Source organism: Herbaspirillum sp. SJZ107 (assembly GCF_006715485.1).
GTDB lineage: Bacteria > Pseudomonadota > Gammaproteobacteria > Burkholderiales > Burkholderiaceae_D > Telluria.
Genome location: NZ_VFNH01000002.1, coordinates 1,482,911 through 1,536,543, shown reverse-complemented (window position 1 = coordinate 1,536,543; position 53,633 = coordinate 1,482,911). Strand labels below are relative to the sequence as shown.

63 protein-coding genes and 1 tRNA gene (1 of these 64 cut by a window edge) are annotated in these 53,633 nt (G+C 65.4%); 16 read left to right on the top strand and 48 right to left on the bottom strand.

What is annotated here, in order from left to right:
• The 9 genes from nuoE to FBX97_RS16625 all read right to left on the bottom strand — a co-directional run.
• A protein-coding gene (gene nuoE, locus FBX97_RS16665; protein WP_141833477.1) for an NADH-quinone oxidoreductase subunit NuoE crosses the window boundary here: on the bottom strand, positions 1-325 show its 5' portion. The gene continues 152 nt to the left of window position 1, outside the view; 325 of the gene's 477 nt are visible here — the first part of the coding sequence; its start codon is at positions 323-325; its stop codon lies beyond the left edge, outside the window.
• A gap of 38 nt (positions 326-363) precedes the next feature.
• Complete coding sequence (locus FBX97_RS16660; RefSeq protein WP_141833476.1) at positions 364-1,617, bottom strand: NADH-quinone oxidoreductase subunit D; 1,254 nt, start codon at positions 1,615-1,617, stop codon at positions 364-366.
• A complete protein-coding gene (locus FBX97_RS16655) occupies positions 1,617-2,210 on the bottom strand; it encodes an NADH-quinone oxidoreductase subunit C (RefSeq protein WP_141833474.1) in 594 nt (197 codons plus the stop codon). Before FBX97_RS16655 ends, FBX97_RS16660 begins: the two co-directional genes overlap by 1 nt.
• 21 nt (positions 2,211-2,231) lie before the next feature.
• Positions 2,232-2,708, bottom strand: a complete 477-nt coding sequence (locus FBX97_RS16650) for an NADH-quinone oxidoreductase subunit B family protein (protein WP_141833472.1) — start codon at positions 2,706-2,708, stop codon at positions 2,232-2,234.
• A 3-nt stretch (positions 2,709-2,711) separates the two neighbouring features.
• On the bottom strand, positions 2,712-3,071 hold the full coding sequence (locus tag FBX97_RS16645) for an NADH-quinone oxidoreductase subunit A (RefSeq protein ID WP_141833470.1): 360 nt from the start codon (positions 3,069-3,071) through the stop codon (positions 2,712-2,714).
• Between the two features lie 315 nt (positions 3,072-3,386).
• Positions 3,387-3,471 (bottom strand) — tRNA-Leu (locus FBX97_RS16640).
• 439 nt (positions 3,472-3,910) lie between these two features.
• Complete coding sequence (secG, locus tag FBX97_RS16635) at positions 3,911-4,342, bottom strand: preprotein translocase subunit SecG (RefSeq protein WP_141833468.1); 432 nt, start codon at positions 4,340-4,342, stop codon at positions 3,911-3,913.
• A gap of 76 nt (positions 4,343-4,418) precedes the next feature.
• Positions 4,419-5,168 carry a triose-phosphate isomerase gene (tpiA, locus tag FBX97_RS16630; RefSeq protein ID WP_141833466.1) on the bottom strand — a complete coding sequence of 250 codons (750 nt, stop codon included), beginning with the start codon at positions 5,166-5,168 and terminating at the stop codon, positions 4,419-4,421.
• A gap of 96 nt (positions 5,169-5,264) precedes the next feature.
• Positions 5,265-6,251 carry an NAD(P)H-quinone oxidoreductase gene (locus FBX97_RS16625; RefSeq protein ID WP_141833464.1) on the bottom strand — a complete coding sequence of 329 codons (987 nt, stop codon included), beginning with the start codon at positions 6,249-6,251 and terminating at the stop codon, positions 5,265-5,267.
• Positions 6,252-6,512: 261 nt separating this feature from the next.
• On the opposite strand from FBX97_RS16625, the gene FBX97_RS16620 reads away from it, so the two are divergent.
• Positions 6,513-7,892 carry an SGNH/GDSL hydrolase family protein gene (locus tag FBX97_RS16620; RefSeq protein ID WP_141833462.1) on the top strand — a complete coding sequence of 460 codons (1,380 nt, stop codon included), beginning with the start codon at positions 6,513-6,515 and terminating at the stop codon, positions 7,890-7,892.
• Positions 7,893-8,005: 113 nt separating this feature from the next.
• On the opposite strand, the gene FBX97_RS16615 is transcribed toward FBX97_RS16620, so the two are convergent.
• The 10 genes from FBX97_RS16615 to FBX97_RS16570 form a co-directional block, all read right to left on the bottom strand.
• A complete protein-coding gene (locus FBX97_RS16615) occupies positions 8,006-8,338 on the bottom strand; it encodes a KGG domain-containing protein (RefSeq protein ID WP_141833460.1) in 333 nt (110 codons plus the stop codon).
• A gap of 144 nt (positions 8,339-8,482) precedes the next feature.
• Complete coding sequence (locus tag FBX97_RS16610; RefSeq protein WP_141833458.1) at positions 8,483-9,097, bottom strand: tetratricopeptide repeat protein; 615 nt, start codon at positions 9,095-9,097, stop codon at positions 8,483-8,485.
• A complete protein-coding gene (locus tag FBX97_RS16605) occupies positions 9,094-9,879 on the bottom strand; it encodes a GIN domain-containing protein (protein WP_141833456.1) in 786 nt (261 codons plus the stop codon). The genes FBX97_RS16610 and FBX97_RS16605 overlap by 4 nt, the downstream gene beginning before the upstream one ends.
• Before the next feature lie 239 nt (positions 9,880-10,118).
• The gene (locus FBX97_RS16600; protein WP_141833454.1) at positions 10,119-10,307 is read right to left on the bottom strand and encodes a hypothetical protein; all 189 of its coding nucleotides are present in this window, start codon (positions 10,305-10,307) and stop codon (positions 10,119-10,121) included.
• Between the two features lie 104 nt (positions 10,308-10,411).
• Positions 10,412-12,301 carry a response regulator gene (locus FBX97_RS16595; protein WP_141833452.1) on the bottom strand — a complete coding sequence of 630 codons (1,890 nt, stop codon included), beginning with the start codon at positions 12,299-12,301 and terminating at the stop codon, positions 10,412-10,414.
• Positions 12,302-12,314: 13 nt separating this feature from the next.
• On the bottom strand, positions 12,315-13,634 hold the full coding sequence (locus tag FBX97_RS16590) for a sensor histidine kinase (RefSeq protein ID WP_141833449.1): 1,320 nt from the start codon (positions 13,632-13,634) through the stop codon (positions 12,315-12,317).
• Entirely contained in the window at positions 13,631-14,665 is a 1,035-nt protein-coding gene (locus FBX97_RS16585; protein WP_141833447.1) for an ATP-binding protein, read from the bottom strand. The genes FBX97_RS16590 and FBX97_RS16585 overlap by 4 nt, the downstream gene beginning before the upstream one ends.
• Positions 14,653-15,120, bottom strand: coding sequence for an anti-sigma regulatory factor (locus FBX97_RS16580; RefSeq protein ID WP_141833445.1), 468 nt, complete (start codon positions 15,118-15,120; stop codon positions 14,653-14,655). Before FBX97_RS16580 ends, FBX97_RS16585 begins: the two co-directional genes overlap by 13 nt.
• Complete coding sequence (locus FBX97_RS16575; RefSeq protein ID WP_141833443.1) at positions 15,120-15,476, bottom strand: STAS domain-containing protein; 357 nt, start codon at positions 15,474-15,476, stop codon at positions 15,120-15,122. The genes FBX97_RS16580 and FBX97_RS16575 overlap by 1 nt, the downstream gene beginning before the upstream one ends.
• A 6-nt stretch (positions 15,477-15,482) precedes the next feature.
• Positions 15,483-16,352, bottom strand: coding sequence for an STAS domain-containing protein (locus FBX97_RS16570; protein WP_141833441.1), 870 nt, complete (start codon positions 16,350-16,352; stop codon positions 15,483-15,485).
• A 347-nt stretch (positions 16,353-16,699) separates the two neighbouring features.
• On the opposite strand from FBX97_RS16570, the gene FBX97_RS16565 reads away from it, so the two are divergent.
• From FBX97_RS16565 to FBX97_RS16550, 4 genes are all read left to right on the top strand, one after another.
• Entirely contained in the window at positions 16,700-17,221 is a 522-nt protein-coding gene (locus FBX97_RS16565; RefSeq protein WP_255517492.1) for a glycoside hydrolase family 104 protein, read from the top strand.
• 85 nt (positions 17,222-17,306) lie between these two features.
• Positions 17,307-18,497: a HAMP domain-containing sensor histidine kinase gene (locus tag FBX97_RS16560; protein WP_141833439.1), complete on the top strand. Its 1,191-nt coding sequence runs from the start codon at positions 17,307-17,309 to the stop codon at positions 18,495-18,497.
• 258 nt (positions 18,498-18,755) lie between these two features.
• On the top strand, positions 18,756-19,052 hold the full coding sequence (locus FBX97_RS16555) for a PadR family transcriptional regulator (RefSeq protein ID WP_185748613.1): 297 nt from the start codon (positions 18,756-18,758) through the stop codon (positions 19,050-19,052).
• Entirely contained in the window at positions 19,045-19,563 is a 519-nt protein-coding gene (locus FBX97_RS16550; protein ID WP_141833435.1) for a hypothetical protein, read from the top strand. Before FBX97_RS16555 ends, FBX97_RS16550 begins: the two co-directional genes overlap by 8 nt.
• A 66-nt stretch (positions 19,564-19,629) precedes the next feature.
• Here the strand turns inward: FBX97_RS16550 and FBX97_RS16545 are convergent, their stop codons facing one another.
• From FBX97_RS16545 to rpsO, 6 genes are all read right to left on the bottom strand, one after another.
• Positions 19,630-20,277 carry a hypothetical protein gene (locus FBX97_RS16545; RefSeq protein ID WP_370457276.1) on the bottom strand — a complete coding sequence of 216 codons (648 nt, stop codon included), beginning with the start codon at positions 20,275-20,277 and terminating at the stop codon, positions 19,630-19,632.
• Between the two features lie 11 nt (positions 20,278-20,288).
• Positions 20,289-21,695, bottom strand: a complete 1,407-nt coding sequence (locus tag FBX97_RS16540) for a selenium-binding protein SBP56-related protein (RefSeq protein WP_141833431.1) — start codon at positions 21,693-21,695, stop codon at positions 20,289-20,291.
• Between the two features lie 92 nt (positions 21,696-21,787).
• Entirely contained in the window at positions 21,788-22,186 is a 399-nt protein-coding gene (locus FBX97_RS16535; RefSeq protein WP_141833429.1) for a lysozyme inhibitor LprI family protein, read from the bottom strand.
• An 8-nt stretch (positions 22,187-22,194) separates the two neighbouring features.
• Entirely contained in the window at positions 22,195-22,461 is a 267-nt protein-coding gene (locus FBX97_RS16530; RefSeq protein WP_141833427.1) for a UBP-type zinc finger domain-containing protein, read from the bottom strand.
• A 149-nt stretch (positions 22,462-22,610) separates the two neighbouring features.
• On the bottom strand, positions 22,611-24,719 hold the full coding sequence (pnp, locus tag FBX97_RS16525; protein ID WP_141833425.1) for a polyribonucleotide nucleotidyltransferase: 2,109 nt from the start codon (positions 24,717-24,719) through the stop codon (positions 22,611-22,613).
• Positions 24,720-24,926: 207 nt separating this feature from the next.
• Positions 24,927-25,196, bottom strand: coding sequence for a 30S ribosomal protein S15 (gene rpsO, locus FBX97_RS16520; protein ID WP_047826294.1), 270 nt, complete (start codon positions 25,194-25,196; stop codon positions 24,927-24,929).
• Positions 25,197-25,395: 199 nt separating this feature from the next.
• Here rpsO and FBX97_RS16515 point away from each other — a divergent pair, with 199 nt between their 5' ends.
• A complete protein-coding gene (locus tag FBX97_RS16515; protein WP_141833423.1) occupies positions 25,396-25,893 on the top strand; it encodes a hypothetical protein in 498 nt (165 codons plus the stop codon).
• A gap of 37 nt (positions 25,894-25,930) precedes the next feature.
• Positions 25,931-26,449, top strand: a complete 519-nt coding sequence (locus tag FBX97_RS16510) for a hypothetical protein (protein WP_141833421.1) — start codon at positions 25,931-25,933, stop codon at positions 26,447-26,449.
• On the opposite strand, the gene FBX97_RS16505 is transcribed toward FBX97_RS16510, so the two are convergent.
• A complete protein-coding gene (locus FBX97_RS16505) occupies positions 26,403-27,332 on the bottom strand; it encodes an alpha/beta hydrolase (RefSeq protein WP_141833420.1) in 930 nt (309 codons plus the stop codon). The genes FBX97_RS16510 and FBX97_RS16505 overlap by 47 nt on opposite strands.
• Positions 27,333-27,478: 146 nt before the next feature.
• Between FBX97_RS16505 and FBX97_RS29615 the strand changes: the two genes are divergently transcribed.
• Complete coding sequence (locus FBX97_RS29615) at positions 27,479-28,264, top strand: hypothetical protein (protein ID WP_185748612.1); 786 nt, start codon at positions 27,479-27,481, stop codon at positions 28,262-28,264.
• A gap of 24 nt (positions 28,265-28,288) precedes the next feature.
• On the opposite strand, the gene pssA is transcribed toward FBX97_RS29615, so the two are convergent.
• From pssA to FBX97_RS16470, 6 genes are all read right to left on the bottom strand, one after another.
• A complete protein-coding gene (gene pssA / locus FBX97_RS16495) occupies positions 28,289-29,155 on the bottom strand; it encodes a CDP-diacylglycerol--serine O-phosphatidyltransferase (RefSeq protein WP_141833418.1) in 867 nt (288 codons plus the stop codon).
• Between the two features lie 80 nt (positions 29,156-29,235).
• Positions 29,236-30,018, bottom strand: coding sequence for an SIMPL domain-containing protein (locus FBX97_RS16490; RefSeq protein ID WP_141833416.1), 783 nt, complete (start codon positions 30,016-30,018; stop codon positions 29,236-29,238).
• A 167-nt stretch (positions 30,019-30,185) separates the two neighbouring features.
• The gene (gene ilvC, locus FBX97_RS16485) at positions 30,186-31,202 is read right to left on the bottom strand and encodes a ketol-acid reductoisomerase (protein WP_141833414.1); all 1,017 of its coding nucleotides are present in this window, start codon (positions 31,200-31,202) and stop codon (positions 30,186-30,188) included.
• 109 nt (positions 31,203-31,311) lie between these two features.
• Entirely contained in the window at positions 31,312-31,803 is a 492-nt protein-coding gene (gene ilvN, locus FBX97_RS16480; protein ID WP_028104341.1) for an acetolactate synthase small subunit, read from the bottom strand.
• Positions 31,803-33,545 carry an acetolactate synthase 3 catalytic subunit gene (locus tag FBX97_RS16475; RefSeq protein WP_141833412.1) on the bottom strand — a complete coding sequence of 581 codons (1,743 nt, stop codon included), beginning with the start codon at positions 33,543-33,545 and terminating at the stop codon, positions 31,803-31,805. Before FBX97_RS16475 ends, ilvN begins: the two co-directional genes overlap by 1 nt.
• 396 nt (positions 33,546-33,941) lie before the next feature.
• Positions 33,942-34,568 carry a glutathione S-transferase family protein gene (locus tag FBX97_RS16470; protein WP_141833410.1) on the bottom strand — a complete coding sequence of 209 codons (627 nt, stop codon included), beginning with the start codon at positions 34,566-34,568 and terminating at the stop codon, positions 33,942-33,944.
• A gap of 193 nt (positions 34,569-34,761) precedes the next feature.
• Here FBX97_RS16470 and FBX97_RS16465 point away from each other — a divergent pair, with 193 nt between their 5' ends.
• The 4 genes from FBX97_RS16465 to FBX97_RS16450 are packed head-to-tail and all read left to right on the top strand — an operon-like array spanning position 34,762 to position 37,090.
• Positions 34,762-35,331 carry an RNA polymerase sigma factor gene (locus FBX97_RS16465; RefSeq protein WP_141833408.1) on the top strand — a complete coding sequence of 190 codons (570 nt, stop codon included), beginning with the start codon at positions 34,762-34,764 and terminating at the stop codon, positions 35,329-35,331.
• Positions 35,328-35,765, top strand: coding sequence for a DUF3619 family protein (locus FBX97_RS16460; RefSeq protein WP_141833406.1), 438 nt, complete (start codon positions 35,328-35,330; stop codon positions 35,763-35,765). Before FBX97_RS16465 ends, FBX97_RS16460 begins: the two co-directional genes overlap by 4 nt.
• A 57-nt stretch (positions 35,766-35,822) precedes the next feature.
• The gene (locus tag FBX97_RS16455) at positions 35,823-36,548 is read left to right on the top strand and encodes a DUF3106 domain-containing protein (RefSeq protein WP_255517491.1); all 726 of its coding nucleotides are present in this window, start codon (positions 35,823-35,825) and stop codon (positions 36,546-36,548) included.
• An 8-nt stretch (positions 36,549-36,556) separates the two neighbouring features.
• Positions 36,557-37,090: an RDD family protein gene (locus tag FBX97_RS16450; protein ID WP_141833404.1), complete on the top strand. Its 534-nt coding sequence runs from the start codon at positions 36,557-36,559 to the stop codon at positions 37,088-37,090.
• Here FBX97_RS16450 and FBX97_RS16445 read toward each other — a convergent pair.
• The 12 genes from FBX97_RS16445 to FBX97_RS16390 form a co-directional block, all read right to left on the bottom strand.
• Positions 37,087-37,800 carry an RNA pseudouridine synthase gene (locus tag FBX97_RS16445; protein WP_141833401.1) on the bottom strand — a complete coding sequence of 238 codons (714 nt, stop codon included), beginning with the start codon at positions 37,798-37,800 and terminating at the stop codon, positions 37,087-37,089. The genes FBX97_RS16450 and FBX97_RS16445 overlap by 4 nt on opposite strands.
• Positions 37,800-38,828, bottom strand: a complete 1,029-nt coding sequence (ltaE, locus tag FBX97_RS16440; protein ID WP_141833399.1) for a low-specificity L-threonine aldolase — start codon at positions 38,826-38,828, stop codon at positions 37,800-37,802. The genes FBX97_RS16445 and ltaE overlap by 1 nt, the downstream gene beginning before the upstream one ends.
• An 8-nt stretch (positions 38,829-38,836) precedes the next feature.
• Positions 38,837-39,718, bottom strand: coding sequence for an SAM-dependent methyltransferase (locus tag FBX97_RS16435; protein WP_141833397.1), 882 nt, complete (start codon positions 39,716-39,718; stop codon positions 38,837-38,839).
• A gap of 11 nt (positions 39,719-39,729) precedes the next feature.
• Complete coding sequence (gene fdx / locus FBX97_RS16430; protein WP_141833396.1) at positions 39,730-40,071, bottom strand: ISC system 2Fe-2S type ferredoxin; 342 nt, start codon at positions 40,069-40,071, stop codon at positions 39,730-39,732.
• Positions 40,072-40,093: 22 nt separating this feature from the next.
• On the bottom strand, positions 40,094-41,983 hold the full coding sequence (gene hscA / locus FBX97_RS16425) for a Fe-S protein assembly chaperone HscA (RefSeq protein ID WP_141833395.1): 1,890 nt from the start codon (positions 41,981-41,983) through the stop codon (positions 40,094-40,096).
• Positions 41,984-42,055: 72 nt separating this feature from the next.
• Positions 42,056-42,571, bottom strand: a complete 516-nt coding sequence (gene hscB, locus FBX97_RS16420) for a Fe-S protein assembly co-chaperone HscB (RefSeq protein WP_141833393.1) — start codon at positions 42,569-42,571, stop codon at positions 42,056-42,058.
• 20 nt (positions 42,572-42,591) lie between these two features.
• On the bottom strand, positions 42,592-42,915 hold the full coding sequence (gene iscA / locus FBX97_RS16415; RefSeq protein ID WP_141833391.1) for an iron-sulfur cluster assembly protein IscA: 324 nt from the start codon (positions 42,913-42,915) through the stop codon (positions 42,592-42,594).
• An 80-nt stretch (positions 42,916-42,995) separates the two neighbouring features.
• Entirely contained in the window at positions 42,996-43,394 is a 399-nt protein-coding gene (iscU, locus tag FBX97_RS16410) for a Fe-S cluster assembly scaffold IscU (protein ID WP_141833389.1), read from the bottom strand.
• A gap of 30 nt (positions 43,395-43,424) precedes the next feature.
• Positions 43,425-44,681, bottom strand: a complete 1,257-nt coding sequence (locus tag FBX97_RS16405; protein WP_141833387.1) for an IscS subfamily cysteine desulfurase — start codon at positions 44,679-44,681, stop codon at positions 43,425-43,427.
• Between the two features lie 21 nt (positions 44,682-44,702).
• The gene (gene iscR / locus FBX97_RS16400; RefSeq protein ID WP_141833385.1) at positions 44,703-45,185 is read right to left on the bottom strand and encodes a Fe-S cluster assembly transcriptional regulator IscR; all 483 of its coding nucleotides are present in this window, start codon (positions 45,183-45,185) and stop codon (positions 44,703-44,705) included.
• A gap of 245 nt (positions 45,186-45,430) precedes the next feature.
• Positions 45,431-46,204: a PEP-CTERM sorting domain-containing protein gene (locus FBX97_RS16395; protein ID WP_141833383.1), complete on the bottom strand. Its 774-nt coding sequence runs from the start codon at positions 46,202-46,204 to the stop codon at positions 45,431-45,433.
• A 218-nt stretch (positions 46,205-46,422) separates the two neighbouring features.
• The gene (locus FBX97_RS16390; protein ID WP_141833381.1) at positions 46,423-47,205 is read right to left on the bottom strand and encodes a uracil-DNA glycosylase; all 783 of its coding nucleotides are present in this window, start codon (positions 47,203-47,205) and stop codon (positions 46,423-46,425) included.
• Between the two features lie 166 nt (positions 47,206-47,371).
• On the opposite strand from FBX97_RS16390, the gene FBX97_RS16385 reads away from it, so the two are divergent.
• Positions 47,372-47,830 (top strand): CBS domain-containing protein, encoded by a 459-nt coding sequence (locus tag FBX97_RS16385; protein WP_185748610.1) that lies wholly within the window; start codon positions 47,372-47,374, stop codon positions 47,828-47,830.
• 89 nt (positions 47,831-47,919) lie between these two features.
• Here the strand turns inward: FBX97_RS16385 and maiA are convergent, their stop codons facing one another.
• Positions 47,920-48,564, bottom strand: a complete 645-nt coding sequence (gene maiA, locus FBX97_RS16380; protein WP_141833379.1) for a maleylacetoacetate isomerase — start codon at positions 48,562-48,564, stop codon at positions 47,920-47,922.
• On the bottom strand, positions 48,561-49,586 hold the full coding sequence (locus FBX97_RS16375; RefSeq protein WP_141833377.1) for a fumarylacetoacetate hydrolase family protein: 1,026 nt from the start codon (positions 49,584-49,586) through the stop codon (positions 48,561-48,563). The genes maiA and FBX97_RS16375 overlap by 4 nt, the downstream gene beginning before the upstream one ends.
• A gap of 276 nt (positions 49,587-49,862) precedes the next feature.
• Here FBX97_RS16375 and FBX97_RS16370 point away from each other — a divergent pair, with 276 nt between their 5' ends.
• Together FBX97_RS16370 and FBX97_RS16365 are read left to right on the top strand one after the other, a co-directional pair.
• The gene (locus FBX97_RS16370) at positions 49,863-50,429 is read left to right on the top strand and encodes a gamma-glutamylcyclotransferase (protein WP_141833375.1); all 567 of its coding nucleotides are present in this window, start codon (positions 49,863-49,865) and stop codon (positions 50,427-50,429) included.
• A gap of 119 nt (positions 50,430-50,548) precedes the next feature.
• Positions 50,549-51,118, top strand: a complete 570-nt coding sequence (locus FBX97_RS16365) for an ankyrin repeat domain-containing protein (protein ID WP_141833373.1) — start codon at positions 50,549-50,551, stop codon at positions 51,116-51,118.
• A 26-nt stretch (positions 51,119-51,144) separates the two neighbouring features.
• Here FBX97_RS16365 and FBX97_RS16360 read toward each other — a convergent pair whose 3' ends face one another.
• Positions 51,145-51,699, bottom strand: a complete 555-nt coding sequence (locus tag FBX97_RS16360) for an RNA 2'-phosphotransferase (protein ID WP_141833371.1) — start codon at positions 51,697-51,699, stop codon at positions 51,145-51,147.
• A gap of 104 nt (positions 51,700-51,803) precedes the next feature.
• Here FBX97_RS16360 and FBX97_RS16355 point away from each other — a divergent pair, with 104 nt between their 5' ends.
• Positions 51,804-52,973: an acyltransferase gene (locus tag FBX97_RS16355; protein WP_141833370.1), complete on the top strand. Its 1,170-nt coding sequence runs from the start codon at positions 51,804-51,806 to the stop codon at positions 52,971-52,973.
• Here FBX97_RS16355 and FBX97_RS16350 read toward each other — a convergent pair.
• Complete coding sequence (locus tag FBX97_RS16350; protein ID WP_141833368.1) at positions 52,930-53,622, bottom strand: PadR family transcriptional regulator; 693 nt, start codon at positions 53,620-53,622, stop codon at positions 52,930-52,932. The genes FBX97_RS16355 and FBX97_RS16350 overlap by 44 nt on opposite strands.
• Positions 53,623-53,633 lie beyond the last annotated feature (11 nt).

The following is a 53,633-nucleotide window of genomic DNA, read 5'->3' as shown; positions in this document are numbered from 1 at the left end:
CGCGGTAATCGATGCCGAGCGCATCTTTCAGCCGCTGCCCTGCCCGCTCGCCGCCCGACAGGGCGCACGGCAGGTTGGTGCAGACGGTGATCTTGTTCTTGCCAACCGGTTTCAGGTTGTACATGTTGTAGAAGGTGGCGACTTCCTGCACGGCGATCGCAGGCATGCCGATGTAGTCGGCGACTTCCTGCATCGTCTCGGGCGACAGCCATCCCTTTTCGACCTGCGCATGGGCCAGCGCGGCCATCACGGCCGATTGACGCTGGTCGGCCGGGTACTTGGCCAGCTCGCGGTCGATTTTTTGTAAGCACTGCTCAGATAACATAATCTCTTCTGCCTCTTGAATGTCGGCGGTCGTTCGTCTTAGCGGTCGATCGAGCCGAACACGATGTCCTGGGTGCCGATGATGGTCACGGCGTCGGCGATCATGTGGCCGCGCGCCATTTCATCCAGGCTTTGCAGGTGGACATAGTCCGGGGTGCGCAGCTTCAGGCGGTACGGCTTGTTGGCGCCGTCCGACACGATGTACACGCCGAACTCGCCCTTCGGATGTTCGATCGCGGCATACGCCTCGCCCGGCGGCACGTGGAAGCCTTCGGTGAACAGCTTGAAGTGGTGGATCAGCGATTCCATGTTGGTCTTCATGTCCACGCGCGACGGCGGCGCAATCTTGTGATTGCTGGTCATGACCGGACCCGGGTTGGCCTTCAGCCAGGCGACGCACTGCTTGATGATGCGGTTGGCCTGGCGCAGTTCTTCCACGCGCACCAGGTAGCGGTCGTAGGAGTCGCCGTTGGTGCCGACCGGGATGTCGAATTCGACCTTGTCGTAGGCGGCGTACGGCTGCACCTTGCGCAGGTCCCAGGCGATGCCCGAACCGCGCAGCATGGCGCCGGTGAAGCCCATTGCCTTGGCGTCTTCCGGCGACACCACGCCGATGCCGACGGTACGCTGCTTCCAGATGCGGTTGTCGGTCAGCAGGGTCTCGTATTCGTCGACGTAGCCGTCGAAACGCTTGGTGAAGCCGTCGATGAAGTCGAGCACCGAACCCTGGCGGATTTCGTTCAGCTCGTCGACGGCCTTCTGGCTGCGCACCAGCGACGGCTTGTGCTGCGGCATCTGGTCCGGCAGGTCGCGGTACACGCCGCCCGGGCGGTAGTAGGCCGCGTGCATGCGCGCGCCCGACACCGCTTCATACACGTCGAACAGGTCTTCGCGGTCGCGGAAGGCGTACAGGAACGGGCCCATGGCGCCGATGTCCAGCGCGTGCGCGCCCAGCCACATCAGGTGGTTCAGGATGCGCGTGATCTCGTCGAACATCGTGCGGATGTACTTGGCGCGGATCGGCACCTCGAGGCCTAGCAGCTTCTCGATCGCCAGCACGTAGCCGTGCTCGTTGCACATCATCGAGACGTAGTCCAGGCGGTCCATGTAAGGCACGGACTGCAGGTAGGTGCGGGTCTCGGCCAGCTTTTCGGTGCCGCGGTGCAGCAGTCCGATGTGCGGGTCGGCACGCTGGATCACTTCGCCGTCCAGCTCGAGCACGAGGCGCAGCACGCCGTGCGCTGCCGGGTGCTGCGGACCAAAGTTCAGGGTGTAGTTCTTAAGCTCAGCCATTATTTCATCCCGTAGGTTTCTTCGCGGATCACGCGCGGAATGTTTTCGCGCGGTTCGATCGTCACCGGTTGGTAGATCACGCGCTTCTGTTCGGGGTCGTAGCGCATCTCGACATAGCCCGAGATCGGGAAGTCCTTGCGGAACGGATGGCCGATGAAGCCATAGTCGGTCAGGATGCGGCGCAGGTCGCCGTGGCCTTCGAACAGGATGCCGAACAGGTCGAACGCTTCGCGCTCGAACCAGTTGGCGGAGCGCCAGATGCCGGTGATCGACGGGACCAGCGGCATGTCGTCGTCCGGGCAGAACACGCGTACGCGTACGCGCCAGTTGTGCTCGATCGACAGCAGGTGCACGACCACCGCGAAGCGCAGGCCGTCCCAGGTGCCTTCGCCGTACGAGGAATAGTCGACGCCGCACAGGTCGATCATCTCTTCGAAACGCAGAGCCGGATCGTCGCGCAGTTTCTGCATGGAGGCCAGGTACTCGGAGGCCTTCACAACTACCGTTACTTCGCCCAGCGCCACGGTAATGGCAGCGCCCTCGCCCAGAGCATTCTTCAGGGCGAGTTCGAGGGCTTCGATTTTTGTCGTCATGGTGTTTGGGACCGGCTTGTATTAACGCGCGATGGTGTTGGTGCGCTTGATCTTGTTCTGCAGCTGGATGATGCCGTACAGCAGCGCTTCCGCGGTCGGCGGGCAGCCGGGAACGTACACGTCGACCGGCACGATGCGGTCGCAGCCGCGCACGACGGAGTAGGAGTAGTGGTAGTAACCGCCGCCGTTGGCGCAGGTGCCCATCGAGATGACCCAGCGCGGTTCGGCCATCTGGTCGTAGACCTTGCGCAGTGCCGGTGCCATCTTGTTGCACAGGGTGCCGGCCACGATCATCACGTCGGACTGGCGCGGCGACGGACGGAACACGACGCCGAAGCGGTCGAGGTCATAACGGGCTGCGCCCGCATGCATCATCTCGACCGCGCAGCAGGCCAGGCCGAACGTCATCGGCCACATGGAGCCGGTGCGTGCCCAGTTGATCAGCTTGTCGGCTGTGGTGGTAACAAAACCTTCGTTTAAAACGCCTTCAATAGCCATGGCTTATTCCCAATCAAGGGCACCTTTCTTCCAGATGTACCAGAAACCGACGACGAACTCGGCGATGAAGACCATCATCGTCAAGAACGCCTGCCAGCCCAGTTCGCGCATCGAGACGCCCCAGGGGAAGAAGAATGCCGTTTCCAGATCAAACAAAATAAACAGGATCGCGACCAGGTAGTACCGGACGTCGAATTTCATGCGCGCATCTTCGAAGGCTTCGAAGCCGCATTCATACGGTGACAGTTTGGCTGCGTCGGGACGGTGGGGACCCACCACGCGGCCGAGGAACTGCGATGCGAGACCGACGACGGTGCCGATCAGCAGGAAGAGTAGGACGGGGAAATAGTTCTCGAGGTTCACAGTGAAGCCTTGGCTGAACGATCGTTGATAAACACTGCAGATACTGCAGTACCACAATCGCTCGATCCTGGCTTCGATACCATCCACCAGGAACAAGCGACTGGAGACTGTGAATCACCTGCTACGCGTTGCAATCCTGACCTTCGAGGCTCGCCGCGCCGTGGAAGCAAACGCTTCCCCGGTACGGACTGGGCTTCTCGGGCCTGAATCACCACCGCTTCGCGACGGTTCTTCAAAGCCTCCGACAAATCCTCGTAAAAAAGCCAGTTAAGGCAAAGAGCGTAGCTCATGCGCCCTAACTGGCTTTCTGTATTCTGGTGCCGACGGCGAGACTCGAACTCGCACAGCTTGCGCCACTACCCCCTCAAGATAGCGTGTCTACCAATTTCACCACGTCGGCTGGAGACCAGTATTCTACATTGTCTTACTAGGTTTTATCAATGATCAAATTGACCTAGTACAAGCAGAAATACTATTTTTCTCGACTTTTTGAATACCGGATTCGCACTTCACCCCTTCTGCGAAGTGCCGATGCTGCCGCCGCCCTGCTTTGGAGCAATTAGCCCCACTGCAAACCGGTGCGCGCGGCGGTCGGAACGCCGTGCTTCGCATCGTTGTAGATCAATACTTCTATCTACTGTCTTATATAAGACATCTTATACGGAAGAGGCGTCGTCGGCAAGGTCGGCGGCAGGTTTGGGGGCCGTAAATTCGCTCTTTCACAAGGGCGTGCGCCCAATGAAAAAGGCCGACAGCAGGGAACCGTCGTGGACGGTCTGCTGTCGGCCTCTGGCCTGCCCGGCAATGCGCGCGCCGGGCGCGGCGCGATCGATGGGGAATTACTTGGCCGGTGCTGCCGGTGCTGCCGGTGCCGGCGTGGCCGGTGCTGCGGCAGCCGGTGCGGCGTCGGCCGGGTTGGCCGGCGCCACTGCGCCCGGGACGGCGTCCGCCGGGTTGGCCGGCAGTGCCGGCGCCTTCTGGGCCGGAATCGTGACGTTCTCCATCACGCCGCCGCGGACGCTGGCATGCGGACGGCTGCTGCCGAAGTAGGCCAGGGCCAGCGTCGATGCAAAGAACACGGCGGCGGCGACCGCGGTCGACTTCGACAGGAAGTTCGACGAGCCGCTGGCGCCGAACAGGCTGCCGGAGGCGCCGGAACCGAAGGCGGCACCCATGTCGGCACCCTTGCCATGCTGGACCAGCACCAGGCCGATGATGGCCAGCGCCGACACGACTTGCACCACGACGATCAGATTGAACAACACGTTCATTATTTATTCCATTCCAAGGTTTAACTACAAACCCGGGCCTGAGCCCGGGCGACAACATCAATCACTCAGTACTGAATTACTTTGCAGCATGAATAATGCCCAGAAAATCCTGGGCTTTCAATGCTGCCCCACCGATCAGCCCGCCGTCGATGTCCGGCTGCGCCAGCAATGCCGCCGCATTGTCCGGCTTCATGCTGCCGCCGTACAGGATGGCGATACGCTGCGCCGCCGCGCCGTTGCGTGCCGCGATGCGGCTGCGCAGGTGGGCATGCACCGCCTGCGCCATCTCCGGCGTCGCATTCCTGCCGGTGCCGATGGCCCATACGGGCTCGTAGGCGACCACGATCTTCGCCACCGCATCCGCGTCCAGCTGTTCCAGCACCGCATCGAGCTGGGCGCCGACCACCGCTTCGGTCTGGCCCGCCTCGCGCTCCTCCAGGGTTTCGCCGACGCACACGATCGGCGTCATGCCTTCCTGCAGCACCGCGAGTGCCTTGCTGGCCACCATCGCGCTGCTTTCCATATGGTAGGCACGGCGCTCGGAGTGGCCGACGATCACGTAGCGGCAGTCGAACTCGGACAGCATTCTGGCGCAGACTTCGCCCGTGAAGGCGCCGAAGCCATGCACCGATACATCTTGCGCACCCCAGGCGATCGGGGTGCCCGACAGCACTTCCTCGCATTGCTGCAGGTAAGGCGACGGCACGCACACCGCGCAAGCGGCGGGCGCATCGGTCAACCCCGCGGCGATGTCCGCCAGCAGCGTTGCGTTGCCCGCGCGGCTGCCATTCATCTTCCAATTGCCTACGATGAGTTTGGCACGCATCAAAACCCCACGGTCAAATAACCCGCTATTTTAGCGGTCGTTGAAAAGTCGGTCAAACGCTGGTTGACCTTGCATGTTGCTTGCATCTCAATTTCCTTACGCAATTTCCAAATCCAGCATGATCTTCCCGACGTGGGTGCTGCTCTCCATCAGCGCATGCGCCTCGGCAGCCGCGCTCAAGGGGAAGGTTTTGTAGATCACGGGCCTGATCGTACCGGCGGCCAGCAGCGGCCACACGCGTTCGCGCAATTCGCGCGCAATCTGCGCCTTGAACGCGATCGGACGCGGGCGCAGCGTCGAACCGGTGATCGTCAGGCGCCGGCGCAGCACCTGGCCGAGGTCGACGTTGGCCTTGGCCCCGCCCAGCAGCGCGATGATCACGATGCGGCCGTCGTCGGCCAGGCAGGACACTTCGCGCGCGACATAGTCGCCGCCGACCATGTCGAGCACCACGTCGACGCCCTTGCCCCCGGTCAGCTCCTTGACCACGGCCACGAAGTCTTCTTCCTTGTAGTTGATGGCGCGCTCGGCCCCGAGTTCCTCGCAGGCGCGGCATTTCTCAAGCGTGCCGGCGGTGGCGAACACGCGGTGACCCAGCGCCTTCGCGACCTGGATCGCGGTGACGCCGATGCCCGAGCTGCCGCCCTGCACCAGCAGGGTCTCGCCTTCCTTCAGGCCGGCGCGCTGGAACACATTGCTCCACACGGTGAAGAAGGTCTCGGGCAGCGAGGCCGCTTCCAGCAGGCTCAGGCCCTGCGGCACCGGCAGGCATTGCGCCAGCGGTGCGGCGCAGTATTCGGCATAGCCGCCTCCCTGCACCAGCGCGCACACCAGGTCGCCTTTCTCGAAGCCGCTGTCGCCGAGGTCGCCGTCGACGATCTCGCCGGCCACTTCCAGGCCCGGCAGGTCGGAAGCGCCGGGCGGCACCGGATACTGGCCGAGACGCTGGAACACGTCGGGGCGGTTGACGCCGGCGGCGCGCACCTTGATCAGGATCTCGCCCGGCTTGAGTTCAGGGAGGGGACGTTCGCACGGCTGCAGGACTTCCGGGCCGCCGGGCTGGGTTATTTCGATCGCTTGCATATCGCACCTTAGTTAAATAAAGAGCAATTGTACGCCAGCGCCCGGGTGCGTCCAAGCGAGCACATCCGTGCAAGCCTTTGATAACGCTAACAAATTCTTGTTTACACGGCTATGCGCCCTGGGTTCGCGCCAGATCAAGGATTGCCGCCGCCCTGCCCTTGCTGTTATGCCCGAGCCCGCTTAGATTGGCTTGGCGAGCCCATGCATAGCGCATCGCGCTTTCCGCGCGGCGCCATGGACGCATCACAAAAGGAGCGAAAAATGAAGCTCAGTTTGCCTGCCCTGCTGGACGCCGGGCGCAGAACCTTCGCGGCATGGCTGCCGCGTCCTTCCACCCCCCAGGCCGCACGGCGCGGCTTCCTGCTGGCCGGTATCGGCCTGGCCGCGGTACTGTCCTGGCAGCCGCCGCCGGTCTATGCCCAGGGCTGGAATGCCGACCGCTGGGTCGGCACCTGGGGTGCCGGTCCGGGCGGGCCGCCGCTGCCGGCCAATACCCAGACCTTCACCGACCAGACCGTGCGCCTGATCGTCCATACCAGCATCGGCGGCACGCGGGTGCGGATCCGCCTGTCGAATGAAATGGGGTCGACGCCGCTGCGCATCGGCGGCGCCCACATCGCGCTGCGTGCCGGCGGCGCCGACATCCAGCCCGGCAGCGACCGTCCGCTGACCTTCAGCGGCTTCCCCGGCATCACGATCCCGCCCGGCGCGCCGGTACTGTCCGACCCGGTCGACCTGAACGTGCCGGCGCTGTCCGATCTCGCCATCAGCCTGTACCTGCCGGGCACCCAGGGCGCCACCACCATCCACGGCACCGCCAGCCAGACCAACTACGTGTCGCTGCCGGGCGGCGATTTCACCGGCGCCGCCACCTTCCCGACCCAGCGCACGATCCTGTCCTGGCCCTTCCTGACGGAAGTCGACGTGACGGGCAATGGCGCCGCCATCGTGACGCTGGGCGACTCGATCACCGACGGCACCCGCAGCACGCCCGACACCAACAACCGCTGGCCCGACTGGCTGGCACGGCGCCTGCAGATCGTGCGCGACCCGGTTGCCGGCGTCAATGCCGCCCTCGGCGTGGTCAACCGCGGCATCAGCGGCAACCGCCTGCTGTCGAATCCGCCGGAAGGCTCGCTGGCCGGACGCAGCATCCAGGAGCGTTTCGACCGCGACGTACTGGCCACCGCCGGCGTGCGCTACATGACGCTGATGATCGGGATTAACGACATCGGCAACAGCTCGGCCACCAATCCGGTGACGGCCAACGACCTGATCGCCGGCTACCGCCAGGTGATCGCGCGCGCCCATGCCAAAGGGATCGCCGTGTTCGGGGCCACGCTGACCCCGTTCGAGGGCGCCGGCTATTACTCGCCCGAGAAGGAAGTGGTGCGCCAGGCCGTCAACAACTGGATCCGCTCCAGCGACGAGTTCGACGGCGTGATCGATTTCGACCGCGTCACGCGCGATCCGAGCCACCCGGCGCGCTTCCTGCCGGCCTACGACAGCGGCGATCACCTGCACCCGAACGACCTCGGCTACCAGGCGATGGGCACGGCGGTGCCGCTGGAATTGTTCCGTTCGCTGGGTGGCGGCTACCTGCAGGCCGGTTCGCTGCAGTCGGGTTCGTCTTACAGGTAAGTTTCGAGTAAAGCCGGCATGCTGGCGGCATGTCGGTGAAAACTGGCAGGATACCGGGTCGTGATCACCGCCAGCCGAGGCTGGCGGTGGCCACGGCCCGACTTAGCTACTGATTACTTCTTGTCGTTCTTGTGGCTCTGCGAACCGGCCCTGGCGTGCTGTTCCGGCGAGCCGCCGCGGATGCCGCCGCCGCCCTCGTTGCCGTCCTGCCGGCTGCTGCCGCCCTGGCTCTGGCGGTTGCCGTCGTTCTTGTGGCTCATCGAGCCGGCCCGGCGCGCCTCTTCCGAGGTGAACTCGTGGGCGTTGCCCGATGCGTGTGCCGCCTTGCCGCCTTCTGAGGCGATTTCGCGCTGCTTCTGCGGGTCCATCGATGCGAAACCGCGGTTGCTGGTGTCGCCGCTTTGCTTGTTACCCTTGCTACCCTTGCCGCCTTGATTCGATGCCATGACGATGCCCTCCATTGGTTGAGCCGTGGAACAGCTGGGTGAAGATAAACTCATCTTAGGCGTCCACGGATGCGTTCGCCATCATCGGCATGTAGGACTGCACCGCAAGGATATGTCGTCCGCCACTTGCCATCAGATCGATAGTCAGCCGGCGCCGGCGCCCGTGCGCGACTGCGCCGGCAGCGGCGTGCCCGGCTTCCAGCTGCGCGACAGCGCCTGCGCTTCCTCGATCTGCTCCTGGCTCATCTGGCGCGCGATCCCCGCACGCTGTTCGACGGCGTTGCGGTGGCCGCTGGCGGCGGCCAGGTTCATCAGCATGTAGGCCAGCACCACGTCCTGCGGCATGCCGGCCACGTGGTAGCGGTACATCAGGCCAAGCGCGTGCTGGGCATCCGGGTGGCCCTGCTCGGCCGCCTTGCGGAACCATTGCACGGCCAGCGCGTGATCCTGGGGCACCGCGTTGCCGGTGTAGTACATGGCGCCGATCACGTACTGGGCGTCGGCCTTGCCCTGCAGCGCGGCCTTGTAATGCCACGAAAAGGCTTGCTTGTAGTCGCGCGGCACGCCGCGGCCCATGTAGTACATCAGCCCGAGCAGGTGCTGGGCGTCGGCATTGCCGGCCCTGGCGAGCGGCGTGACTTCCCTGAGGGCGAGCGCGTAGTTGCGCGCGTTGTAGGCGCTGGCCCCCTCGAGGAAGCCGGCCATGGCACTGCAGTGCAGGCCCAGAACGAACAGGATGGCGAGCGCGAGTTTTTTCACTTCCAACTCACCTTGCCCAGGCCGTCGACCGCGACCTTGCGGTTGAGCGGCTTGCCGTACACGGTCACCGAACCGAGCCCGGACAGGTTGAGGCTGGCATTCTGGCGCGCCGTGACCCGGGCATTGCCCAGGCCGGACAGGTCGATGTCGACGTTGTCGGCGTTGAACTGCTGGGCGTCCAGGCTGCCCAGTCCGCCGAGGTCGGCCTTCAGCCAGCGCGCGCGGCCGTTCAGGGTCACGACGCCGGCGCCCTGCAGGTTCAGCTCGACGCCGTCGCCGTCCAGGCCGTCCAGGCGCATGCTGCCGATGCCGCCCAGGTTGACGCGCACCAGCCGGTAATGGCCGGCCACCCGCATCGAACCGGCGCCGTCCAGCCTCAAGGTCAGTTCCTCGCCCGAGAAGCCGCTGATGTCGGTCGAGCCGAGGCTCTCGGAGCTCACCTCGCGCAGCGCCGGCAGGGTCAGCTCGGCCTGCAGGCCGCCCATGCGCATGCGGCCATGCACCTCGCTGCCGATGTTCAGGGTGTCACCGTTCTGGGCGGTGACGGCCTTGGCCAGCCAGCGCCGCTCGCCGCTCAGCGTGAGTGCCGGCGCCGCGCCCTGGCGGATCTGCAGCCCGATCACGCCCTCCAGGCGCACGCGCACCACGCGGGCATCGATCTGGCGGGTTTCCCGCGCAAACTCGGCCGGGTCGTCGGCATAGCCGCCAGGGGCCGCCTGCGCCATCCCGACCGCGGCCCAGAAGCCCGCCTGCGCCAGTCCCAGCGCCGTTCTCATCGTCATCTGCATGTCCGCATCCTGTTCTTGTTGTACTGAAAACACTACCAGCAAGCCGGCCGATGTTCCAGACCATCGTGCGAAAAAGGATAGCCTTTCTGGCATCGGGCAAGCCAGCGGCATGCGACGAACTGCAGAATCCGGGGCCTGGCCCGCATGCCCTGCCGGCGCCGGCCTGGCCACGGGGATAAAAAAAGCCTCCCGGGCTGAACCCGGGAGGCTTTTTGATGAGACCGGCCGACTGCTTACTTCTTCGCCGACTGCTTGGAGCCGCCATGCGACGACTGCTTGGTCTCGCCGTGCTCGGCACGCTGCTTGTTGACGATGCGGGAAGCGACTTCTTCCTCGCGGCCAGGGTAGCGGTGCTCCTTCTTGAACTCGGTTTCGAGCTTCTTGAACTCTTTTTCGCGTTTGGGGCTGGCGCCACGGGGCATGATGACCTCCAATCGTTGATGTCGATGGAGGCAGGTTAGCCCCGTGCCGGCCGCGTTACGGTGCGTTGACGCACCTTATGGCTGAACGCGTGGACGCCAAACGATCAGCCTTGCAGCGCTTTTTCCAGGTCGTCAAGCTCGGCCGGCTTGACCAGGTGCGCATCGAAGCCCGCCGCCTGCGCCTTGCGCCGGTCTTCCGGCGAACCGTAGCCGGTATGCGCCACCAGGCGGATCGATTTCAGCACCGGATGCGCCTTCAGCATGCGCGCCAGCTCGTAGCCGTCGACACCCGGCAGGCCGATGTCGAGCACGATCACGTCGGGCTGCTTTTCCAGCGCCAGCGCCTCCAGGTGGCTCGCATCGGCCGTGGTATAGGCATCGTAGCCCATCTCGGCCAGCAGGAAGGCCATCATCTCCATCGCGTCGACGTTGTCGTCCACCAGCAGCACGCGGCGTCCGCCACTGGCAGAAGAGGATGCCTCCTCTGCAACCGGCGCCGCCTGTTGTGTGGACGTGGTGCGCAGCACCGGCAGCTCCATCGTGAAGGTGCTGCCCAGGCCGATGCCCGGACTGGTGGCAGACAGGCGCCCGCCATGCATCTCGAGCAGGCGCGAGACCAGCGACAGGCCGATCCCGAGGCCTTCCGGCGCGCGGTCCGGCGGCACCGCGGCCTGTGCAAACATGCCGAAGATGCGCGACAGGTTGTCCTCGGCGATGCCGATGCCGTTGTCCTGCACCGCAATGCGGACCACGTCCCCGTCCAGCGTCACCTCGACCCGGATGTGGCCGCCCTTGGGCGTGAACTTGGCGGCGTTGTGCAGCAGGTTGCCCATCGACTGGGCCAGGCGCACCGGGTCGCCCGCGACCCACACCTGCTGCGGCGGCGTGGCCACGTCCAGCGTGTGCTCGCGCGCCTGGATCAGCGGGCCGGCGGTCTCGATCGCCTGGGCGATCACGCTGCCCAGTTCCACCTCTTCCTTGCGCAGTGCGATCTTGCCCTCCGAGATGCGCGCCACGTCGAGCAGGTCGTCGACCAGGTGCGCCAGGTGGTCGACCTGGCGCGCGATGACTTCGCGCGCGCGCGCCTGGCGCTCTTCCGCGCCCGGTCCGGCGGCGCCCAGCAGCGCCGCCGCATTGCGGATCGGCGACAGCGGGTTGCGCAGTTCGTGCGCCAGCGTCGCCAGGAATTCGTTCTTGTTGGCGTCGGCCGCGCGCAGCAGGCTTTCCATCTCGCGGCGCCGGGTGATGTCGCTGGTGACGCGCGCCACCCGGTACACCTCGCCGCGGCGGTCGCGCACCGCGAACAGGCGGTCGCGTACCCAGCGCACGCCACCGTCTTCCATCACGACCCGGAACTCGGCTTCGTAATGCGGTTCGGCCGGGAGCGCGTTCCACAGCGCGTTCACGTGGCCGCGATCGTCGACGTGCACGGCCTCGAGCCAGCTGTTCGGCTGCTGCTGCAGCGCCTCGACGCTGCGGCCCCAGATCGCAGCATAGGCCGGACTGACGTATTCGAGCGTGCGCGCGGGCAGCGAAAACATCCAGAACACATCTTCGACGTTGTCGGTCAGCTGGCGAAACCGCTCCTCGCTCTCGCGCAGCGCGGTCTGGGTCTGGCGCATGCGCAGCAGCGCGTTGACGTTGGCGATCAGTTCGTCGGCCTCGATCGGCGCGGCCAGGTAGTTGTCGGCGCCGCCTTCGAGGCCGCGGATCTTGTCGGCGCGGCCGGTCAGCGCGGCCGAGGTCTGCAGCACCAGCACGGCTGCGCTGTCGGGGTCGGCCTTGATGCGGCGGCAGACTTCAAGTCCGTTGATGTCGGGGAGCTTGACGTCGAGCAGCACCAGGGCCACTTCGCCGCGGCGCACGATCGCCAGCGCGTCGGTGCCGTTGGTGGCTTCGATCACGCCGAAGCCGGCGCTCTGCAGGATCCGGGTCTTGGCGTAGCGGGCGCCGTCGTTGTCATCGACATTCAGGATCATGGTGGTGGCATTCATCGTCGTGTGTCCGTCAATTGCTTGGCTCGGCCGGCGGCGTGAAGCGGCGCGGCAGGATCAGGCTGAAGGTCGAGCCCTGCCCGACCCGGCTTTCCACTTCCACGCGGCCGCCGAGCAGGTCCGCCAGCTTGCGGCACAGCGGCAGGCCGAGGCCGGTACCCTTGCTGCGCCGCTGCAGCGGGTGTTCGATCTGGCTGAACTCCTCGAAGATCAGCTGCAGGTTGTCCGGGCTGATGCCGATCCCGGTATCGACCACCTGGAAGCGGATCTCGCCGCCGGCGGCATCCTCGGAGGCCAGCACGCGCACCGTGCCCTGCTCGGTGAACTTCAGGGCATTCGAAATGAAATTGCGCAGGATCTGGGCGATCTTGCCCTCGTCCGAATCGAAGGGGGCGACGTCGTCGACCGACTCGAACACCAGCTCCACGCGGTCGTCGTCGACCAGCGGCCGCAGCATGCCCTTGAGGGCGCGGAACAGGTTCTCGACCACCACCGGCGCCGGAAACACCTCGACCTTGCCGGCCTCGATCTTGGCCAGGTCGAGCAGGTCGTTGACCAGCTCCGACAGGTCGTTGGCGGCCGTTTCGATGTACTTGACCTGGCGTTCCTGCTCGAGCGTGAGGTCGCCGTCCATGCGCCCCAGCAGCAGCTGGGCCAGCGCGCGGATCGACGACAGCGGCGTGCGCAGCTCGTGGCTGGTGTTGGACAGGAAGCGCGACTTCATCTCGTCGGCCTTGCGCAGGCGCTCGGCCTTGTCCTCGATCTCGGCGTACAGCGCCACGATGCCGCGGTTGGTGTCTTCCAGCTCGCGCGTCAGCGACAGCAGGTCTTCCTGGCGCTCGCGCAGCTCGGCCAGCGTCGCCGCCAGCTCGCGGTTCTGCAGATGCACCTCGAGGTAGGTATTCGCCACCGGGCTGTCCTTGGCCAGCTGGTTGCCGATTTCCAGCAGGCGCGCGCCGTCGATGTAGTCCTGCGGCGGCACCGCCTTGCACATCGTGATCGACGGTGCGCCGGCCGCGGCCTCGCACTGGTCCATCAGGCGGTGTGCCGTGACCACGGCGTCATGCTGCAGCTCGCCGCCGGCACCGGGGCCGGCGCCCACCGTCACTTCCAGCTGTTGCCCGCGGCCGCCATCGCGCAACTGGAACACGGCGCGCCCGCCGAAGCGCAGCTGGCAGGCGGCACGCGCCGCTTCCGAGACGGCGGTGGCGATGCGCACCTGGTCCTGCTGCGAAAAGCCGAGCAGCTGCGACACCTGGCGCGCGCGCTGGCGCACCAGCACCACGTCCTGGTCGTTGTCGAGCGCGAGATTCAGCACGCGCTGGGTTTTCATGCGTGTCCTCCACGGCGGCGGCCCACCAGCACCATCGCGTCGTCGCGGCGGCGGATGAAGTCGCGCATCAGGATACCGGCCACGATTGCCGGCGTGCGGGCGAGCAGGCCGGGATAGGCTTTCAGGTCCCACTGGGTCTGGATGCCGTCCGAATGCAGGATCACCAGCGCGCCCGGCGGACAGTCGACGGCAAACTCCTGCACCTTGCGCATGTTGTTGCCGACGATGCCGTTGTGCGACACCATGGCGCGCCGGCCTTCGCCGTCGTAGACCACGCCGGCCACGTTGCCGATGCCGGCAAAGCGCAGTGCGTTCGCCGCATAATCGATGCGCGCCACCGACAGCGCCGCGCCGCGCGTGGTGCGCAGCGCCTCGTGCGCCCCCTGCAGCGTCTCGGCCGGCGCGGCGCCCGGGCGCCGTTCGAGCGCGCCGATGGCGCCGGCGGCAGCCTTGTGCGCTTCCGGCCCGTGGCCGAGGCCGTCCACGCCGAGCATGCTGGCGCCGTCGCGGTTGCAGGACACCGCCCAGCCATCGCCGCTTTCGTCTTCGCCGGCCAGCGGCACGCACAGCGCACCGACTTCGATGCCGCAGGGTTCAGGCGGCGCCGGCGTGCTCCAGAGGCGCATGAAGAAAGCGGCGCCCCGGTCGCGCGCGGTCCAGACGTCGAACTCGTCGGCCTGGCGGTGCAGCGCACCGAGGCCGGTACCGGCGGTGCCGGCGGTGGAAACGCCGTCGCGCAGGCTGGTCTGGAGGTCGCGGATGCCGGGCCCGCTGTCGACCGCGAGCACGTCGATGCCGGGCGTGTCCACGCCGGACTGCGCGCGCATGATGTACAGCGTGCCCTCGCCCGCGTGCTTGAGGATGTTGGTGCCGGCTTCCGTGATCACGATCGCCAGCCGGCCGGCCTGCACTTCCGCGAAGCCGAGCGCATCCGCCAGCTTCTGGCCGGCGCGGCGCGCCGCGGCGACGTCGCTGGCATGGAGGATCGGGAAGACGATCTGCGGCTGCAGGGAACTGATCAGCGTTTCCATTTGACGATGGACACTGCCGTGCCCTCTCCCGGACGGGTGTCGATCTCGAATTCGTCGCACAAGCGCTTGGAGCCGCTCAGGCCCAGGCCCAGGCCGCCGCCGGTGGTATAGCCGTCGCGCAGGGCCAGGTCGAGGTCGGGGATGCCGGGACCGTTGTCGACGAAGTGCAGGCCGACACCCTTCTTGAATCCATCCAGCAGATCGTCGAGGTGGACTTCGCCGCCGCCGCCGTACTTGATGGTGTTGCGCGCCAGTTCGCTGGCGGCGGTGACCAGCTTGGTCTGGTCGACCAGCGACAGCCCGATCGCAACCGCGTGCTCGCGCACATGCTTGCGCAGGTAGACGACGTCCTCGTCGGTCCGCAGCGGCAGGCTGAGGCGCGCAGTGCGCCACGCCCGGTGCTTGTCGAGCAGACCGGTCTCGAACGAGACTGCGGTGTTATGAGCTGCGCTCATCAGAAGTGATTCTTTCCTAACAGAGCCATGCCTTTCTCGACGTTCAGCGCGGTCTTCACGCCGTGCAGGGTCAGCCCCAGTTCGACCAGCGTGATCGCGACCGCCGGCTGCATGCCGACCACCACGGTCTGGGCATCGAGCACGCGCGCCATGGCAGCGGTGTTGCTGATCATGCGGCCGATGAAGGAGTCGACCAGGTCCAGCGCCGAGATATCGATCAGCACGCCCTTGGCGCCATCGCTGACGATACGCTCGGTCAGGTCGTCCTGCAGGGTCATCGCCAGGCGGTCATGCATGTCGACCTGGATCGTCACCAGCAGCAGGTCGCCCATGCGCAGAATAGGGATGCGTTCCATATGCCGTTATGCCTTCCCGCCTTGCTTGATGATCGCCGTACCGGTGCGCTCCAGCGCCACCACGAAGGCGTCGGCCAGGCTGGCCTTGGTCGTCACGTCTTCCAGGTTCACGCCGAGGTGGACGATGGTCTGGGCGATCTGCGGGCGGATGCCGCTGATGATGCAGTCGGCGCCCATCAGGCGGGCGGCGGCGATGGTCTTCATCAGGTGCTGCGCCACCAGGGTGTCGACGGTCGGCACGCCGGTGATGTCGATGATGGCGATGGCGGCGCCGGTGTCGACGATCTTCTGCAGGATGTTTTCCATGACGACCTGGGTACGCGCCGAATCCAGGGTGCCGATCAGGGGCAGCGCCAGGATGCCGTTCCACAGCTTGACCACCGGGGTCGAGAGTTCGAGCAGTTCCTGCTGCTGGCGCACGATGATCTGGTCGCGCGTGCGCTGGAAGCTTTCGATGGTGAACAGGCCCAGCTTGTCGAGCAGGGTGGTGACGGTCCAGGAGGCATTGGCCAGGCCTTCGGCATCGCCGGCGAAGCCGTTGCTCAGGTGCGCGAACAGCGGCTGCTTCAGAGAAAACACGAAGGTCGCGGTCTCGCTCGGCGTCGAACCGCCGCGCGCGCGCGTCGAGGAAATATCGGCCAGCAGGTCGCGCGCTTCGTCCCACGAACGGTGGTCGATGTTCTGCAGTTCGCCGGCGCGGGCAGCATTCGCAAAGGCTGCCAGGAATTGCTGGCAATGGTTGCGCAGTTGCTCTTTGGAGACAACGTTCGAGCGCACCGTCAAAGCTTCGAGCTGCGCCACCCATTCCGCGCCGATCTCGGACTGGTGGTCCTGGATGATCTGGCTGATACGGGCCGCGTAGTCCTGAGTGCTCATCTGTCGTTCCTTGTCTTGGTAATAAGTGGAGCCCCTTGCGGCGCGCGGGTGCACGCGGGGGCATTCTGTCAAACAACCAACTATACCATTCCTTGCCTTGGTGCTACGGCACGATTAGCTGGAAACTCCCTACCCATCCAAATATCTGCCGGAACTGTTTCATGAACGCTACCGAATAATCAAAATTATCACGAAATTGCCGATTTATCGAAAGACGGCCACGCCGTTAAAGCAAGCTCGGCTGGGTGACAGCGCTTGTGGCGGAACAAGCATACCGATTATGCCAGGTGAATAATCTGCATGAGGCTGCCGGGTTTGTCCCGGCGCCGGCCCGACGGGAGCATGCCATGACCACCAGCACATCGTCGTCCACGCCCGAGGCGCGCAGGCTGCTCGAGAACCGCGCCCTGCTGCGCCATCCGAACATGCAGGCCTTCCTCAAGGCGATTGCCCTGGCCGAAGGCGGCGGCTACGACTTCCGCTACGGCGCCGTGCACGGCCGCCGCAACGACCCGTGGCGCTTCAGCGATTATTCCACCCATCCGGGCCCCGGACGCGGCGGCAAGGTGACGGCCGCCGGCATGTACCAGATCACCCGGCCGACCTGGCGCGAGATGGGCGCCAAAATGGGCTTGCGCGATTTTTCGCCCGCCACCCAGGACCTGGCCGCGGTCGAGATCCTGCGCACCATCGGTGCCGACGCCGACATCCTGCGCGGCGACCTCGAGGCTGCCCTCGACAAGGCCTCGCGCCGCTGGGCCGCCCTGCCACGCGGCAAAGGACGCACGGGGCGCTATCCGCCGCAGCCGTCGATCGCCTTCGACACCTTCGCGGCGCATTACCGCACGGCGGGAGGCACGCTGGCCTGAAACAGTGCGGCCATACGTGGGGTGCCGAACGGAAGTTTATCGTTTCAGCGCCTATCGTAACTTTTCATCGAAAAAGGTCGACCGCATGGATAACCGACAGGGCTGGACGCCCGAGCAAGCCGTAGCCTTCGCCCGCCTCATGCTGGGCGACACGGAGCAATACGGTGTGATTTTTTACGATGCCGGCCTGCGTATCACCGGCTGGAACAGGGGCGCCGAATTCCTGACCGGCTGGGCGGCGCACGAGGTGCTGGGCCAGCCGACCGCGATGCTGTTCGTGCCTGAAGACCGTGCGCGCATGCTCGACGTGCACGAAGCCAATACCGCCAGGGTCGTCGGCGTTGCCGAGGACGAGCGTTGGCACCTGCGCAAGGACGGGTCGCGCATGTGGTCGAGCGGCATCAGCCTCGTGCTCGGCAGGAAAAATGGCGAGGTAACGGACTTCATGAAGATATTCCGTGACGTGACACACCTTCGCGCGCGCATGAAATACCTCGAAAACGTCAACCAGGAATATGCCGCCGAGCAGCAGGAAAAGAATGTGTTCATCGGTACGATTGCCCATGAACTGCGCAATCCGCTGTTCCCGCTGAAGACCGCCATCGAGCTGATCAAGCAGATGAACGTGGACAATCCGGGGCTTGGCCATGCCATGAAGATTATGGAGCGACAGATCGGGTTCCTCGAGCGCATGGTCGAAGACCTGGTCGACCTGACGCGCGTCCAGACCAGCAGGATGCATCTCGCCTATGAAACGGTGATCATGCAGGAGCTTCTGCTGGAAGTGCTGGACGGCGCCCAGCCCGCTGCCGCGGCCAAGAACATCACGGTCCGGCACGTGATGCCGCCGGTGCCGATCAACATCGAAGTCGACCGCCAGCGCCTGCAACAGGTGATGATGAACCTGCTGAACAACGCCATCAAGTACACGCCGCGGGATGGCCATGTCTGGATGACGGCCACGGTCGACCAGACCCATTTCGTCTGCTACCTGAAGGACGATGGCCAGGGCATCGGTGCCGACCTGCTGCCGAAGATCTTCGACATCTTCACCCAGGCGGACGGCCAGGATGCGCATCGCGGCGCCGGACTCGGCATCGGCCTGGCCGTCGTCAAGGAAATCGTGACGCTGCACCAGGGAACGATCGAAGTGCGCAGCGAAGGCGCGGGCATGGGCAGCGAATTCACGGTCCGGATCCCGATGCGCCGCCCGCGCGGCTCGGAGCCGGAACCCTTGCCGGTGCCGGGGCAGGCCGACTCGGCGCCGCGCGTCTAGCGGCTGCGCACGAAGCCAGCCGCTCCATCCTGCAGTCCCCGCTTCCCTCCCCGCCTGAACACCACCCACTGCTTTGCCGGCACGCCATTGCTGTCGGCATAACGCCCCCTGTTTCCCTTCATCACTACGGTTGAGGCCGCTCAATCACGATGTCTTTTGCGGGAATGAATTCATACCGGACCCATCCAAGCCTTACGGATGCCGATCACGACCCGGATGAGTGCACACAACCAACCGATATTGCAGAGGACACCAGAAATGAATTTGTCGAAAAACGAAGTCGCGGTACTGAGTCTGCTGATGGGTGCGGGGGAAATGTACGGACTTGAGATGGTCAGGAAGTCCGAGGGGAAACTCAAGCTGGGAACGATTTACATCACGCTGAGCCGGATGGAGGAAAAAGGCTATGCGACGTCGAGGAGGGAGCTGGAAGCGGCAGTGGTGGTGCCGCGAAGACTGTACCGGATCACGGGCGCAGGTGCGAAGTTGTACCGGGCCTGGATCGCCGCCGAGGATGTATTCAACAGCCGACTGTGTGGAGTGCAACATGAGTGAAGAGTTAGCGAACCAGAAGCGTGACCTGCAAGCTGCCCTGGATTTTCCTGTCCTGCCCAGCGAGCAGGACAGCAAAGCCAGCATGCAGTTCCTGAACGGCCTGATCGACGGCTTGGCGGAAGACGATCTCTACGACACCGAGGCAGCGCGCCGGCGCCGCGGTCCCGGCTGGCGCAGTGCCGGCTGGCGCAAGCGCTCGCTGAACGTCCTGCACTGGCTGCACACCGGCCCCGGCACCCGCCATCCGATCGAGCGCGCGCCCGGCTTCCGCCTGGTCGAGGTACTGAAATTCTTTTGCCGCCGCAAGACCTGGGAACTCGTGATCGAGCCGATGCACACGGATTTCCTGCTCGAGTACTACGCGGCCCTGGGCGAAGGCAAGCGCCGCAAGGCCGGCTATCTGCAGGCGCAGATGCATGTCTGCCTGGTGTATGCCGTGGTCAGCGAGCGGGTGCTGCAGGCGCTGGGTACGATGTTCACCGGGCGCTTCAAGGCGCGGCCGGACAAATGAAGGCTTTCATGGGTGCCGTCGCCCTGCCCCGCAGCGACAAGACCGCCAGGCTTCGACCTGGCGGTTTTACATCATTGCCAGCCCGATCCCGGCCGCGCCTGCCAGCACCAGGCTCGCGCCCCACACCGCATCGAGGTTGAGCCAGACACGCTGCAGCATACGCAGGCCGAGATAGCGGTAGACGGCCCAGGCCACGCCGATGCCGGCCAGGAGGGTCGCCAGCGTATGCACCGTCGCGATCTGCAGCGCCGTGCCCATGTTCGCCTGCGCCATCGACGGCATGATGGCGTGATGCCCAGGCCCGGACTGCGCGCACAGGCCCAGCATGAACGGCACCAGCATCAAGCCTGCGCCATGCGCGGTGGCCATCAGGAAGGACCACCACGCGAGCCGGGTCGGGGCAATGCGCGCCAGCATGCGCGGGTGACGCCGCCCCAGCAGTTTATAGACACCGAACAGCAGCACGGCCAGGCCGGCGCCGATGCGGATGGCGCGGCTCCATTCCAGATACCAGCCGAGCCAGGCGAACGGCGCCAGCGCCACCGCGATCGCCATGAAATGGCCGCCGCCGAGCGGCAGCATGGTGGCAAACACCGATGCCGCGCGCCGGTCGGTCATGCCATTCGCCACCGCCAGCGGCCAGCCCATCGCCGGGTTCAGGCCGTGATACAGGCCGAGCGCGACCACCGTGAGCCATAGCGCGCCGGTGTTCAAGCCGATCTGGTTCAAGCCGACGGATAGCAGAACGAATCGGTCGAGCAGTCGCCGCCCTGCAGGCGGATCTGGTGCGCCGCGTAGTCCGGTCCGAAGTCGACGTAGAACGACGGATCCAGTTCGAGGCCGCCATCTGGGCCGACATGGCACATCATCTGCACGCCCGGCACGCCGGCCGGATAAAACTGCCGGTCCCAGCTGCTGTACAGCGAATTGGTGAAATACACCCGCTTGCCGTCGCGGCTGATTTCGGTCATCTGCGGACCGCCGCCGACCGCCCGGCCGTTCGGGTGCGCGGCGCGCCGGGCAATGCCGCCGATGCGTACGCTGCCCGCCAGTACCGGCTGCATCGGATCGCTGACGTCGTACTGGCGCAGCTCGCCGGTACCCCAGCATGCCACATACAAAAAGCGGTCGTCGAGCGACAGGTCGATATCGGTCACCAGCGGCGGCACCGCGCCGAAGCCTTTCAGCAGGTCCGGCAACCGGTCGGGATCGGCCGGTTCGGGCGGGATCGTCGCGGTCTTGCGGATCTGGAACTTGCCGTTGTCGCGATACCAGGTCCAGATCGACCCTTCCAGGTTATTCGTGTCGACCACCACGCCCAGGAAGCCGTATTCGCGTGGCGGATCGTGGGCCGGGCGGATCTCGAGCGCCATCTGGTGGTTGGCGCCGAGGTCGATGGTCTGGATATGCCTGCGCTCGCGCAGGTTCCAGAAATGCACCGCGTGGCCATATTTATTGGCGAGCAGGTCGTCGGCGACGATGCCGTTTTCGAATTGCGGCGGCAAGGCCCATTCGCTCGACACCATGTAATCGCGCGGCAGGTTCCACCAGAAATCGTAATGCAGCTTTTGCGCGCCGCGCTCGATTTCCCAGCGCCCGAGGATCTCGAAGCTTTCGCAATCCATGATGAAGACGCCCGGCGGCCCCTGGGTGCCGTCCGGACCGGCGCCGCCCAGGGTACTGATATAGATGCCTTCCGGGCCGCAATGCACGGTGTGCGGACGCGAGTAGCCGGTCTTGCGCATGATCTCTTCCGGCTCGATGGTCTTGACCAGCGTCGGCGCGCGCGGATCGGGCTGGGTGTCCACGATGTAGATGCGCGACGAGCGGATGCCGGGAATGACGAGATAGCGGCGTTGAAGATGCGCATGGCCCGACAGCGGCGACAGCGCGGAACTGCAGGCATTCCAGCCGAAATGGTGGAATTCGTCGCCGGTATGCGGCATGACCAGCTTGTTGATCACCGCGCCGTAGGTCGCCGACTGCGGATCGACGTCGACGACGGCCAGCGCATCGGGCCGCGAGCGGTCCGGCGACAGCAGCACCGTGTAGGCAAGCTGTTCGGGCGGCGCTTCCATCGCCAGCCGCGGCGATGGGTGGAAAGTGGGATCGGGACGCAAGGTTTGCAGCATGGTGCCTCCTCGTTGCGTAACGCCCGGAATGGCCGAGCCATTGAAGGCTAGGCGCTGGGGTGGGTGCTGTCAAGGAGCGATGTATTGCGGGATTACTCCAGCCACACCTTGTCTGCTTCCAGCGCGAGCGCCCTGCTTTCGTCCAGCTCCGCTTCACAGGCCGCCTTGATGGCATCGGTGGCGTTGCTCGTGTGCGCCACCGACGCGCGGAAGGTGCATGCAGCACGACGATACGCATCAAACGACGCGATGCTTGCCTCGAGATGTCCGCTTGTCTCTGCAGTCACGACTTTCCGGATGGTTTTTTCAGCCTCTTTCAGATGCTGCCGGGCGGCTTGCGCATGCCGGTCGACACAGGCCGCCATGGCAGGATGAGCACCTTCATTCCAGCATCCGTCGATGATGTCCTGCGCATCCTTTGCGCCGGCTGCATGAGGCGAAAAGAACAAAAGAACGCATAGTCCAAGGCTTTGCAGACGCATGTCGTGCATGAACAGCGTTAAACGGGGTCCTTGAATACCCGGTCCAGATAACACCAGCCCCAGGTTTCGCCCGGCTCGTCGGAGCGGATCACAGGATGGCCGGTCCCGTGGAAATGGCGAGTCGCGTGCTTGTTCTTGGAATCGTCGCAACAGCCGACGTGGCCGCAGCTCAGGCAGACGCGCAGGTGGACCCAGTTGTCGCCGGTCTGCAGGCATTCCTCGCAGCCGTCGGTGTTGCCTTCGCGCTGAGTTACCTCGTGAAAGTGCGCGCAATCATTTGCCATACAAGCTCCGGATCGAAGAATCGGTGAATGACCAGCCAAGCCTAGTGTAGCGGTTTTGACATCCGCGAAGTGCGCCGCATCGCGGGCATAAAAAAACCGCCAGGCTCACGCACTGGCGGTTTTGATCCGGCTAGACAGCCGCAGGAGGATTACTGTGCGTTGGCAGCAGCATCATCCGCAGCAGCAGCCTTCATCGACAGCTTCAGGCGGCCGCGCTCGTCGGTCTCGAGGACCTTCACGCGCACTTGCTGGCCTTCCTTCAGGTAGTCGGCGACGGCGTTCACACGCTCGTTGGCGATCTGCGAGATGTGCAGCAGGCCGTCCTTGCCCGGCATCACTTGCACGATGGCGCCGAAGTCCAGCAGCTTGAGCACGGTGCCGTCGTAGGTCTTGCCCACTTCGACCGAGGCGGTCAGCTCTTCGATGCGGCGCTTGGCTTCCTGGCCGGCGGCGGCGTCGACCGAGGCGATGGTCACGATGCCTTCGTCGGTGATGTCGATCTGGGTGCCGGTCTCTTCGGTCAGCGCGCGGATGACGGCGCCGCCCTTGCCGATCACGTCACGGATCTTTTCCGGGTTGATCTTGATGGTGATCAGGCGCGGTGCGAAGTCCGACAGCTGCGAATTCACGGTCGGCATGGCCTTCTGCATCTCGGCCAGGATGTGCTGGCGGCCTTCCTTGGCTTGCGCCAGTGCCACCTGCATGATTTCCTTGGTGATGCCCTGGATCTTGATGTCCATCTGCAGCGCGGTGATGCCGTTGGCGGTACCCGCTACCTTGAAGTCCATGTCGCCCAGGTGGTCTTCATCGCCCAGGATGTCGGTCAGGACGGCGAACTTGCCGCCTTCCTTGATCAGGCCCATGGCGATGCCGGCCACGTGGGCCTTCATCGGGACGCCGGCGTCCATCAGTGCCAGGCAGCCGCCGCAGACCGACGCCATCGACGAGGAACCGTTCGATTCGGTGATTTCCGACACCAGGCGTACCGAGTAGCTGAACTCTTCCGGCGACGGCAGCGCGGCGACCAGCGCGCGCTTGGCCAGGCGGCCGTGGCCGATTTCGCGGCGCTTCGGGGTACCCACACGGCCGGTTTCGCCGGTGGCGAACGGAGGCATGTTGTAGTGCATCATGAAGTCGTCGGTGTACTCGCCCATCAGCGCGTCGATCTTCTGGCTGTCGCGGCCGGTGCCCAGGGTGGCGATCACCAGCGCCTGCGTTTCGCCGCGGGTGAACAGGGCCGAGCCGTGGGTGCGCGGCAGGACGCTCGAGCGGATCGAGATCGGACGCACGGTGCGGGTGTCGCGGCCGTCGATACGCGGCTCGCCTTCCAGGATCTGCGAACGCACGACCTTGGCTTCCATGTCGAACAGAATGTTGCCGACTTCGGCGCTATCCGCTTCGATGCCCTGCTCTTGCAGGCCTGCCATGACTTCGCCCGACAGCGACTTCAGCTTTTGCTGGCGTGCCGACTTTTCGCGGGTCTGGTAGGCATCGCGCACCTTGGCTTCGGCCAGTTGGGCGACTTGGGCGATCAGGGTTTCGTTCTTCGGTGCCGGGCTCCACTCGACTTCCGGCTTGCCGCCTTCTTCGACCAGCGCGTGGATCGCGTCGATCACGGCCTTCATCTGCTCGTGGCCGTAGACAACCGCGCCCAGCATGATTTCTTCGGACAGCTGCTGGGCTTCGGATTCGACCATCAGCACGGCGTGTTCGGTACCGGCGACGACCAGGTCCATCTGCGAGGTCTTCAGCTGGGTGGTGGTCGGGTTCAGGATGTACTGGCCGTTGGCGTAGCCGACGCGGGCGGCGCCGATCGGGCCGCTGAACGGGATGCCGGCGACGCACAGGGCGGCCGAGGCGCCGATCATCGACGGGATGTCCGGATCGATTTCAGGGTTGACCGACAGCACGTGGATGATGACCTGGACTTCGTTCAGGTAGCCTTCCGGGAACAGCGGGCGGATCGGACGGTCGATCAGGCGCGAGGTCAGCGTTTCCTTTTCCGACGGACGGCCTTCGCGCTTGAAGAAGCCACCCGGGATCTTGCCGGCGGCGTAGCTCTTCTCGATGTAATCGACGGTCAGCGGGAAGAAATCCTGGCCCGGCTTGGCATCCTTCTTGGCGACCACGGTCGCGAGGACGACGGTGTCTTCCACCGACACCACGACGGCGCCGCTGGCTTGACGGGCGATTTCGCCGGTTTCCAGGGTAACGGTGTGCTCGCCGTACTGGAAGGTTTTCGTAACTTTGTTAAACATGGGGTATCCCTTTCATTTTGCCGACAGATTTTCAGGCGCTGTCGTTCACCTCACCACGGGCCGTTCGTTGGAACGGCCTTCCTCCAATGAATCATTGCTGCACCGAGCTTCAAATGCGTCCGCCAATACGAAAAATGCCCGCGGCAGTCGAACTGACGCAGGCATTTTTGATTTAAGCGTTCCGCTGAAAGCTCAATGCGTAAAGAATTACTTACGCAGGCCGAGCTTGGCGATCAGGTCGCGGTAACGGTTCAGATCTTTGTTCTTCAGGTAAGCCAGCAGGCTCTTACGACGGTTGACCATCATGATCAGGCCGCGGCGCGAGTGGTGGTCCTTCTTGTGCTCTTTGAAGTGGCCGTTCAGTTCGTTGATGCGTGCGGTCAGCAGTGCAACTTGCACTTCCGGCGAACCGGTGTCTTTGTCGCCACGTGCGTTGTCGGCGATGATCGCTGCTTTGTTGATGTGTTCTACGGACATGATATTACCTTTCACATGCGGTGCAAGAGTCGGAACCCAGCGCACCGTGAATTGTTAAGAAACCCTGACCTTCAGGTCAAGACCGGAGAGTATAGGTGAAAACGGCAGGCGAAGCCAGTCTTTCCTGGCTTTCGTTACAATGCATGGGATGGCGATGCCAAGATGGCATGCACTAAGGATTTTACGGATGAGCAAACCAATGAAGATCAGAACGCTGGCCGCGCTGCTGGCACTTTCCCTCGGCCTGGGCGCCTGCGGCGGCCTGCAGACCAAGCTGCCGGCCGGCATCCCGGCGGCCGACGTCACTGCCCGCCTCGGCAAGCCGACCGCCACCTATCCCGACCCGGACGGCGGCCAGTGGCTGGAGTACCGTGGCCAGCCGATGGGACAGTTCCAGCACATGGCGCGCATCGGCGCCGACGGCCGGCTGATCTCCTACGGCCAGGTGCTCACCAGCGAGAATTTCGCCAACGTGCAAGTCAACCGCTGGAACCGCGACGACATCCTGCGCCACTTCGGCCGCCCTGCCGAGACCGGGCGCGTACGCCTCGACGACCGCGAAGTCTGGTCCTACCGCTACAAGCAGGACGGGCTGTGGAATTCGATGATGAACGTCTACTTCAACGCACGCGGCGTCGTGGTGCGGCTGCAAAACACGCCGGACCCGGTGCTCGACGAGCGCTTCAAGGGCATGTAACTACCCGCCCGGCCGGCGCGGACAAGGAATAGCGACCATGACGAATCTGCTGAACTCCACGCTGGCGACCCTGTCTTTGTCGGTGGCCCTGTCGCTGGGCCTGGGCGGCTGCGCCCAGCTGCTGCGCCAGCCGCCGCCCGCCGGTGCGCCGCTGGCCGAGGTGCAGGCCAGGCTCGGCACGCCGCGTGCCGCCTACCCTTTGCCGGACGGCGGCCAGGTGCTCGAATACGCCGGCCAGCCGATGGGCCAGTTCCAGCACATGGCCACCATCGGCGCGGACGGCCGGCTGGTGGCTTACGAACAGGTGCTGACGAGCGAGAAATTTGCCATCGTCAAAATCGGACGCTGGAACAAGGACGACATCCTGCGCACCTTCGGCCACCCGGCCGAAACCTCGCGCGTCGCCTTTCACAACTACGAAGTCTGGTCTTACCGCTACAAGGAATCGGGCGTGTGGAACTCGATGATGCACGTCCACTTCGACCAGCAAGGCATCGTCCAGCAGATGATCAACGGGCCGGACCCGATGTACGACGATCGCTTCCGCTTCCGCTGACGCCACCATTGATACTGCCACCGAGGGTGTCGTTGACGAAGGCCTGCACCGCATCCAGCGTCGGCGCCAGTCGCCGCAGCGTGGGCGACAGCGAGGCCACCAGCGTGTAGTGATTCACTCCGCCGTAATACAGCTCGCGCACCGGCACCCCGGCCGTGCGCAGCCGGCTCGCCAGTGCGCCGGTATTGCGCGCCGGATCGACCAGGTCGTCGCTGTTGGCGGCGATCAGCAGCGCGGGCGGCGCCTTGGCGCCGGCGTGGTTCACGGGCTGCGACTCGGGGCGGGTGTTTGGATAATCGAAGACCGGGCGCGTGGTCCGGTTCTGGATCGGCAGGAAGTCGTAGGGGCCGGCCAGGCCGATCCAGCCGCGCAGCGAGTCCGGCCTCATGCCCTGCTGCCCCAGCCAGCGCGGGTCCAGCGCCACCATCGCCGCGTTGTAGGCGCCGGCACTGTGGCCCATCACGAACACTTTCGCCGGATCGCCGCCGTACGCACCGGCATGGCGTTCGGTCCATGCCACGGCAGCAGCGGCATCGGCCAGGAAGTCCGGATAATGCACCTGCGGATACAGGCGGTAATCCGGCACCACCACCACAAAGCCGCGCGCCGCCAGCGCCCGGCCGACAAAGGCGTAGTCGCTGCGCTTGCCGCTGACCCAGTTGCCGCCGTAAAAGAAGACGATGACCGGCGCCGCGCCGCTGCCGGCTTGCGGACGGTAGATGTCGAGCATGTTGCGCGGGTCGCCGCCGTAGCGGATCGCCGTGCTGGCGCTGCTGTCGCCATCGGGCGAGATCGCGTTCACCACGCCCAGCGGCGAGCATGCGGCCACGGAGGCGGCTGCCAGCACGGCGGCGGCGCAGGCCAGGAAAAGTCGTCGGGTCATTGATTGCTGCCGATAAAGATCATGACCCGAGTATAGAGGGCCACCCGGCGCGGGCCGCGCACGCCAGCCGGCCCCTGCCCTTAGGCGAAACTTAGGCGCAAGAATGTGTGAGAAATGGTTCGGATGCGCTCGCTATACTCGGCCGCATGTTGACTGCATATCATCCCCTTCCGCGCGAACGGCGCTACGCCGGCCTGGCATTGACCGTGCTGGTCCATGCAGTGCTATTGCTGGGCTGGCAGATGAGCCGCCACACATTGCCGGTGGAGAGCGGGCCGGCGCCGAAGCGCACCCTCATCCAGTGGATCCGGCTGCCGCCCCTCAAAGCGCTCCCGGCGCCGCCACCCAAGCCAGTGCAGTTGCCGAAGCCGGCGCAAGCAGCTGCCCGCGCCCCTGCTGCGGCGACGCCGCGCACGACCGCGTCGCAGCCGGCGGCCATCCCCGAGGCGGCGCCGATCACGCTGGCACCGGCAACCCCGGCAGCGTCATCCACCGACAACCCGGCCAACGCACCCCAGGCCGCGCCGTCCGAGCCGGCCGCGGCCAGGCCCAGCACGGCGGAGATCCTGAAACGCGCCAAACGCGACATCGGCAAGATCGACCGCGCGCTGCGCAAGGAAAACAATCCGTATATCGCGGCCCCATTGGACAGCCCGCAGATCCGCATGCGCGAAAAGATGGAGGCGGCGCACGACCTGGCCGCGCCGCGGCCATGGGAAGCGCCGAAGATCGATGAGCTGGTGCCGAATACCGGCACCGGCGAGCGCCGCACCCGCATCATCACCGGCGGCGGCACCTACTGCATCACCGAACGCCCGCCGGGCAGCACCAGCATCGACATGATCGAAAAGCACGGCAAGCAGATGATCACCAGCTGCCCGGCGCACGAGACGCCGGCAAGCAAGCAGAACTGGCGGACGCTGCGCGACTGAGGCCCGGCGCCGCCGTCCCGGCGCTCAGCGCCGTTCGCTCGGATCGACCGGGTACTCGTCGGTCTGCACGATGCTGACCGGCTTGCCCTTGGCCAAACGCCAGAAGTACACCGCATAGCCCGACAGGCCGTACAGCACGAACAGCGGCCACAGGACCTTGGGCGGGTCGATCGCCAGCAGCGCCAGCGCCAGCGCGATCAGGAACACCACGATGAAGGGCACCGACTTGCGGAAGTTCACGTCCTTGAAGCTGTAGAACGGCACGTTGGTCACCATCGTCAGGCCGGCGAACAGCGCGATGGCCCACGAGATCCAGTCGGCCTGGCGCGGGCTGATGTTGATGTCGGGGTCGGTCATCATCATCACGAAACCGACCACCAGCGCCGCGGCCGCCGGGCTGGGCAAGCCCTGGAAGAAGCGCTTGTCGACGACTTCGATGTTCGTGTTGAAGCGCGCCAGGCGCAGCGCGGCGCCGGCGCAGTAGACGAAGGCGGCGATCCAGCCCAGCTTGCCCAGGCCGCGCAGCGACCATTCGTAGATGACGAGGGCCGGGGCGGCGCCGAACGAGACCATGTCGGACAGCGAATCGTACTGGGCGCCGAATTCGGACTGGGTATTGGTCAGGCGCGCCACACGGCCGTCCAGGCTGTCGAGCACCATGGCGATGAACACGGCCCAGCAGGCGTGGTCGAAGCGCTGGTTCATCGCCATCACGATGGCGTAGAAACCGCCGAACAGGGCCGCGGTGGTGAAGGCGTTGGGCAGCAGGTAGATGCCGCGGCGCGGCCGGCCGCGCGGACCGTCGATCGGCGCACCGGCCCGGCGGGCCTTGAAGCGGGCGAAGGATGCCTTGACGGCGCCGGATTTTCTGCGTCGTGGGAGAGGAGCCATGGTTGTTTTGGGTAGCTGCGCACCGGGCGCGGATGGCTCCATTATAGTGGTGCCGGTGCGCAGTTAGCTAATTGACAGTGTTAGCGGAACCTTACCTTCCCTACCAGACGCATCTGCAGGGTGGTTTCGCCGGGTTCGAAGCTGGGTTCCGGCACGTCGTCGGCATCGCCCCTCTTGGCGCGCATCATCATCGGTGCCGGCGCCTCGACTGCACGTTCGCCCGCGTAATTGCCGCTGCCCTCGAAATCGACGGTATCGATGACGGCGTCGTTAACGCTGCGCCCCATGGCGCGTGCAATCGAGGCGATGCGCTGGTTCAGGTTGCGGTAAGTGGCGGCGATGCGCTCGTCGTCCAGCTGCTTTTCCAGTTCCGGGCTCAAATGGTAATCGATGCCGTTGATGCCCAGCACCTTCTGCACGGCGGCAGCCGCCTTCGGCAATTGCGCCAGGTTGCGCGTCTTCATCTCGAGGCTCTGACCGACCCGCCAGCCGATCGGAATGCGGCGCGCCTCCGGATTGGCGAGCGGGCGCGCCGGATTCTCCGGCACTTCCGGGTACACCGGGTAGCTGTAGTAGTTGACGGTCTTCAGCTCGGCCTGCGGGTCCTGGCGGCGCAGTATGTCGGTGCCCTGCTTCATTTTCTGGTTGACGCGCGCAGTGGCGGCGGCGCGGTCCTTGTCCTGTTCCTCGACGGTGAAGGTGACGGTGGCTTCGTCGTTGGCGCGCTTGACTTCGCCGAAGGCGGGAACGACGACCAGGGTGCCGCTGGTGCTGAAGGCGGGTGCGGTGGCGGCGCCGGTTTGCGCCTGGGCGTTGAGGGCGAGGCCGAGGATGGCGGCGAGGATGAGGCGGGACGGGGCCATGCTTGTGCTCCTGGGTTGATGTCGACAGGAGAACAATAACGGTTTTCTTCTTATGGACGAGCGTATGTAATGGAAAGTTGCAAATAGGTACAATTCACTGAATTGTTACCCTGAAAACGTCGCCCCTGCGCAGGCAGGGGCGACGGGTCAAGCGGTAATGATCGAACTTAGTTCTTCGACTGGTCCACCAGCTTGTTCTTGGCGATCCACGGCATCATCGCGCGCAGCTTGCTGCCCACTTCTTCGATCTGGTGCTCGGCGGTCAGGCGGCGGCGCGAGATCAGGGTCGGGGCGCCGGCCTTGTTTTCCAGGATGAAGGACTTGGCGTATTCGCCGGTCTGGATGTCCTTCAGGCACTGGCGCATCGCGTTCTTGGTGTCTTCGGTCACGACGCGCGGGCCGGTGACGTATTCGCCGTATTCCGCGTTGTTCGAGATCGAGTAGTTCATGTTGGCGATGCCGCCTTCGTAGATCAGGTCGACGATCAGCTTCAGCTCGTGCAGGCACTCGAAGTAAGCCATCTCCGGCGCGTAGCCGGCTTCCACCAGGGTCTCGAAACCGGCCTTGATCAGTTCGACGGTACCGCCGCACAGCACGGCCTGCTCGCCGAACAGGTCGGTCTCGGTCTCTTCGCGGAAGTTGGTCTCGATGATGCCGGCACGGCCGCCGCCGTTGGCCATGGCGTAGGACAGCGCGATGTCGCGGGCGGCGCCCGACTTGTCCTGGTAGACCGCGATCAGGTGCGGCACGCCGCCACCCTGGCGGTAGGTGCCGCGCACGGTGTGGCCCGGGGCCTTCGGCGCGATCATGATGACGTCGAGGTCGGCGCGCGGCACGACCTGGCCGTAGTGGACGTTGAAGCCGTGGGCGAAGGCCAGCACCGCGCCCTGCTTGATGTTCGGCTCGACGTTTTGCTTGTAGACCTCGGCGATGTTCTCGTCCGGCAGCAGGATCATGACGACGTCGGCTTGCTGGACTGCCTCGTTGACTTCGGCAACCTTGATGCCGGCCTGCTCGACCTTGTTCCAGGAGGCGCCGCCGCGGCGCAGGCCGACGGTCACGTTGACGCCGGATTCAGTCAGGTTCTGGGCGTGGGCATGGCCTTGCGAGCCGTAGCCGATGATGGCGACGTTCTTGCCTTTGATGAGGGAGAGGTCGCAGTCTTTGTCGTAGAAAACTTTCATTTTTGATCCTGTGCTTTATATATGGTTGTATGTGTTGGTGCCCGCATCACGCGTGGCACCTTTGCTGTCGCGCCCCCTTGGGTCGACAGCACCCTACGTTTTGGTTTGGTCAGACTTTCAGGATGCGTTCGCCGCGGCCGATGCCCGAACCGCCGGTACGGACGGTCTCGAGGATCGAAGCGCGGTCGATGGCATCGATGAAGGCATCCAGCTTGGATTTCGCCCCGGTCAGCTCGATCGTGTAGGTCTTCTCGGTCACGTCGATGATGCGGCCGCGGAAGATGTCGGCGGTGCGCTTCATTTCTTCGCGCTCCTTGCCGACCGCCCTCACCTTGATCAGCATGAGCTCGCGCTCGATGTGCTGGCCTTCGGTCAGGTCGACCACCTTCACCACCTCGATCAGGCGGTTCAGGTGCTTGGTGATCTGCTCGATGATGTCGTCCGAACCGGTGGTCACGATCGTCATGCGCGACAGCGTCGCGTCTTCGGTCGGGGCCACGGTCAGGGTCTCGATGTTGTAGCCGCGTGCGGAGAACAGGCCGACCACGCGCGACAGGGCGCCCGCTTCGTTTTCGAGCAGGACGGAAATAATGTGGCGCATTACAGGTCCTCCGCGCTCAGCAGCATCTCCGACAGGCCCTTGCCCGTCTTGACCATCGGCCAGACGTTCTCGCTGCGGTCGGTGATGAAGTTCATGAACACCAGGCGGTCCTTCATGGCGAAGGCATCGCGCATCGCGCCTTCGACGTCGCCCGGCTTTTCGATGCGCATGCCGACGTGGCCGTAGGCCTCGGCCAGCTTTTCGAAATCGGGCAGCGAATCCATGTACGACTCGGAGTAGCGCGAGTTGTAGTCGAGTTCCTGCCACTGGCGCACCATGCCCAGGAAGCGGTTGTTCAGGAGGATGATCTTCGGCGTCAGGTGGTACTGCTTGCAGGTAGCCAGTTCCTGGATGTTCATCTGGATCGAGCCCTCGCCGGTGACGCAGGCCACCGTCGCGCCCGGGTTCGCCATCTGCACGCCCATCGCGTACGGCAGGCCCACGCCCATCGTGCCCAGGCCGCCCGAATTGATCCAGCGGCGCGGCTTGTTGAACGGGTAGTACTGGGCCGCCCACATCTGGTGCTGGCCGACGTCGGAGGTGACGAAGGCGTCGCCGCCGGTCACCTGCCACAGCGTCTCGACCACCGATTGCGGCTTGATGACTTCGTTCGAGGTCGGGTACTTCAGGCACTCGCGGCCGCGCCATTCGCCGATCTGCTGCCACCATTTCTGCAGCGCCGGGGCGTTGGGCTTGCCGCCGCCCGGGGTCGCTTCGGCAGCATCCAGCTGCGACAGCAGCTCGACCAGCACGTCCTTGACGTTGCCGACGATCGGGATGTCGACCTTCACCCGCTTCGAGATCGACGACGGGTCGATGTCGATGTGGATGATCTTGCGCGGATTGGTGGCGAAGTGGCGCGGATTGCCGATCACGCGGTCGTCGAAGCGGGCGCCGATCGCGATCAGGACGTCGCAATGCTGCATCGCCATGTTCGCTTCATAGGTGCCGTGCATGCCCGGCATGCCGACGAAATGGCCGCTGGACGCGCGGTAGGCGCCGAGGCCCATCAGGGTGTTCGTGACCGGGAAGCCGAGCTTGTCGACCAGCCGGTTCAGTTCGTTCGATGCGTTGGCCAGGATCACGCCGCCGCCGGTATAGATCATCGGGCGTTCGGCCTGCAGCAGCAGTTGCACCGCCTTGCGGATCTGGCCGGCATGGCCTTTGTCGACCGGCTTGTACGAGCGCATCTCGATCTCGCGCGGATACGCGTACATCGCCTTCTGCATGCTGACATCCTTCGGGATGTCGACCAGCACCGGGCCTGGACGGCCGGTACGGGCAATATAGAAGGCTTTCTTGACCGTGGCTGCCAGGTCGCGCACGTCCTTGACCAGGAAGTTGTGCTTGACCACAGGGCGGGTGATGCCGACGGTGTCGCATTCCTGGAAGGCGTCCTGGCCGATTGCGTGGGTCGGCACCTGGCCGGAAATCACGACCATCGGGATCGAGTCCATGTACGCGGTCGACAGGCCGGTGACGGCATTGGTGACGCCCGGGCCGGAGGTGACCAGGGCCACGCCGACTTCGTTGGAGCTGCGCGAATAGGCATCGGCCGCATGGATGGCCGCCTGTTCGTGGCGCACCAGGATATGCTGGAATTTGTCCTGCTTGAAGATGGCGTCGTAGATATACAGGACGGCACCGCCCGGATAGCCGAACACGTGTTTCACGTTTTCTTCGGCCAGGCAGCGCACGAGTATCTCGGCGCCCGTGATGGGAGCTGTTGCGTCGTTGCTCATATACGTCTTTCCTTTCAAGACCCAGAGGGAGATTGATCGGATGCTCGTTCCTGACGAGAGACGGATGTCACGCAACAGTGCTCATGCTTCCCTTCTTTCTGCGGTCACATCGGCTTTTCCGCTATCCGTAGGTAGCGTGCGAACCGGCGCTGGGCGCAAACTCGTTTGGCGTGAGTTACTGAAGCGGCATGCGTATCTCTCGCGCTTGTGGCGCGGGTTGGAGCAAACTGCCTACATGTGAAAGCGCGTCATGCCGAGAGCGGCCTTGTGTGCCGGCCTGGCTTGACAAAAAGCTTCGGGGTTGCAAAGCGTTCCATACCTTACTGCGTTGCACCATTCCGGTCAAGCCCAAAGTGGGAAAATGCCTTTTTTGGTGCAACGGGCCGGGTCACCGCGTCAGGGTGTCCCGTTCAGCGCGAAGGCAAGGCACCCCGGGCGCCGGCGCAGCCGGTCGAGCCAGGCCTGCAGCGCCGGCGTGTCCGGGCGCGCCATCGGCGTCATCAGCCAGCGGTTGGCCGACAGGCCGAGCACGATGTCGGCCAGCGAAAAATCCGCGCCGGCCGCATACGCGCCGGTCCGGTCCAGCTGGCGCTCGAGGATGCCCATGTGGCGGTTCCATTGCGCGATGCTGTGCTCGACCTGGGCGGCGTCGGCGTGTGCCGGGCTGTTGCGCACCAGCGCCATGAAGGCATAGCGCCAGGAATTGTTGAGTTCGCCGGCCTGCCAGTCCATCCACTGCTCGACGCGGGCACGCGCCACCGCGTCGCGCGGCAGCAGGCTGCCGTCGCCGTAGCGCCCCGCGAGGTAACGGCAGATCGTGTTCGATTCCCACAGCACCGTACCGTCGCTGTCGACGATGACCGGCACCATCGCATTCGGATTCAGCGCCAGGAATGCCGGCTCCGCGGGCGAGCGGAACGGCAGGCCCCAGTCTTCGCGCTGGTATTCGATGCCGAGTTCGGCGCAGGTCCACAAGACCTTGCGCACGTTGATCGACGTGTCTTTTCCAAGCAGCCGCAGCATTTCCATCTCCGCCCCGTTGATGTTGCAACTATTCTAGCGCCGTATTTCCTCTGTTCATGATAATTTTGCACGCCAACATGCGGTGCGGCTGCCGGTTTCCGGTGCGGCCTGCCCCGATTTTTGCTAGCATTCGAAAGTTTTCCGTAAAGCACAGGCAAAGCACAGCAACGCGCCGTGCACCACCTTTCATCGCATGGCCACTGACAAAGAACTCAACGACTTCCTCGAGAGTGTCGAGCGGCGCGCCTTCAAGCAGGCGGCGTACGCAGTCCGCAAGGACGAGGCAGCCCTCGACATCGTTCAGGACGCCATGATCAAGCTGGCAGAGAAATACGGCGACAAGCCGGCGGCGGAATTGCCGATGCTGTTCCAGCGCATTCTGCAAACCACCATCCTCGATTATTTCCGGCGCGAGAAGGTCCGGAATACCTGGATCAGCCTGTTTGGCGGCCTCGGTCGGCGGGAAGACGAGGACGAGGACTTTGATATACTCGAATCCTACGAAGCCGAGGAAGGAACGGCGGCGGCCGCGTCGAGCGCGGACCAGGTGGAACGCGCCGAAACCCTGCGCCTGATCGAAGAAGAGATACAAAAGCTGCCGGCGCGTCAACGGGAAGCCTTCCTTATGCGTTACTGGCAGGACATGGACGTGGCCGAAACGGCCCAAGCGATGGGATGCTCCGAGGGCAGCGTGAAAACGCACTGCTCTCGCGCTACGCATACCCTTGCGAAAGCTCTCGAGGCCAAGGGAATAAAATTATGAACACCGACGACATCAACCTGGCGTACAAGATCCGCCATGCCCTGAACGATACGCTCGACGAGCTGCCGGCCTCGACCACCGATCGCCTGGCCGCTGCACGCGCACGCGCGCTGGCGCGCAAGAAGGCCGACGCGCCGTCGCAGCAGCAGCTGCAGGCGCAGCGCCGTCCGCTGTTCGATGTTTCCAGGCTGACCACAATATTCTCGACGCCCTGGGTGGCACGCGTCGCCACGGTCGCGCCATTGGTCGCCATGGTCGCCGGCCTGGTCGGCATCTACCAGTACCAGCAGGAACAGCGCGGCGCCGAACTGGCCGAGCTGGATGCCGCCGTGCTGTCCGACGAACTGCCGCTGACCGCCTACACCGACCACGGCTTCAACGCCTACCTGGTACAACAGCAACAGAACCTGCAACAACCGCAGCGAGCCCAGTAAAGGATGACGGCAAACAAGCGTAAAGCCGCTGCCTTCGGCGCAGCAGGCGCAGCCCTTGTGTTGGTGCTCGCCGTCGGCTGCCAGCGCGATCGCCACGATGGCGCATCGGACGGCACTGCCTCCGGTGCCGGCGCGGCCGCGTCCAGCGCGCCGGCGCTTGCCGGCAAGGCTGGAGCGCAGGGACGCACTACCGGCGACAAGCCGGCCTGGCGCACCCTCACCCCGGCCCAGCAGCAGGCGCTGCAGCCGCTGCAGGGCGAGTGGGATGCGATGGACGGCGTGCGCCGCCAGCGCTGGCTGCAGCTGGCCAGCCGCTTCGGCGCCATGAAGCCGGAAGAACAGCAGCGCGTGCACGAGCGCATGCGCGCCTGGGTCAAGCTGACCCCGGCGCAGCGCGAACTGGCGCGCGAGACCTACTCGCGCACGCGCAAGATCGCCCCCGACCAGAAAGCCGCGAGCTGGGAAAGCTACCTGCAGCTGCCCGACGAGCAAAAGCGCAAGCTGGCCGCCTCCGCCGCCACCCGCAAGGCCCCGGCCGTGGTGCCTTCGCAAGCCAATGCCAAGGTCGTCGCGCCGCTCGGCCAGGGCGCCAGCGCCTGCCCTGCCGGCACGGTGCGCAACAGCGTGTCGGCGACGCCGCCCTGCGTGAGCGCGCCGGCGCCGGGCACGCCCGCTGCCGCGCCGTCGGCACCGCCCGCCACCACCCCGCCGGCACCGACACCGCCGGCCCAGCAGGACAACCCGGCCCCCGCCAACTGGGGCATCACACCGAACAACGCCTGAGAGGCCGCATGGACACGCCACCCAGCATCAGACGCCGCATGATCGCCATGGTCTACGAGATTTTCCTGGTGCTGTCGGTGGAAGCGCTGGCGGTGGTGGTGTGGATGCTGGCCACGCAGAACCGCCACGGGCCGCTGTTCGACCACGGCCTGAAGGCCTGGCTGTTCCTCGTCACCGGCGCCTACTTCATCCACGCCTGGACCGGCAGCAGCCACACGCTGGCGATGAAGACCTGGCGCCTGCGCCTGATGACTGACGGCGGTGCGCGCGTGCCGCTGCGCACGGCCGTGCTGCGCTACCTGCTGGCCTGGGGCTGGTTCGCGCCGGCGCTGCTGGTGTGCGCCGCGTTCGGCCTGCATGGCAAGGGGACGATGGCCGCCGTACTCGCGATCGGCGTGGCGGCATGGGCCATGACGGCCCTGTTCGACAAGGACCGGCGCTTCCTGCATGACCGGCTGGCGGGCACGCGGCTGGTGTCGATGCCGAAGCCGGCATCCACCCTGGCGCCGGGCCCGACACCCCCGGCCGCCGAAGCCTCTTAAAAGCGCTCGAATTCCTGCAGGTAGCGCCACTGCCCGGCCGGCAGGCTGGACAGTGCCACACGGCCGATGCGCAGGCGCCGCAGCGACTTGAACGCCAGGCCGGCCTGTTTGCACATGACCTCGATGCGCCCGGCGCGAATGCCCTTGCCGGCGATGCGCAGGCGCGTCTCGCTCTGGCGGCTGACCTTGATCGGCGCAGCCGGCGTGCCCGCCGCGTTCATGGCGGCGAGCGCGTTTTCGCTGATGTATTCGTCCACGACTTCGAGCACGTACTCGTGCTCCATCCGCGCGCCATCCTCGACCAGCTTGCGCTGCACGCGCCAGTCCTGGGTGAATACGACCAGCCCGCTGGCCGCGGTTTCCAGCGGCGTCGCCAGGACCAGCTTATGGAGGTGGCGCTTGAGGAAGCGCCCGTTGCCGGACTGCGTCTCCGCACCCAGCGCCGCCAGCGCCGCCGTGGTGCCGACGCCGGCCGGCTTGTGCAGCAGGATCGTCACCGGCAGCGGTTCCTCGGCGGTGGCGCCGGGCAGCAGCGCGACCTGCTGTTCCGGCGTCACGCGCGTGGCCGGATCTTCCTCGGCCGTGCCGTCGACGCTGACCCAGCCGCCGGCGATGTAGCGCTCGGCCTCGGCGCGCGAGCAGCCCAGTTGCGCCGCAACGCGCTTGGCCAGGCGGACGCTGTCGCCGTCGCCATGTTCGAGTTCGGTCATCAGGCGCGCCAATCCTTGAAGAAGGCTTCGAACGCGGCAATGACCTTGCGCACGTCGGCCTGCGACACGTCCAGGTGCGTCACCAGGCGCGTGTGCGGGCCGATCGAGGCGCGGATGCCCTGCGCGGCCAGCGCTTCGCGCAGCGGCGCGCAGGCCGCTTCCGGGATCTCGACGTAGAAGATGTTGGTCTGCGGCGTGGTCACGCTCAGGCCTTCGATGCGGCCCAGGCCCTGCGACAGGTCGAGTGCGTTCTGGTGATCCTCGGCCAGGCGCTCGACGTTGTGTTCCAGCGCATGGTGGGCCGCGGCCGCGATCACGCCGGCCTGGCGCATGCCGCCGCCCAACATCTTGCGCCAGCGCTTGCCCTGCTCGATGAAGGCTTTCGGTCCCAGCAGCACCGAACCGACCGGCGCGCCCAGGCCTTTCGACAGGCACACCGAGACGGTGTCGAAACCGGCGACGGCGGCGCGCAGGCTGGTGCCGTTCTTGACGGCGGCGTTGCAGACGCGGGCGCCGTCGAGGTGGGTCGCCAGGCCTTTCGCATGCGCGAAGTCGGTCGCGGCCTTGACGTAATCCTGCGGCAGCACGCGGCCGCCGATGGTGTTTTCCAGCGCCAGCAGGCGCGAACGCGCGAAGTGCATGTCGTCCGGCTTGATGTAGGCCGCGATGTCGCTGACTGCGATCGAACCGTCCGCCTGGTTGGCGATCGGCTGCGGCTGGATGCTGCCCAGCACCGCGGCGCCGCCGCCTTCATATTTATAGGTGTGCGCTTCCTGGCCGACCAGGTATTCGTCGCCGCGGCCGCAGTGGGTCATCAGCGCGATCAGGTTGGTCTGCGTGCCCGACGGTGCGAACATGCCGGCTTCGAAGCCGAACAGGTCGGCCGCGAAATCCTGCAGGCGGTTGACGGTAGGGTCGTCGCCGTACACGTCGTCGCCCACCGGCGCGGCCGCCATGGCGGCACGCATGGCGGCGGAGGGTTGGGTGACGGTGTCGCTGCGCAGGTCGATCCAGTGTTGTTCGCTCATGGGCTCTATCAGTCGGTGAGTGCTGCGGATTTCGATTCGGTATAGAAACGCTGGGCCATCTCTTCCAGTCCCAGCTCGGCCAGCACCTGCTGCAGGCGCTCGGCGGGCCGCTTGCGCGGCAGGTTCTTGTAGGTCGCGACGATCAGCTCGTTCTTCATCGAGTGCTCCCAGCCGACCAGTTCCGTCACCGTGACCTGGTAGCCATGCGCCTCCAGCTGCAGGCAGCGCAGCACGTTGGTGATCTGGCTGCCGAACTCGCGCGTGTGGATCGGATGGCGCCAGATCTCGGTGAGCACGCTGCGGCCCAGGTCCTTGCCCTTGTTCTTGCGCAGCACCGACGCGATCTCGGCCTGGCAGCACGGCACCAGCACGATGTGCTTCGCATGCTTCTTGAGCGCGAAGTCGATGGCGTCGTCGGTGGCGGTGTTACAGGCGTGCAGCGCGGTGACCACGTCGATGGTCGGCGGCAGCTGCCCGGAGACGGTGGAGTCGGCGACCGACAGGTTCAGGAAGGACATGCCCGGGAACGCCAGGCGCTGCGCCAGCTCGGTCGACTTCTGCACCAGCTCTTCGCGGGTCTCGATGCCGTAGATGTGCGAATCGTCGCCCTTGCCCTTGAACAGCAGGTCGTACAGGATGAAGCCGAGGTAGGATTTGCCGGCGCCGTGGTCGACCAGGGTCACGTTCGGGTGGTCCTGCTGCACGTCCTTCACCAGCGGCTCGATGAACTGGACCAGGTGGTAGACCTGCTTCAGCTTGCGCCGGCTGTCCTGGTTCAGCTTGCCCTCGCGCGTGAGGATGTGCAGCTCCTTGAGCAGCTCGATCGACTGGCCGGGCTTGATCTCGGGGAGCTGCTCGTAGATCGTGGGCGCGGGGGCTTGCTTTTTCATGGGTCGTGCCGTCAATGGTTCTTTTCGGCTGCGTGGTTGATCGTGTATTTCGGGATCTCGACCACCAGGTCTTCCTCCGCGATGATGGCCTGGCACGACAGGCGCGAATTCGGCTCCAGGCCCCAGGCCTTGTCGAGCATGTCTTCTTCTTTTTCTTCCTGCTCGTTCAGCGAATCGAAACCTTCGCGCACGATCACGTGGCAGGTGGTGCAGGCGCACACGCGGTCGCAGGCGTGTTCGATGTCGATGTCGTTCTCGAGCAGGGTGTCGCAGATCGACTTGCCCTGCTGGCCGTCGAGGACGGCGCCTTCGGGGCAGAACACGGGATGGGGAAGGATGACGATTTGTGGCACTTCTTGACCTCTTTGATTTGTTTTATACCTGATCCAGCGATTTCCCCGCCAGCACCTTGCGCACGTTCTTGTCCATGCGCCTTGCCGCGAATTCCTCGGTCCCGTGCGCCAGTGCCTGCACCGCATCGTGCAGCTTGTTCTGGCGCTCGTCGTGGCCGACCGTCTCGTCGCCCGAGCGGACCTGCGCCGCGCGCACGCCCTCTTCCAGCGCCGCGATCGCCGCGCGCTCTTCCTCGCTCAGCAGGTCGGCATCGAGTTCCAGCGCCGACTGGGTCGCCAGCAGGATGCGCTCGGCCTCGACCTGTTCTTCGCGCAGGGCACGCGCCGCCATGTCGCTCGAGGCGGCAGTGTACGAGTCCTGCAGCATGCGCGCCACCTCGTCGTCGCCCAGGCCGTAGGACGGCTTGACCGTGATCGAGGCTTCCACGCCCGAGCGCGTCTCGCGCGCCGACACCGACAGCAGCCCGTCGGCATCGACCTGGTAGGTCACGCGGATGCGCGCCGCACCGGCCGCCATCGGCGGGATGCCGCGCAGCTCGAAGCGCGCCAGCGAACGGCAGTCCGCCACCAGCTCGCGCTCGCCCTGCACCACATGCACGGCCAGCGCAGTCTGGCCATCCTTGAAGGTCGTGAATTCCTGGGCGCGGGCGCACGGGATGGTCGAGTTGCGCGGAATGATCTTCTCGACCAGGCCGCCCATGGTTTCGATGCCGAGCGACAGCGGGGTCACGTCCAGCAGCAGCCAGTCGTCGCCGGCGGCGCGGTTACCGGCCAGCAGGTTGGCCTGCACGGCGGCGCCCAGCGCCACCACCTTGTCCGGGTCGATGTTGGCGTGCGGGATGGTCTTGAAGTAGTCGCCCACCGCGCGGCGGATGTGCGGCATGCGCGTGGCGCCGCCGACCAGCACCACGCCGTCGACGTCTTCGACCGTCACGTCGGCATCGCGCATCGCCTTGCGGATCGCGTTCATGGTTTTCGCCACCAGCGGCTGGGTGATCTCGGCGAAGGTCTCGGCGGTGACGGTCACCTGCACGAGTTCGCCCGACTTCAGGATCGCCTCGACCGTGGTCTCGGCATTCGTCGACAGCAGCTCCTTGGCCTGGCGCGCCTTGACCATCAGGGTCGCGGTATCGACGTCGGACAGCGGAGACAGGCCGGCCTGCTGGGTGATGTGGCAGAACAGGCGCTGGTCGAAATCGTCGCCGCCCAGGGCCGAGTCGCCGCCGGTCGACAGCACTTCGAACACGCCTTTCGACAACTTGAGGATCGAGATGTCGAAGGTGCCGCCGCCCAGGTCGTACACGGCGAACACGCCTTCCTTGCCATGGTCGAGGCCATAGGCGATGGCGGCCGCGGTCGGCTCGGACAGCAGGCGCAGCACGTTCAGGCCGGCCAGCTGGGCCGCATCCTTGGTCGCCTGGCGCTGGGCATCGTCGAAGTAGGCCGGCACGGTGATCACGGCGCCGACCAGTTCGTCGCCCAGCGCATCTTCGGCGCGCTGGCGCAGCGTGGCCAGGATCTGGGCCGAGGTCTCGACCGGGCTTTTCACGCCGGCGACGGTTTTCAGCTGCACCATGCCGGGTCCGTCGACGAAGTCGTAGGGCATGTTCTCGGCGTGCGCGATGTCCTTCAGGCCGCGCCCCATGAAGCGCTTGACCGAGACGATGGTGTTCTTCGGGTCGGTGGTGCGGGCCGCCTGGGCCTTGAAGCCGATGTTGGCGTGGCCGTTCGGCAGGTAACGCACGATCGACGGCAGCAGCGAGCGGCCCTCCTCGTCGCTGAGCACTTCCGGGATGCTGTTGCGGACGGTGGCGACGAGGGAATTGGTGGTGCCGAGGTCGATGCCCACTGCCAGGCGGTGCTGGTGCGGGGCGGTCGACATGCCGGGTTCGGAAATCTGCAAGAGTGCCATGATCGTGTTACCTGGGTGTTTTTATTAGAGGTGCCCGCGCGCGCAGGCACGCGGGCGGATTACGACGCCGGATTACGAGTCAAGTGCCTCGAACGCGTAATGCAATTCGTCGCCGAACTTGTCGAGGAACATCAGCGCGCGCACGCCCTGGGCCGCGTTCTGGTAGTCGCCGGCGTCCAGCAGCTTGCCGACCTGGGCCAGGCGCCCCTTGCGCTCCGCGCGCACCTGGGCGTCGAGTTCGTCCAGCGCGCCGGCGTCCTTCGATGCGCGCGCGTCGGCCAGGGCCTCGCGCAGCTCCATCTGCTGCATCAGGAAATCCATCGGCATCGCCGTGTTGGACTCGGTCTGCAGGTCGACGCCGTTCAATTCGCACAGGTATTGTGCGCGCTTTTGCGGATTGCGCAGCGTTTGGTAGGCCTCGTTGGCGCGCGTCGCCCACTGCATCGCGACGCGCTTCTCGGCGTCGCTGGCGTTCACGAAACGGTCCGGGTGGACACGGCCCTGGACTTCGCGGTAGGCCGCGTCCAGCGCGTCCATGTCGACGTCGAAGCGGGCCGGGAGTTGGAACAGCTCGAAGTGATTCTGCATCGTGGATGACGACTCTGCGCTCAGATACGGAAGCTCTCGCCGCAACCGCAATTGTCCTTGACGTTCGGGTTGTTGAAGCGGAAGCCTTCGTTCAGGCCTTCGCGGGCGAAATCGAGTTCGGTGCCGTCGATGTACGGCAGGCTCTTCGGATCGACGAACACCTTCACGCCGTGCGATTCGAAGATGTTGTCCTCGCCCGCCGGCTCGTCGACGTATTCCAGCTTGTAGGCCAGGCCGGAGCAGCCCGTGGTGCGCACACCGAAACGCAAGCCGACACCCTTGCCCCGGCGTTCGAGGTAACGGGTGATGTGACGGGCGGCTTTTTCGGTCAGGGTGATTGCCATTGTTTCTATCTCCAGCTTAATTACGTTTGCTACGTAGGGTGGACGGCGAAGCCGACTAGGCGTCCTCGTCCACCCTACCATTACGCGGCTTTGACTTCGGTCGCGTGCTTGGTCTTGTAGTCGGCCACGGCCGCCTTGATCGCGTCCTCTGCCAGGATCGAGCAGTGGATCTTCACCGGCGGCAGCGCCAGTTCTTCGGCGATCTGGGTGTTCTTGATGGCCAGCGCCTCGTCCAGCGACTTGCCCTTGACCCATTCGGTCACCAGCGAGCTCGACGCGATCGCCGAACCGCAGCCGTAGGTCTTGAACTTCGCGTCTTCGATGACGCCGGCTTCGTTGACCTTGATCTGCAGCTTCATCACGTCGCCGCAGGCCGGGGCGCCGACCATGCCGGTGCCGACATCGTCGGCGTTCTTGTCGAAGGCGCCGACGTTGCGCGGGTTTTCGTAGTGGTCGAGGACTTTATCGGAATATGCCATGGTGGTTCTCCTAGAATTCGTATGCGGTGATTAGTGTGCTGCCCATTGGATCGAATTCAGGTCGATCCCTTCCTTGTGCATGTCCCACAGCGGCGACAGTTCGCGCAGCTTGCCGACTTTCGCCTTCAGCAGCTCGACCGCGAAGTCGATGTCTTCCTCGGTCGTGAAACGGCCGATGGTGAAGCGGATCGAGCTGTGCGCCAGTTCGTCGCTGCGGCCCAGGGCGCGCAGCACGTACGACGGTTCCAGCGAGGCCGAGGTGCAGGCCGAACCCGACGATACGGCGATATCCTTGACCGCCATGATCAGCGACTCGCCTTCGACGAAGTTGAACGAGACGTTCAGGTTGTGCGGCACGCGGTTTTCCATGTCGCCGTTGACGTAGACCTCTTCGATCTCCATCAGGCCCTTGGCCAGGCGGTCGCGCAGCGCCTTGGTCTTTGCCAGTTCGGTGTCCATCTCTTCGCGGGCGATGCGGAAGGCTTCGCCCATGCCGACGATCTGGTGCGGTGCCAGCGTGCCCGAGCGCAGGCCGCGCTCGTGGCCGCCGCCGTGCATCTGGGCTTCCAGGCGCACGCGCGGCTTGCGGCGCACGTACAGGGCGCCGATGCCCTTCGGACCGTAGGTCTTGTGCGCGCTGAAGCTCATCAGGTCGACTTTCAGGTCGGCCAGGTTGATGTGGACCTTGCCGGTGGCCTGGGCCGCGTCGCTGTGGAAGATGATGCCTTTCGAGCGGCACAGTTCGCCGATTTCCTTGATCGGCTGGACCACGCCGATCTCGTTATTCACCAGCATCACCGAGACCAGGATGGTATCCGGGCGCATCGCGGCTTCCAGCTGCGCGAGCGTGATCAGGCCGTTTTCCTGCGGTTCGAGGTAGGTCGCTTCGAAACCTTCGCGCTCGAGTTCGCGCACGGTGTCCAGCACGGCCTTGTGCTCGGTCTTGACGGTGATGATGTGCTTGCCCTTCGACTGGTAGAAGTGGGCGGCACCCTTGATCGCCAGGTTGTTCGATTCGGTGGCGCCGGAGGTCCAGATGATCTCGCGCGGGTCGGCGCCGACCAGGGCCGCGACGTTGGCGCGCGCTTCCTCGACCGCCGCCTCGGCACTCCAGCCGTAGGCGTGGCTGCGCGACGCCGGATTGCCGAACTGCTCGCGCAGGAACGGAATCATCTTGTCGGCGACGCGTGGATCGATCGGCGTGGTGGCCGAATAGTCCATGTAGATCGGGAAATGAGGCGCAGTCACGAAGCTCTGCTCGATTTTTTTGTCCAAAGGCGCGTTCATCAGTTCACTCCAGTTTGCTCTTCAGTTTTGTCCGACGGCGGCGTGGCGGTGCATCACCACGACGTTCTGTTCTTTCTGTTCTTTCAGCTTTTGCTGTTCGACCAGGTCATGCAGGGTCACCGAATCGAGATAGTCCACCATCTTGGCGTTGAGCGTGGCCCACAGCTCGTGGGTCATGCAGCGCGTGCCGGCGGCGGCATCCGCGCCGTGGCAGTTTTCCTTGCCGCCGCACTGGGTCGCATCGAGCGGCTCGTCGACGGCGATGATGATGTCGGCCACGGTCACCTTTTCGGCACTGCGCGCCAGGCTGTAGCCGCCGCCGGGACCACGCACCGACTCGACGATCTCGTGCCGGCGCAGCTTGCCGAACAGCTGCTCCAGGTAGGACAGCGAAATGGCCTGGCGCTGGCTGATGCCCGACAGCGTGACCGGACCGTTGCCCTGGCGCAGGGCAAGATCGATCATCGCAGTTACAGCAAAACGGCCTTTGGTGGTCAGACGCATCACAACCCCGGTTTGGTTTCCATACAAGTGTTAAAATCTTGCTTCTCTTCAACCGCTCAGCTTGCAATGTCTTGTGGACATCGAGATAAAAACCTGATTAGTTGATTGATTTAGTCAAGTATAGCGCATTCGGCGGTGTTTGTCTTGGCGCCCCCAAAATGCAAAACGGCCCGATCTGCCACTGACCGGGCCGCAAGCGCAGGGCGCGATACCCTACCCTTCACATTTGTTTACCACTGCAAATCTCAAGTGCGGCTGTGCGCACCCGTCGTACGGCGGCGCCGCGCCAGGCCCAGCATGCCGAGGCCGCCGGCCAGCATCGCCAGGCTGCCCGGTTCCGGTACCTCGGCCGCGGCGGCGGCGACCGAGAGGTTGTCGACCACCACGTCATACCCCGTCCAGCCGTAGAAATAGCCCGGCACGTAGGTCGTGAAGGCGATCTCGTCGACGCTGGCCAGGACGTCGGCGAAGCTGCGGTCCGGCGGCAGCGCCGGCACGCCGCCGGTTTCGGTATCGTCGATACCATAGCCGCCCCAGCCGCCCGGCAGCGCGTTCGACCCGGTATCGCCGATGGTCACCTCGAAATGCTGCCAGCCCATGCCGGCGCCGATCGTGCCCAGGTTGTACCAGACGCTGGTGTAAGGCATGCCCTGGTACGGGTTGTCGTAGTCGCGCAGCTCGACCACCAGGTTGCGCGTCACTTCCATGCCGGTGCCCCAGTAGACGATCGAGTTGGTCAGGATGTCGATGCCGAGCGTGACCGACGGCGAGGCGCCGTAGTTGCCGACGAAGGCCGGATTCGTGCTGTTCGACCAGGTCATGCCGAAGGTCTCCGGATTGATCGTGTGCAGCGCCGGCGAACCGTAGGACGAATCGATCCAGGCACCGGCCTCGCCGTCATAGGCCGGCTGGTTGTCCCAGCCCTGCAACCCATGCGAAAAGTCGACGGTCGTGCCTGCGTTGGCCGTCGTCAGGGCGGACAGGAGAGTGAGTGCGAGCCCGGCAAGTGCTGTCTTCATGTGTTCCTCGTGGATGGTGGATGGATGCGCAGGCTGCCCCTAGCGGCGACCGGCTTCCCCATGCTGCGAGGACGTGTACTCTATGTCAATTAATCAAATGCACTAGATTTCACAAACTTGTCTGTGAATTATTACCGCATATCTTAAATTGTAATTTGCACAACAATGTGGCGGCCCTTGCCCAGGCCCAGGGCGGCTGCGCACGGCAGGGGTGCACTTCAATCCTTGCGCAGCAGCCGCATCGGACCGAACAGCCGGTGCATGCCTTCGTGGCCGATGAAGCTGAGGTTGTACGGGTGCTCGGCCTGGATCTTGGGGAAAACCTCGCTTTCCGGCACTTTTTTAAGTTGCTCGGCGATCTTGCCCCACAAGACCAGGGTCGGCTTGTCCCGGCATGCGGCCAGGGCCGCGAACACCGCTTGCTGGAACGGCACCCAGGCGCGCGCATCGATAACCGGGGCGACGTGCTTGCGGAACACCAGCGAGGCATTCAGCAGCAGGAAGCCCTGGCCGAGCAGCTTGTCCTGCAGTTCGGCCAGGGTCTGGATCGCGCCGCCCGCACGCGCCGCCCTGGCGATCGGCGCCAGCGCGGCGCCGCCGGTATCGTCGGCCTGCAGGCTGCCGTCGGCCACCAGCAGCATCTTCATGAAGTTGCGCAACGAAGTCGCACGGTTGACCGGCTTCGACAGGCCGGTGTCCGACCATAGCTCGCCCACCGCCCCATCCATGAAACAGACGCCGGTCGCGCTTTCCGCGCGCGGATACGGCCCCTCCCCCACCAGCACGTAGCGCACCCGGTCCAGCGGCAGCGAGAACGCGGCGAACAGGCGGCCGCCGGTCGGCAGGTAATCGTCGCCGGCCAGCGCCGGCAGGTAGTCGGGCGTGGCGCGCATCATCGCTTCCAGGCCCGCGGCCAGGTGCGGGCGCCAGGATGCGTCGGCCAGTTGCAGGGCGTCGAGGATGGCGGCGGGGACGGTAGACACTGCGGTGGACTCTGGCATGGCGCAAAGCGTGGGCTGAAGGGAGCCAGATTGTAGCCGAGCCGGCCGTTCGCAAGCCGCGCGCACGGCTTTTTTCGCGAGCTGTTCCGCACGTCAAGGTGGCGTCCGGATTTCAGGAATCGGCGCATGATTTTGCCGGTTGAACCCTGTTGACAAGGAGAGGCAAATGCAAACCATTCAGGATGTGATGACCCGCGACGTGCAAAGCATCGCGCCGCAGGAAACCGTGCAGCGCGCCGCCCAGATGATGGATGAACTGAACGTCGGCGCGATTCCCGTGCTCGACGGCCGCAAGCTGGTCGGCATGATCACCGACCGCGACATCACGGTACGCTCGACCGCCGCCGGCCAGGCCCCCGGCCAGACCCGCGTGGGCGACGTGATGAGCGTCGACGTGCGCACCTGCGCGCCGGACCAGAGCGTCGACGAAGTGCTGGACCAGATGGGCGACGTCCAGATCCGGCGGCTGCCGGTGCTGGACCGGCAATCGCAGGAAGTGATCGGTATCGTGTCGCTGGGCGACATGGCGGCCAAGCATTCGGCCGGGATCGACCATACGCTGGAAGAGATTTCGACGCCGGCGGAGCCGGACCGGTCGACCGTGGGGACCGAGACGCGGCATTGATACCACGCGTTTACGCAGTGTAAACTTGGGGGAACAGTGCCGATGGCACTGTTCCGCCTTCGCGGGGGCGACGCTGATATGCAGCGACCTTACTCCGCGTCCGGCTGGTTCGACGGATGCGCCGCAACGAAGGCCGGCATCTCGCTGCACAGCGCATTGATGCGCGCGATGTGCGGGTAGATCGACACGTCGATGCCGTGGCGCTGGGCGTTGTACACCTGCGGCACCAGGCAGCAGTCGGCGATGGTCGGGGTGTGGCCGTGACACAGCGGGCCGGAACTCGGGTCGCGCGCCAGGTGGGTTTCCAGCACCTCGAGACCGCTGACCAGCCAGTGGCGGTACCACTCTTTCTTGACCTCCTCGCTCACCTTCAGCTCGTCCGTCAGGTAGCGCAGCACGCGCAGGTTGTTGACCGGGTGGATGTCGCAGGCGACGATCTGCGCCAGTTCGCGCACGCGCGCGCGCCCGGCGGCGTTCTTCGGCATCAGCGGCACCTTCGGATGCTCGTCCTCGAGGTATTCCAGGATCGCCATCGACTGGGTCAGCGTCAGGTAATCGTCCTGAAAGGCCGGCACCAGCCCGCTCGGATTGATGGCGCGGTACTGCGTCTGCAGCTGCTCGCCGCCGTCGCGCAGCAGGTGCACCGGGATCGCTTCGTACGCCAGTCCCTTCAGGTTCAGGGCGATGCGCACCCTGTAGGCGGCAGAGCTGCGGAAATACGTGTAAAGCCTCATTCTTTCCTCCCGTGATAGTGGGCGACCTCCTGGTCGATCGCCCCGAATATGCTCGCGCCGTCCGCGCCCGTCATCTCGATGCGGACCGTGTCGCCGAAACGCAGGTACGCCGTCTGCGGCGCGCCCTGCTCGATGGTTTCGTACATGCGCAGCTCGGCCAGGCAGCAATAGCCGACACCGCCGTTGGCGATGCTCGAGCCATGCAGGCTGCCCTGCTTGTTGGAGACCGTGCCGGAGCCGATGATGCTGCCGGCCACCAGTTCGCGCGTTGTGGCCGCGTGCGCGATCAGCTGGGCGAAGCTGAACGTCATGTCGTCGCCCGCGTTGGGGCGGCCGAAGGGTTCGCCATTGAGCGTGACTTGCAGCGGCAGGCGCAATTTGCTGTCGTGCCAGGCGCTGCCGAGTTCGTCCGGCGTGACCGCGACCGGCGAGAACGCGCTGGCCGGTTTCGACTGGAAGAAGCCGAAGCCCTTCTCCAGTTCCTTTGGAATCAGGTTGCGCAGCGAAACGTCGTTGACCAGCATGACCAGGCGCACGGCGGCCGCGGCCTGCTCGAGCGTGGCGCCCATCGGCACGTCGCCGGTGACGACCGCCACTTCGGCCTCGAGGTCGACGCCCCAGTCCTCGGACAGCACGGCGATCGGATCGCACGGCCCGGCAAAGGAATCGGACCCGCCCTGGTACATCAGCGGATCGGTATAGAAGGACGGCGGCACCGTGGCGCCGCGCGCCTTGCGCACCAGCTCCACGTGGTTGATGTAGGCCGAACCGTCGGCCCACTGGAAGGCGCGCGGCAGCGGCGACGCGCATTCCTGCTCGATGAAGGAGGCGGCGTCCGGCGCGGTGCCGGCATTCAGCACTTCGTAGACGGCACGCAGCTGCGGCGCGACGCGCTCCCAGTCATCTAGCGCAGCCTGCAGGGTAGGCGCGATGCCGGGCACCGCCTGGCAAGTGACCAGGTCACGACTGACCACGACCAGCGTACCGTCGCGGCCGCCGGTCTTCAGGGTAGCGAGTTTCATGCTTTTTCTTTCATAGTTGCAATTATTGCCGCTATTACAACTGAAAACGAACGTTCGTACAAACGGTTTTTTTGTACTGCGTACCCTGCGCCGGGAATTAGAACAATCCTTCAAAAATGCTGCCCCGGCCTGTGTCGCGTTGCACAAACGCTATTGAGCCAGACGATCGCCAGTTCCGACCGTGCGCTTGCGAACATTGCAAGCATGACCACCCACGCTGCATCGTCAACCGCCGCGCTAGAATGTGGCCATCTCACGTCACCGCATACAGGCACGATGTCTCACAACACCATCGCGATCAATCAGCGCATGGACCGGTTCGACGGCCACGACAGCGTCTGGCTGTTCGGCTACGGCTCCCTGATCTTCAAGGCCGACTTCCCCTTCCTCGAGCGGCGCCCGGCGCACATCGGCGGCTGGACCCGGCGCTTCTGGCAGGGCTCGCACGACCACCGCGGCACGGAAACGGCGCCGGGCCGCGTCGTCACCCTGGCGCCCGAGGACGGCGCCGTCTGCCACGGCATGGCCTACCTGGTCACGCCCGAGGAATTCGCCCACCTCGATTACCGCGAAAAGAACGGCTACCTGCGCCTGGCCACCGACATCCATTTCGAGGACGGCAGCGCGGCCCACGGTATCGTCTACATCGCCACCCACGAAAACGCGGCCTGGCTCGGCCCCGCCAGCGAGCGCGAGATCGCGCGCCAGATCGCCGGCGCCCGCGGGCCGAGCGGCCCCAACAGCGAATACCTGCTGGAGCTGGCCAGGGCCTTGCGCGAGCTGGGCAAATTCGATCCGCACGTGTTTGAGATCGAGCGCCACCTGGCCGAGTTCCAGGCCTGAACCGGCCGCACCGATCCGCGCAAGGGGGCGGTGCGTCCTGCCGTGCGCGCGGACGGTGCGCCGTGCTTTGTGATCTAATTGGCATCACATTCAGCCGATATGCACGACAGGAGAGCACGATGCAGCAGCAGGACCAGCAACACGATCAGGATCAGCAACCGAGCGCACGCCCGGCCACACCCAAGGATCTCGACGAGGATACCCTCGCCTTCGTGCGCAAGGTGTTCGGCCATGCCCGCGCCGGCGACGCGGAAGAGCTGGGCATGTACCTGGGCCACGGCCTGCCGCCCAACCTGCGCAACGAGCGCGGCGACAGCCTGCTGATGCTGGCCTGCTACCACGGCCGCCTGGACGCCGCACGCGTGCTGCTGGACCATGGCGCCGACCCGGAAATCATGAACGACGCCGGCCAGACACCGCTCGCCGGCGCCGCCTTCAAGGGCGACCTGGCGGTCGTCACCCTGCTGCTGGACCGCGGCGCGCAAGTCGACAACGCCGGACCCAACGGCAAGACGGCGCTGATGTTCGCCGTCATGTTCAACCGCGTCGAGATCGCCCGCCTGATGCTGGCACGCGGCGCCGATCCCTTCCACCGCGATGCCGACGGCAATTCGATGGTCGATGCCGCCCGCAAGATGGGCGCCGCGGACACCCTGGAACTGCTGGCCGCGGCGACCGGCGAGCGCTGATCCGCGCCGGCGTCAGGCGCCGCTCGTTACGTCCCGCTCATCACTTCCAGATATCTCGGCAATACCGCCTCGGTCAGCCACACGCCGTTGTCCGAGCGGTAGAACACGAGCCCGTCGGCGCGCATGCGCCGGGTATCGACGCGCAGGATGGCGGGAAAGCCGTGGCGTGCCCCGACCCGCCTGGCGGTGTCGATATCGGCCGACAGGTGGACGTGATGCCGCCCCGAAGCGCGCAGCCCTTCGGCCAGGATCGATTTCAGGAAGCGGCTGGCGGTGCCGTGGTACAGCACCTGCGGCGGCTCGGACTGGACCAGCGCCAGGTCGACCTGGATCGAATGGCCCTGGCTGGCGCGAATGCGCGTGCGGTCGTCATTGAAGGCAAAGCGCTGCTTGTCGTTGTCGGCCACCACGCGCTCGAGCAGCGCCCGGTCGACCGCGTGGCCGGCAGCGGCAAGGCGCTCCAGCAGCGCGTCGACGCCGGTCCAGCCATGGGCATCGAGCGACAGCCCGATGCTGTCCGGCCGGTGGCGCAGGACGTAACTCAACAATTTACTGGTGGCGACGACAGGATCGGCTGGCATGGCAGGCTGGGCTTAGTTGGCGTTTGTTGGAACAGCCGCCAGCATACGGCAATCACGACAATGGCAGCGTTTTGCCCTGCCCGCATCGGCTAGACTCGCGTCCCATGACGAATCACACCACCGCCGGCGGCCGTGCGCCCGGCCTCGACCTGCTGCGCGCCGGCGCCATCCTCACGGTCATGCTCTACCATCTGGCCAGCCACGGCTTTGCACTGGACGGGTTCGGACACCATGGCTGGCTGGGCGTGGACCTGTTTTTCGTGCTGAGCGGCTACCTGATCGGCTGGCAGGTCGTGCGCCGCTACGCCGACGGCAAACGTCCCGACTGGCCGGGCTTCATGCTGAGCCGGACCCTGCGCGTGCTGCCGGCCTACCTGGCGGTGCTCGGCCTGTACCTGGCCGTGCCGGCATGGCGCGAAGCCGAGCGCTTGCCGCCGCTGTGGCAGTTCTTCACCTTCACGGTGAACCTGTTTCCGGACTGGGAACGAGCCCGCGCCTATTCGCACGCGTGGTCGCTGTGCGTCGAAGAACATTTCTATCTGCTGTTGCCGCTGGCGGCCACGCTGCTCGCGCGCCGTCCGGGACCGCGCAAGGTGCTTGCGCTTGCAGCACTGCTGGTGGTGGGCGGCATGCTGTCGCGCGACTGGACCTGGCAGCGCAGCGTGGCACCGCATCTCGGCGCGGGCGGCGATCCGGGCCTGGCGATCACGGGCTACGTCGAACGGATCTACGACCCGACCTGGCACCGGCTCGACGGCTTGCTGGCCGGCGTGCTGCTCGCAACCATGCGCGCCTTCCGCCCGGCCTGGTGGGCGCGCGTACAGTGCCAGGGGCCCCTGCTGCTGATCCTTGGCGCAGCATGCGTCGCCGCCGTGATCGCGATCGATCCGCTGGGCCGGACCGGCGCCGTCGTCCAGTTTCCGCTGGCAGCGCTCGGTTTCGCCTGCCTGGTCGCGGCAGTGCTGAGCCCGCGCCTGCCGTTCTCCCGTGTGCGGCTGCCTGGATGCCGGCAAGCCGCCTTGCTGGCGTTCAGCCTCTACCTGACGCACCGGCAGGTGTATGCCTGGCTGGATGCGCGGCTGGACGGAATGCCGGCCGCCGCGCCGCTGACGGCCTTCGTCCTGTACAACCTGGCCGCGCTCGCAGTCGCCGCCCTGCTGTACTGGAGCGTCGAGCGGCCGGCGCTGCGGCTGCGCGACCGCCTGCTGGCGCTGCGCGCGGCGCGGACGCCTACTGCTGCGCCGCGGCCGGCACCGCTTCGATCTCGGCCTTAGCGCGTGCAAGGATGGCGGCAATGCGCCCCTGCTCTTCGGCCGGCGCCCCGGCGCGTTCTTGCAGCGCATGCTTGAGCGCATGGCGGGCGTCGGCGAGTTCGGCGGTCCAGCGCTTGCCGCCGCCGTCCTCCCCGCCTTCGGCCAGCGCGCTGCGCATCAGGCGCATCTTTTCGGCGGCGGCGTCCAGCTTGGCGAGCAACCCGTCGACGTGCGCGCGATTCGCCTCCAGGTGGGCCCGGCCGTCGTCCGACAGCGCATAGCGCTTGCGGTTGCCTTCGGCCTGGATGCTGACGTGGCCGCGGTCTTCCATGCAGCTCAGTGCCGGATACATCATGCCCGGACTCGGCACATAGAAACCGCTGGAACGCTGTTCGAGCGCCTTGATCAGTTCGTAACCGTGGCTGGGCTGCTCGCCGATCAGGGCCAGCAGCAGCAATTGCAGGTCGTCGGACGACAATTTGCGTCCGCGTGGACCGCCTTCGTCGAATCCGAAACCGCCGCCGCGGCCGCCGCGCGGACCGGGACCGTGGCCGCGGGGACCGCGCTGCGGACCGTCCGGCGCCGCGTGCTGCTCATGATGCTCATGGTGACCGTGATGGTGGCCATGATCGTGGTGATGGTGCGGGTGATGATGGTCGTGACGTGGCATGAGGTTTCCTT

Excerpts from the sequence above, each read along its gene's own strand:
- FBX97_RS16660 (WP_141833476.1), bottom strand. The coding sequence starts at position 1,617 with ATGGCTGAGCTTAAGAACTACACCCTGAACTTTGGTCCGCAGCACCCG.
- FBX97_RS16655 (WP_141833474.1), bottom strand. The coding sequence starts at position 2,210 with ATGACGACAAAAATCGAAGCCCTCGAACTCGCCCTGAAGAATGCTCTG.
- FBX97_RS16650 (WP_141833472.1), bottom strand. The coding sequence starts at position 2,708 with ATGGCTATTGAAGGCGTTTTAAACGAAGGTTTTGTTACCACCACAGCC.
- secG (WP_141833468.1), bottom strand. The coding sequence starts at position 4,342 with ATGAACGTGTTGTTCAATCTGATCGTCGTGGTGCAAGTCGTGTCGGCG.
- tpiA (WP_141833466.1), bottom strand. The coding sequence starts at position 5,168 with ATGCGTGCCAAACTCATCGTAGGCAATTGGAAGATGAATGGCAGCCGC.
- FBX97_RS16625 (WP_141833464.1), bottom strand. The coding sequence starts at position 6,251 with ATGCAAGCGATCGAAATAACCCAGCCCGGCGGCCCGGAAGTCCTGCAG.
- FBX97_RS16620 (WP_141833462.1), top strand. The coding sequence starts at position 6,513 with ATGAAGCTCAGTTTGCCTGCCCTGCTGGACGCCGGGCGCAGAACCTTC.
- FBX97_RS16615 (WP_141833460.1), bottom strand. The coding sequence starts at position 8,338 with ATGGCATCGAATCAAGGCGGCAAGGGTAGCAAGGGTAACAAGCAAAGC.
- FBX97_RS16605 (WP_141833456.1), bottom strand. The coding sequence starts at position 9,879 with ATGACGATGAGAACGGCGCTGGGACTGGCGCAGGCGGGCTTCTGGGCC.
- FBX97_RS16600 (WP_141833454.1), bottom strand. The coding sequence starts at position 10,307 with ATGCCCCGTGGCGCCAGCCCCAAACGCGAAAAAGAGTTCAAGAAGCTC.
- FBX97_RS16595 (WP_141833452.1), bottom strand. The coding sequence starts at position 12,301 with ATGAATGCCACCACCATGATCCTGAATGTCGATGACAACGACGGCGCC.
- FBX97_RS16590 (WP_141833449.1), bottom strand. The coding sequence starts at position 13,634 with ATGAAAACCCAGCGCGTGCTGAATCTCGCGCTCGACAACGACCAGGAC.
- FBX97_RS16585 (WP_141833447.1), bottom strand. The coding sequence starts at position 14,665 with ATGGAAACGCTGATCAGTTCCCTGCAGCCGCAGATCGTCTTCCCGATC.
- FBX97_RS16580 (WP_141833445.1), bottom strand. The coding sequence starts at position 15,120 with ATGAGCGCAGCTCATAACACCGCAGTCTCGTTCGAGACCGGTCTGCTC.
- FBX97_RS16575 (WP_141833443.1), bottom strand. The coding sequence starts at position 15,476 with ATGGAACGCATCCCTATTCTGCGCATGGGCGACCTGCTGCTGGTGACG.
- FBX97_RS16570 (WP_141833441.1), bottom strand. The coding sequence starts at position 16,352 with ATGAGCACTCAGGACTACGCGGCCCGTATCAGCCAGATCATCCAGGAC.
- FBX97_RS16565 (WP_255517492.1), top strand. The coding sequence starts at position 16,700 with ATGACCACCAGCACATCGTCGTCCACGCCCGAGGCGCGCAGGCTGCTC.
- FBX97_RS16560 (WP_141833439.1), top strand. The coding sequence starts at position 17,307 with ATGGATAACCGACAGGGCTGGACGCCCGAGCAAGCCGTAGCCTTCGCC.
- FBX97_RS16555 (WP_185748613.1), top strand. The coding sequence starts at position 18,756 with ATGAATTTGTCGAAAAACGAAGTCGCGGTACTGAGTCTGCTGATGGGT.
- FBX97_RS16550 (WP_141833435.1), top strand. The coding sequence starts at position 19,045 with ATGAGTGAAGAGTTAGCGAACCAGAAGCGTGACCTGCAAGCTGCCCTG.
- FBX97_RS16540 (WP_141833431.1), bottom strand. The coding sequence starts at position 21,695 with ATGCTGCAAACCTTGCGTCCCGATCCCACTTTCCACCCATCGCCGCGG.
- FBX97_RS16535 (WP_141833429.1), bottom strand. The coding sequence starts at position 22,186 with ATGCACGACATGCGTCTGCAAAGCCTTGGACTATGCGTTCTTTTGTTC.
- FBX97_RS16530 (WP_141833427.1), bottom strand. The coding sequence starts at position 22,461 with ATGGCAAATGATTGCGCGCACTTTCACGAGGTAACTCAGCGCGAAGGC.
- pnp (WP_141833425.1), bottom strand. The coding sequence starts at position 24,719 with ATGTTTAACAAAGTTACGAAAACCTTCCAGTACGGCGAGCACACCGTT.
- rpsO (WP_047826294.1), bottom strand. The coding sequence starts at position 25,196 with ATGTCCGTAGAACACATCAACAAAGCAGCGATCATCGCCGACAACGCA.
- FBX97_RS16515 (WP_141833423.1), top strand. The coding sequence starts at position 25,396 with ATGAAGATCAGAACGCTGGCCGCGCTGCTGGCACTTTCCCTCGGCCTG.
- FBX97_RS16510 (WP_141833421.1), top strand. The coding sequence starts at position 25,931 with ATGACGAATCTGCTGAACTCCACGCTGGCGACCCTGTCTTTGTCGGTG.
- FBX97_RS16505 (WP_141833420.1), bottom strand. The coding sequence starts at position 27,332 with ATGACCCGACGACTTTTCCTGGCCTGCGCCGCCGCCGTGCTGGCAGCC.
- FBX97_RS29615 (WP_185748612.1), top strand. The coding sequence starts at position 27,479 with ATGTTGACTGCATATCATCCCCTTCCGCGCGAACGGCGCTACGCCGGC.
- pssA (WP_141833418.1), bottom strand. The coding sequence starts at position 29,155 with ATGGCTCCTCTCCCACGACGCAGAAAATCCGGCGCCGTCAAGGCATCC.
- FBX97_RS16490 (WP_141833416.1), bottom strand. The coding sequence starts at position 30,018 with ATGGCCCCGTCCCGCCTCATCCTCGCCGCCATCCTCGGCCTCGCCCTC.
- ilvC (WP_141833414.1), bottom strand. The coding sequence starts at position 31,202 with ATGAAAGTTTTCTACGACAAAGACTGCGACCTCTCCCTCATCAAAGGC.
- ilvN (WP_028104341.1), bottom strand. The coding sequence starts at position 31,803 with ATGCGCCACATTATTTCCGTCCTGCTCGAAAACGAAGCGGGCGCCCTG.
- FBX97_RS16475 (WP_141833412.1), bottom strand. The coding sequence starts at position 33,545 with ATGAGCAACGACGCAACAGCTCCCATCACGGGCGCCGAGATACTCGTG.
- FBX97_RS16470 (WP_141833410.1), bottom strand. The coding sequence starts at position 34,568 with ATGCTGCGGCTGCTTGGAAAAGACACGTCGATCAACGTGCGCAAGGTC.
- FBX97_RS16465 (WP_141833408.1), top strand. The coding sequence starts at position 34,762 with ATGGCCACTGACAAAGAACTCAACGACTTCCTCGAGAGTGTCGAGCGG.
- FBX97_RS16460 (WP_141833406.1), top strand. The coding sequence starts at position 35,328 with ATGAACACCGACGACATCAACCTGGCGTACAAGATCCGCCATGCCCTG.
- FBX97_RS16450 (WP_141833404.1), top strand. The coding sequence starts at position 36,557 with ATGGACACGCCACCCAGCATCAGACGCCGCATGATCGCCATGGTCTAC.
- FBX97_RS16445 (WP_141833401.1), bottom strand. The coding sequence starts at position 37,800 with ATGACCGAACTCGAACATGGCGACGGCGACAGCGTCCGCCTGGCCAAG.
- ltaE (WP_141833399.1), bottom strand. The coding sequence starts at position 38,828 with ATGAGCGAACAACACTGGATCGACCTGCGCAGCGACACCGTCACCCAA.
- FBX97_RS16435 (WP_141833397.1), bottom strand. The coding sequence starts at position 39,718 with ATGAAAAAGCAAGCCCCCGCGCCCACGATCTACGAGCAGCTCCCCGAG.
- hscA (WP_141833395.1), bottom strand. The coding sequence starts at position 41,983 with ATGGCACTCTTGCAGATTTCCGAACCCGGCATGTCGACCGCCCCGCAC.
- hscB (WP_141833393.1), bottom strand. The coding sequence starts at position 42,571 with ATGCAGAATCACTTCGAGCTGTTCCAACTCCCGGCCCGCTTCGACGTC.
- iscA (WP_141833391.1), bottom strand. The coding sequence starts at position 42,915 with ATGGCAATCACCCTGACCGAAAAAGCCGCCCGTCACATCACCCGTTAC.
- iscU (WP_141833389.1), bottom strand. The coding sequence starts at position 43,394 with ATGGCATATTCCGATAAAGTCCTCGACCACTACGAAAACCCGCGCAAC.
- FBX97_RS16405 (WP_141833387.1), bottom strand. The coding sequence starts at position 44,681 with ATGAACGCGCCTTTGGACAAAAAAATCGAGCAGAGCTTCGTGACTGCG.
- iscR (WP_141833385.1), bottom strand. The coding sequence starts at position 45,185 with ATGCGTCTGACCACCAAAGGCCGTTTTGCTGTAACTGCGATGATCGAT.
- FBX97_RS16395 (WP_141833383.1), bottom strand. The coding sequence starts at position 46,204 with ATGAAGACAGCACTTGCCGGGCTCGCACTCACTCTCCTGTCCGCCCTG.
- FBX97_RS16390 (WP_141833381.1), bottom strand. The coding sequence starts at position 47,205 with ATGCCAGAGTCCACCGCAGTGTCTACCGTCCCCGCCGCCATCCTCGAC.
- FBX97_RS16385 (WP_185748610.1), top strand. The coding sequence starts at position 47,372 with ATGCAAACCATTCAGGATGTGATGACCCGCGACGTGCAAAGCATCGCG.
- maiA (WP_141833379.1), bottom strand. The coding sequence starts at position 48,564 with ATGAGGCTTTACACGTATTTCCGCAGCTCTGCCGCCTACAGGGTGCGC.
- FBX97_RS16375 (WP_141833377.1), bottom strand. The coding sequence starts at position 49,586 with ATGAAACTCGCTACCCTGAAGACCGGCGGCCGCGACGGTACGCTGGTC.
- FBX97_RS16370 (WP_141833375.1), top strand. The coding sequence starts at position 49,863 with ATGTCTCACAACACCATCGCGATCAATCAGCGCATGGACCGGTTCGAC.
- FBX97_RS16365 (WP_141833373.1), top strand. The coding sequence starts at position 50,549 with ATGCAGCAGCAGGACCAGCAACACGATCAGGATCAGCAACCGAGCGCA.
- FBX97_RS16360 (WP_141833371.1), bottom strand. The coding sequence starts at position 51,699 with ATGCCAGCCGATCCTGTCGTCGCCACCAGTAAATTGTTGAGTTACGTC.
- FBX97_RS16355 (WP_141833370.1), top strand. The coding sequence starts at position 51,804 with ATGACGAATCACACCACCGCCGGCGGCCGTGCGCCCGGCCTCGACCTG.
- FBX97_RS16350 (WP_141833368.1), bottom strand. The coding sequence starts at position 53,622 with ATGCCACGTCACGACCATCATCACCCGCACCATCACCACGATCATGGC.